We start from the raw sequence: 54252 nt of genomic DNA on the forward strand, positions 1-54252 counted from the left end.
AAACTTGTTCGTCGTCTTGCTCATGATGCTCCATCCTACTCAAGAGTTGGAGCCTCCGGCAAACCCGGCGCGGTTCACCGCGCCCCTACGGGCCGAGCTGCTGATCTCCAACTACACGGGGGAGGTGGGCCTCTGACCGGCCACAGAAAAGGGGGCCTTCAAGCCCCCTTCAACACCCCCGAAACAGGCCAGATCGAAAATCGCTCTGCTGCAAACCTTCGTGTCACACACTGCAAAATTTCGTGTCACGCTACACCGAACTCCGTCATTTTCAAGGGCCTGCCCGCACGGCGCGCGGTGCCGTCAATGGCCTCGGGGGCCGGTTTTCCATCGTTCTATCAAAGGCATCCGATGCCGCTTCGGCGAAGACCTGTCTGTCCGGAAGCTGGCACGCCCCAACACCACGGCATATCCGCCCGAACGAGTCGAAAATCCGCCCCGCGGATCGTGACGGAACCCCTCGCAGTTCGCGGTAAGTTCTGGGAAAATCATGGAAAACAGTCCGCTGCGACGCTGCATGAACGCCCCCAGAAAACCGCTTGTTTTCCCGCGGCTTGCCCCCTATACGGATCAGCGGAGTGGTGGCCGAGTGGTCGAAGGCACACCCCTGCTAAGGGTGCAGGCGGGAAACCGTCTCGAGGGTTCGAATCCCTTCCACTCCGCCACTTGCCCTCGCGAAAGCGTTCTCCCGATCCGGCTGCGGCTGGATTTTCTCGTTGCTTTCGAGGGTTATACGGGAGGGGCTGAGCACCGGCGCCGGCGCCACGAGGCCCGGAAGCGGTCTCTCAGGCTCGATATTCTCTGGACCTGTTGCCTGCGCGGATCTGGTGAAGTTTTCCAAGACCCTGAAAATGCAGATTTTTTTTCATGCCCGGCTGAACACTTCGATTTCAGGGGCATCTACCGGATGGAACACAAATCGAACATGTGACTGCCCAAAGCCGATAGACGCGGCCGCAACTCAACTATAGGCTTCTCCCGATCTAGCAGGCAACTGGACGGAACGGGCCAACCGTATGGCAGCACAGGATAATCAGAATTTCGAGGGCCAGTTCTTCACTTGGTTGAAGACCTTCCTGAAGGACAGAGGGCTACAATTCTCCAGGTGTGGTTTCAAGACCGGAGATGGGCTTGGCGAACGCCATGAATTTGATCTCGCTGCTGGGTATTGGAAAGAGCCGAACTATTCCGCGAACAAGCCCCCGCGCTGGATCTATCGTATAGTTCCAGAACCCGTCGGGCTTCGCGCTGAAAACCCCGCTGGCGGTCCCTTCAACCTTGGTGCGATCAACACGGCGCAGGAGGACAAGGCGGGCGTAGTATTCCGTCTTGTGCCGCTGATTCAGCAGGGGCCGGGTGACTTTGTCCAAGACAAAGACTTTGAGGTTCACGCGCTATTCGTTTTTCACGGTGCAACCCCACAAGGGTCATCTGCCGAACCGTTCAATTTCGATCCCGCCACGGGAACGATGCGCTTCAAGGGGACCTCTCTGGAGTACATCGGCTGCGGACTGCTCGGTTTGATGCCCCGCAACACTGAGTTGAAGATCATAGAAAGCGGTATGGAGCGCACGATCACTTATGGAGATGTGATCGACGCACTCGCAGCGGACATCAAGTGCGCGCCGGCAGGAAATCCAGCTTCTCCAATTCCGGTCTACGATCTCACAGCGCAAGCCGAACTTGATAGACTCAAGAAAATGGTCGCGGACGCTTGGGCGGCCGCCGGGCCTGTGACGCCGAAGAATGTTGCAGTCGCTGCAGTTGCGGGCGACGAAAATGGCGATGACGACGAAATTATCCCACCCGCGTCGCTCGAGATCCCGGAGAACACGGACCTTCTTGGGATCGATCCCGCTGTATATCGCCAAATCAATGCGGCGCTGAAATCGGGCAAGCAGCACATCATGCTGTATGGTCCACCTGGAACCGGGAAGACAACTCTCGCGCGCTGGATTGCAGCAACCCTCACTGGCGGGAAGTGGACCCTTGTGACAGGTTCGTCAGACTGGAGTTCGCAAGACATCATCGGGGGGTACCAACCAGTAGGCGCTGGCGCCGTTGCCTTCATTCCTGGCGTATTGCTTCGTCGCTTTGATCGTCCGCTGATCATCGACGAACTTAATCGTTGCGACATCGATAAGGTGATCGGTCCGCTCTTTACTGTCTTGAGTGGCCAGCAGACCACTTTGCCCTACCGGCTGAACATCGAGGATAAGGATAGCCCGCAATATGTGATCCTGCCAGAAAGCAAGCCCTCGGCAGAGACATACGAGTTCGCGCCAGGCCCGCACTGGCGGCTGATTGCTACCATCAATTCCATCGACAAGGCCGCTCTGTATCAAATGTCCTATGCCCTCAGCCGCCGATTTGGCTGGGTCTATGTCGACGTGCCGCGCGACACGGCTGGTTTCATTGAGTCTTTTATCAGAAAGTCTGATCCAACTTGGGCTGGGCCTGCTGCGGGCGCACCTTGTCCGCTTGGTGCTTTCTGGGCGGCCATCAACAAGGTTCGTGTCCTTGGACCCGCCCCGATCATTGATGCAATCAAGGCCGTCCAGGCGATGGATGATGGCGCAGACTTCTTCGCTGTCCCTACGCCCTCAATGCGAGAGGCTTTGCTCGATGCGGTGGACATGGTGTTGCTGCCGATGCTTGACGGGATTGTGGTCCAGGATGCCGACTTCCTTGCGCAAGCGGCCGTAGACGCCTTCGGCCTTGATGCGGACTCCAGTGATCGGATCAAGCGGCGGATGGAGTCGGTTGCGGTCTGATGGAGGGGATCGACCGAGCGATTTCCGACTTTGCAGCAGGAATCTTCCTCCGGCATTTCCGGTCTGGGACGCTTCTCGGTGCTGACCGGCCGTCGCTTGACCTTGCCCGCGATCTCGAACTCCTTCGCGCGCACTGGGCGATCTCAGCGCCGGTTCGGGAGTTCGTTCAATATCTCCTTGCCCATCGGCACGAAGCGCAGGCGCTGCTGCAATTCCAGAGACGAACAGATGACGCAGTCGCGCGCGGAAGGATCGATGCCCGGGCTTCGGTTATTGCGCGAAGGGTGTCCGGGCACCCGTCTCTGATTGTTTCGGAAGAGCCTGTGAGATCGTTCAACACGGGGCCAAACCAAGTCGTCGCTTGGGTTGTGCACATGGCCGCGACTCATGCTGAGCGTCTGTTTGCGATGCAGCCCAAGAATTCGGCCTACGCGAGCCTGATTGAGGCGGCGATGGCGGAAATTTCAGCGGTGAAGCGGCTCGACGCTTTGCGAGAACCGCTGAAGCACGTGACGGCTGGACGAAGGCCGGGGCCAAACGCCGTAAGGGATGCAGCGCGGTCGCGACGACTGATCTATCGCTATGCGATTGCGGCCTACACGACGTTGACGGGGGTCGAAGCTGGCGACGAAGCCGCGCTTTCACGTGTCCTTCGAAGCACGCTCATCGGGCCACTTGAGGAGTGGCGTCGTTTCGAATTGGCCGTTGCGGCGGGACTCGGGGAAGCGCTGTCTGCGGAACTCGGCCTTCCGCTGCGTCTGTCTGTACTTGATGCTCGGCCAGGACAGCCAGTCTTGCGCTGCGGGCGGTACTCGGTTTTCTGGCAGTCAGGCGGCGGTCTGTATGTGCCACCTGCGCTGGAGCCATCTGAGCTGCGGCTTGAAGCCGTTCTCGCTGCATACGGGATGGCTGCAGCAGCGGATCGTCCGGACCTGGTAATTGTCGACGACGAAGCTGGAAGCGTGGCGGCCATCGTCGAGGTCAAGTATCTGGCGGGCGATACGGCAAATGCGCGTTTCCGTGAAGCCGCGGGTCAGATCGTTCGGTATGGACGGGGATATTGTGGCGAAGCCGAATTGCCCTCGCTGATCCGCCGGTCACTGATTGCTCTAAGCCGTGAGGTCCCCTCACTCATCGATGACACAGCAGACGCGCCCCGTGCGGTGGACTTCGGAGGAATACTGGATGGGCGGCTCAATTCTTGGGTCAGGGAGCGCCTTTTTGCTTAAGCCCATTGAGGGTTGGAGCAAGCTCGCCGCGCAATTTTATCTCAACGGCGCGAGCGGCGGCGGCATCTGCAGCGGGGAGCACCCGAACCTCGCAGAACTGCCGGATGTGCGCACGGCAACGCCGCCCGGCCTCTTGGGGGGAACGTGGCAGATCAGCGGGATCAAGGATCCGATCAAACAGGAGATACTGGGCAAACATATTGACGACCTGCCCGCTTGCGTGGTCACGGAGCCGTCGCCTGAGCGATCCTTTTCCGTCGCGCCCGGCCATGCCGACGTAGATCACTTCGTCTTCGGCAAAGATGACATACACGCCGGGCGTGTCGGGCACGACCGACCAGTCGGTCGTGCCCATGGGAACAGGTGGTCCAAAGCCGTTATCGTCGAGTATCCCGTGAAAGTTCACTCGGCGGCGACTTTCGGCTCGGTTGCCTTCTTGCGCATCGAAGCGGGGCGTTGCGCGCCTCCATCCTCAAAGAGTGGCACCGCTTCCTCATCGACTGGCCGTGCGCAGGGCGAGGCGATCTCGTATGGTACGCCGCGCTCCTTGGGCAGAGGCTGGACGGTCGGCACGAAGCGAGCCTTTGCCCCGAGCAAATATTCCTCAGAAAGCTCACAACAGACCCAGCGTCTGCGCAGATTCTCCGCAACGACACCGGTCACGCAGGAGCCGCCGAATGGATCGACCACCAAATCGCCGGGATCGGTCAGGAAGCGGATGAAGTACTCCGGCAACTGCGTAGGGAAGCGAGCGGGATGGATGGCAATGTTCTCTGCGCGGCACTGATCTTGGTAGCGTCCATTGGATTCCGTGTTCGCGATGGCGAGCAAGTTGGGTGGGACTGATCCGCCATTGTCCTTGCTGAACTTGTCGGAAATATCATGTCCCGAAGGGCGCAACTTCGCGGTATAACCGTTCTTCAGCAAGTGCTCCATTGACTTGGAGTATGGCTGCAGAATGCGCTTGTTATTCGCTTTTGGGTAAGGAGTCTTTGCAAGCCACCAGACGGTGTTCACGGCATCCTTGACGCGGACGCGACGCACGTTCACCCATTCAGCGGGGGTCGGTAGCTTCGACGGATTCCACCAGTAGTGTTCCTGGCACAAGTGAAAGCCGTATTCCTCGACCAGCATCACCAAGAGCTTGAAGTGATAGAGGCTGCGCGTCGGATGGCCGGGCTTCCAAGCTCCACCGATATCGATGACCAGACTTCCGCTGTCCTTTAGGACACGATGAAAGCCTTCAGCAAATGGCCGAAACCAATCACAATACTGATCGGCATCTTCGTTTCCGTAACTCTTTTTGCGAACGAGGCCGAAAGGCGGACTGGTCATGATCAGGTCTACGCTATTCGGCTTCGCCTTGCCGAAAAGGTACCCCCGACTGTCGCCCCAGAGAATCTCTCCGTTGTCCGTGGTGAGGAAGGGCTTCACGAGGGATTTGGGGTATGCGCGGGCGTTCGTCTCGATCGCACTTGTTCGACTGCTTTCCTTGCCCAGATGCTCCGAATGCAGGAAGCGAATGTACTCACTGACGTTCTTGTATCCCCTCGTTGCCGCAGCCTCTTCGAATGCCGCGCGTTCCTCCTCCGTCAGCCGGATGTTGGTGAACTTTGTTCTAGGATTCTCTGCTCTTGGTCGCGCCATTAGTACTTTCCCTCGTGTCACGCGAACAACATAGCTCTGGGTTTTCCGTAACACAACAACCAAGAGGCTAAAGCGTGGCACAAAAACCCGTCCCCGGGTGAATCTGGTCTGTGGCGGTGGTGCACTGGAGCGCGACCCTCTGCTCAGCCCAATCGACCGGGGGAGTTTCCATCAGCCGCGCCAGCGTCACCTCCGTTCCCTGCCTGCCATCAAGGATCGCCTCGACGATGTCTGGCGCGAGCAGGGTCAGGCGCAGGACCCGGGTCATGTAAGAGGGCGCGATTCCTTCGCGCTCGGCTAGTTCGGCGATGGTGGCGAACTCTCCCGACTCGAGCATCCGCTTCCAGCGGAAGGCGCGGGCTAGCGCCTTGACCAGCGTGTTGTCCATCCGCTGCGGTTGCACGGCCCCCTTTGGCAGTTGCATCTCCTTCCGCCCACCGCGCTTCACAACGCGGAACGGGACGTGGAGCGTCACAGTCTCGAGGATCGGCGACCCACGGCTCATGCGGCCTCTCCGATACTGCCAGCCAGCATTTCGCGCGCGAGTCCGCTGAGGCCGTCGACGCGAAGCCGGACGTTGAGCCTACCGGTGCCGATGTCCACGCGCTCGACCAACAGCGCCACGATGCGCGCCTGCTCGGCGGGGAAGAGTTCGTCCCACAGCGGGTCAAGCTCCCGCAGCGCGGCTCGCGCGTCGGCCTCGGTGATGTCGTCAGCATGGAAGCGCGCCGCCTTCGACGTCCCCGCAACGATCTCCGGCTGGCGGAACACGGCGCGGAGCTGGTCGATGACAGCGCCCTCGATCTCGCCCGCAGGCACGCGGCCGACCGGACACGAACCAGCACCATGCTTCAGCACGGTCTGACTGACATAGTAGCGGTAGAGACGATCCCCCTTCCGAGTATGCGTCGGTGAGAACGCGGCGCCATCGGGCCCGAACAGTAGCCCCTTCAACAGCGCCGGCGACTCCGCGCGGGTGCGGGCCGCGCGCTTGCGCGGGCTCTCCTGCAGGATCGCATGGACACGGTCCCAAATCTCGCGGTCGATGATCGCGTCGTGTTCGCCGGGATAGCTGTCGCCCTTATGGACCGCTTCGCCGATGTAAGCGCGGTTCGAGAGCATCCGATAGATGTATTTCTTGTCGATCCTGTTCCCGCGCGGCGTCCGGATGCCGCGCGTGCCGACCTCCCGCGCCAGTTCGGTGCACGACCCGATCTCGAGGAAGCGCTCGAAGATCCAGCGGACATGTGCGGTGGCGTCTTCGTCGACCACCAGCTTCCGGTTCTCGACGCGATAGCCGTAGGGCGGCACCCCGCCCATCCACATGCCCTTCTTTCGGCTGGCGGCGACCTTGTCGCGGATCCTCTCGGCGGTGACCTCGCGCTCGAACTGCGCGAAGGACAGCAGAATGTTCAGTGTCAGCCGGCCCATGGAGGTGGTGGTGTTGAATGACTGCGTCACCGAGACGAAGGTCACGCCGTTTCGGTCGAAGACCTCGACCAGCTTGGCGAAGTCGGCGAGCGAGCGGCTGAGGCGGTCGATCTTGTAGACCACCACCACGTCGACCAGCCCGTCCTCGATGTCCTCCAGAAGGCGCTGCAGGCCGGGGCGCTCTAGCGTGCCGCCCGAGATGCCGCCATCGTCATACTGGTCGCGGACCAGCACCCAGCCCTCGGAGCGCTGGCTTGCGATGAACGCCTCGCAGGCCTCGCGCTGGGCGTGGAGGCTGTTGAACTCTTGCTCCAGCCCCTCCTCTGAGGATTTCCGGGTGTAGACCGCGCACCGCAGCTTGCGGACGACCTTCGATTTTTCCGGCGCCTTCGTCATCTCCGCCCCCTGTGGTTCTTGAGACCGAAGAACACCCAGCCATTCCACCGGGTGCCGGTGATCGCGCGCGCGATGGCCGACAACGACTTGTAGGGCCGCCCTTGCCACTCGAAGCCATCGGCGGTGACGGTCACGACGTATTCGACCCCCTGCCACTCGCGCAGCAGGCGTGTGCCAGTGATGGGGCGGTCGCGGTTGAGGCGCATTCCGCGCTTTTTCTTGTCGCCGCCGTCCAGTTCTTCGCCGAGCCGCTCCAGCCGCCGGATCGTCTCCGGTTTCGGCCCGCCATAGGCGAGTTCCTGGATGCGATAGGCCAAGCGGGATTCAAGGTAGCGCCGGTTGAACGGCGGCGGCTCGCTGTCGAACAGGTCGCGCCACTGCGCCTTCAGTTCCGGCGTCGTTGCGGTCTTCAGCGCGGCCAGGCGCGCGGGGATGGGGTCGTGCGTCGTCATGCGGTCTCCGTTGGGTTCGGGGTTGCATGACGGCATTGGTCGGGCGGATAGTGTAGGCGAATTTCTCCAGTTTTGTCAGAAGGTTCGCCCCGCTCCCGCAGCCGTAACCGGACCAGCCCGAGCGCCAGCAGGCCGCACAGCTCGGCGCGGCGTTCGGCGGGCGTCATCCGGTCGGGAGGCAAAGGGTTCGGGCGTTTCATGAAGGGCGGGTCCGTGATGTCTCGCCCTTCTCCTACTCATCGCATTCGCGAACCGTCCCACGGAGTCCGGAACGGCGCGGGTAGAGCCGTCTCGGACTCGACTCCCGGTTGTCCGGTCGGGTAGAACATAATCAGAACATGTCCGGCATTAGCGAGGTGAAAAAATGGGTTCAGACCTCAAGAAATTCGTCAATCCAAAATTCCTGAAGACAATCGATCTTGGCCTCATCAAGGAACTCTTTGCACGGCACTTCGAGCCGAAGGACGTGCCAATCGATTTCGATGGCGAAGATTCAGCGGTCCGATCTGCGCTCGCGAAGCATTTCGAGGCGGCCGTTACGGCCTGGAACGAGGGCATGGTGGCCGATCTCCACCGGGTGGCAGACCTCGGAAGCAACGAGGGCATGCAGATCATCCTGAACGAGGCGCGGCGGCAGGGGGTGGTGCTCTATCCCGATCCCGAGCCGGACGAGAAGGAATCTGCGCCAGCCAGACACGACCCGAAGCATGTCGCGCTGCACACCTACCTGCATCACAAGAGCGTCTTCGAGGCGGCGGCCGACTTCCATGCCCTGCGGACCCCGACAGCACTGGCCGAGTTCCGAGGGCCGGAGCGCGACGTCAGCGCCGACCTGACGCCGGAGATCATCGACGCCTTCAAGGTTGCGGCGATGAAGCTTTTCGCCCGCGATCTTCAGGGCGAGTATTGCCGCCTCGGTCCCTACGAGGAGGACGGCGAGATCAACCTCGTCGTCAGCCATGGAGCCCCGGTCGCGACGACACCCGTGGTGGACGGCGACCAGGAGAAGATCATTCCGCTTCGCGCCGTGAAATACGCCACGCTGCGCTACTCGCCGGTAGAGGCGCGGTTGTTCATCGGCGGCGTCGTGAAGGCACAGCAGGTGGATCTCGCCGAGATCTTCGCAAAGCACGTCCTTGGCCGTCCCGGCTTCTTCTCGGGCAAGGATGCCCGCGATCTCTATACCCTCGATCCGATCAGCGAGGCCGGCCCCGACTTCGCTTTCGATCATCGCTACGACGACCGCATCCTCGACGTGCGGATCGTGGCCGCCGCCGCCGACCATTTCGAGTGGGACGAGGACGAGGCGAAATGGCGGTACGTCCGGACCTGGGAATCGAAGGACGCAACCGGCGCGCTCCGGCACTTCAAGGGCAGCGAAGTGCAGTTTGACAAGGGCTGGCGGCTCGGCGAGATCTCGTTCCGCGCCTTCTTCAAGTCCGAGGGCAAGCGGCCTGCGCAGGTCACCGTGAAGCTGAAGCCGCCGGGCACGCTCGCTTTCCGCAGGACGCGGTTCGAGAAGGCGGTCCACACGCTGATCGCGCGGCACGGGCTGGAGAAGGACCGCGATGCTGGCATGGTTGTGGACGCGGCTGAGTGACGGCGGCCCGGAGGTCTCGATCTCGGGCCGGGCGCTGCGCCGGTTTCCCGGGCGCGAGGTCGAACGCCTGCTGCGGGCGCGTGTGCTGATCGAACATCCGAAGGCGGACAGCTGGTCGGTCTGCGCGCATTGCGACTGCGGTCTCGATGTTCGCCCGATCCGGCAGATCGGCGACGAACTGCGCGCATGCTGTCCGCACGATGCGGCAGAGGACGTGGTGCTCGATGATGGCGACCTGACGCGGTTCGGTGTCGATGCCAACCGGCTTGCAGGGCAGATCGGCGCGAGCGGCGGTCTCGCCGGCGCGGTCGCGGCGGTCGTGGATGGGGTCTGGACGATCGGCTCCGGGCCTGCCGGTCGGATGTTCATGCTGTGCGACGACGCGGACCGGTTGGAGACGCCGGGCGCAATCCTCGCGCTGAAATCCGCGGCGGCGCCGCGGCCGCTGACGGTCATCGCCAAGGAGCCGGAGCCGGCACTGGTGCTGCGGCTGCGCGAGGCCGGGATTGAGGTCCGGGCGCTTGCCGACGTGATCAAGGCAGATCGGGAGGGCGTCGACCGCCTTATCCTCGACGACGGGCGCATACCGACCGGCGGAGTAAGGCTCGTCCTGCATCGCCAAGGGCAGTTCGCGGTGCTGGACGGTCGCCGCCTCGATCTTCCCCCGCAGATGTTCGCTCTCTTCAGAATGCTTGTCGAACGGTCGGTGCAGCGCGACCCCGTGCTCAAGGCGCAGGAGATCGAGGCGCAGTTTCAGCGAACACCGCGAGAGATCGTCCGAGACCTGCGCAGGGCCCTCGTCACCTGCGGGCTCACGGAAAAGGAGGTCGAAACGCTCGTGGGGACCGTCCGGTCGCGCGGGTACCGCCTTGGCCTCGCGCCGTCAGAGGTCGTCATAGAGGACTGAGTGCCGTCGGTCACACACCCGGCACACATCAAACACACGCCAATCACACCGGCAGACCGGCGGAGGCCGGCAGTCTCGGAGCATCAGAAACGATGTTCCGAGGCTTCCAACGATGTATCCCGCGATTTCCCCCTCCGACCTTGCCACGCTGATCGACGAGGCCGACGTCGCGGCGCGGCGTCTGCACCGCAAGCTGGCGCTCCCCGCAGCCGATCTCGACGATCTCCGTCAGGACCTCCTGATCGATCTGATCTGCCGGCTGCCGGGCTTCGACAAGCGCCGCGGCACCATCGGCGCCTTCGCCAACATCGTCCTGCGTAACCAGTGCTCGCGCATCGCGATCCAGCACTACCGGCAGCGCCGGGCGCAGGGCGGCAGGGTGCTGTCGCTCGACGCGCCCGTCGCCGGCAGCGCCGAGCCGCTGGGCTGCTTGCTGGCGGAGACGGACGGGCTGGCCGCCTGGCACGGCCAGGATCGTTGCGCCGCGGCGGACGTCGAGACCCGCCACGATCTCGCCCGGGCGCTCGCCGACCTGCCGGAGGAAGTCCGCGGGCTCTGCGCCGCGCTGGGCACCTGCGTCATCGCCGATCTGATCGGCCGCGACGGCATCTCCCGCTCCGCCCTCTACCGCCGCCTCGCACGCCTCCGGCTCGAACTCGCCATGCGCGGGCTTGGGGGGCGGTGGGACGCCTCGCGAGCCGCTTGAGTAGAGGGAGGACATGGAGATGCTCGTCATGCCCCCAACAGCTTTCACCCCGGCGCGGCCCCGGCCGCTGACCGACATCGAGTTCTGCGCCTGGATCGGACAGGCGATGCCCGGCGACCGGCTGGAATACCACCGCGGCTTCCTCGGGATCGACACGACGGCCGTGATCTCGACGCTGCCGGAACCGGACCGCCGCAGGCTGGCCGCGCTGGCCGGCGCCGCGCACCGGGCCTTCGAGGCGGGCCTCGTCCACCTCGTCCAGGTGCGGCTCGGTCCGGACCGCTTCGCCTATCTCGCCATCGCCCGGACCAGGCCGCGCCGCACGCCCGTGCCGCTCGCCAGCATCCTCGAAGACGCCGTGGCCGCCTGATGGCCGTTCCGTTCCCCTCCATCGGAGTTCCCGCCATGCCGCACCCCAACAATGCCCCCCGCTTCGACGATCTCGAAGGTCTCGCCCTCGGCGACATCGCGGCGCTGCCGCCCGAGATGCTGCTGGATTTGCAGACCACGGCGCTCGCCGAGACCGCCCGCGTGAAGCGGCTGCGGGACCGGCTCGAGGCCGGCATCGCGCAGCGCTACGAGGCCGCCGCCGCGGCCGAGCGGGCCGCGCAGGGCAAGACCAGCGGCACCGTGCGGGTCGAGGACGAGGGCGTCGTGATCGTCGCCGACCTGCCGAAGAAGGTCTCCTGGGATCAGGACCGCCTCGCCGCCATGGCCGAGCGCATCCGCGCCGCCGGCGACGACCCGGCCGAGTATCTCGAGATCGCCTATCGCGTGCCCGAGCGGCGCTACGGCGCCTGGCCCGCGGCGATGCGCGAGGGCTTCGCGGACGCGCGCAGCGAGACCACCGGTAAACCCGTCTTCCGGCTCGAGGCTCGAGACCGGTGACGCGCGGCGGCGGGACGCCCGGTCGGCAACGCCGGGCAGGTTCCCCTTCGGCACCCGGTCACCCCCGCCGCCGCGCACCCTGAACGCAACTTCCGGAGAACCCCATGGCCTTCCGCATCATCACCGCCGACGAACGGCTCTCGGCCGCCGAGAACAAGACCTCGCTGGCCATCTTCGGCCCGCCCGGCGTCGGCAAGACGACGCTGCTGAAGACGCTGCCCGCCGAGGAGACGGTCTGTCTCGATCTCGAGGCCGGCATGAAGTCGGTGCAGGACTGGCGCGGGGACTCGATCCCGGTGCGCAGCTTCACCGATTTCCGCGACCTCGCCGTGCTGATCGGCGGCCACGATCCGGCCCAGCATCCGAAGTCCTGGTACGGCGCCGAGTATCACGCCTGGCTGCAGCAGCAGTATCTCGGCACGGGCATCGAGGACTTCCTCGCCCGAAAGCGGATCGTCTTCGTCGACTCGATCACCGACCTGACGCGGCAGGCCATGGCCTATGCCCGCCAGCAGCCGGAGGCCTTCTCCGAGCGAACCGGAAAGCCGGATGTCCGCGGCGCCTACGGACTGCTCGGCCGCGAGGTGATCCAGGCGCTCAAGCACCTCCAGCACGCCCGCGGCAAGACCGTGATCTTCGTGGGCGTGCTCGAGAAGGTCACTGACGAGTTCGGCGCTACCACCTGGCAGCCGCAGATGGAGGGCACGAAGGCCGGCCGCGAATTGCCGGGGATCGTCGACCAGGTGGTCTCCATGCAGCTCTTCGGCCGCGACGCCAAGGGCGACTGGACCCTCGACGAAACCTCCGCCGAGCGCCGCCTCGTCTGCCGGTCCGGCAACCCCTGGGGCCTTCCCGCCAAGGACCGCTCCGGCCGCCTCGATGTGACCGAGCCGCCCGATCTCGGCGCGCTGATCGCGAAGATCGACGGCCGCGCCCCCGCCCACACCACCACCCCTTCCTGATCCAGACGCAAAGGACAGACCCATGAGCTACGATCTCAACGACGCCCAGCCGCAGATGGCCCCCATCGGCGAGCTGATCCCCGACGGCACCTTCGCCAAGGTCCGCCTGACCGTGCGCCCCGGCGGCGTGGACGGCGCCACGCCGATGGACGCCAAGCTCCTGAAGGCCTCGCAGTCGAGCGACGCGAAGATGCTGGATTGCGAGTTCACCATCCTCGAGGGGCCGCATGCCCGGCGGAAGTTCTGGCAGAGCTTCACCGTGGCGGGCGGCAAGGTCGACGAGAAGGGCCAGTCGATCGGCTGGAAGATCTCGAAATCCACCTTTCGGGCGATGGTCGACAGCGCTCTCGGGCTCGATCCCAGGGACGAGAGCCCCGACGCCAAGGCCAAGCGGGTGCTGCCCGGGCTCAAGCATCTCGACGGCATCGTCTTCGCTGCGCGGATCATGGTGGAGCCCGCCTCCAACCCGCAGTACCGCGACCAGAACCGCATCGCCAACGTCGTTCTGCCCGACGAGCCGCAGCACGGCCCGATCATGCGCGGCCAAGCCGTTCCTCCGGAGCCCGTCAACGCCCCGCCGCGCAAGGCCGCGAGCGCGCCGACGCCGGGCTGGCAGGCGCCCACGCCGGCATGGGGTGCGCAACCGCAAGCCCCGGCGGCGGCTCCGGCCTGGGGCGCGCCGGCGCCGGCTCCGCAGCAGCCCCCACAGCAACCGCCCGCCCAGCAGCCGCCGGCGTCCCCGCCCAACGCGCCGGGCGGAGCGCCGGCGACCGGCATGCCCGCCTGGCTCAATGGCTGAGGCGCGGTCGGCAGTTTCGCGGCGGAGGTCAAACCGGCCTTCGCCGCAGCCCGAGGCCCGGTGCGATCCTGCCGGGACGATGACCCCGGATGAATGGCAGGCGCATGTGACGCGCGCGGCGGCGCTGGAAATCGGACGATGGCTCGAAGCCCGAGGAAACCTGCATCAGCCCATCGCAAGCCTGCGGCTCGGCGATCTCGAGGCCATGGCCAGCAACGCGATCTCCCGCTGGATCGTGCTGCAGTCCGAAAAGCTCCAGAGGACGGGCTGGCCGCCCGGGGACCCGATCGGGAGCTTCTTGCTTGGGTGAGCGGCGTCCCGGAAACGCTCCGGTGGAGCGTTTCAGCCGCGAACGGGCGGAGCCCCGGGAACGCGATCTGCGCCGTCTGCGCCCGCGAGACGCGCGGCTTCGGCTACTGCCACGGCCTCCGCTGGGATCGCCACCCTTACCACCGCTTCTGCTCGCGCCGCTGTCAGGACGTGGGCAGCGCCATCGCCCAAAGGAATAACGGCATGATCGACAAGACCGCGCGCGAGGCCCGTGCGATCCGCGATGCGCGGACGCCCTTCGCCGAAGCGCTCACCGACCTCGGGCTCATGGAGCCCTTCTTCCACCGCAGCGCCGAGGACATCGACCGCCTGATCGAGGCGGCAGTCACCGGCTACATTGACAGCATGCAGGATCAGGCCGCGCGCAAGGAGCGCACCGGCACGGTCCTCGACGACCCGATCCCATTTTAGGAGCGCGGTGATGATCGACCTGAACGACGACACCGCGTCCTGCAGCTGGAAGCCTCTGCTCGAGGCGGCCACCGAGAACGCCGTCACCGACTTCGAGATCGAGTTCTGCGACAGCCTCCGCGAGAAGCTGGTGCGGTTCGGCGATAGCGCCCGGCTGACGGACGCGCAGTTCCACAAGCTGACCTGCATCGCGCAGGCCGGCGGGTTCTGGGAGCGCGAGAGATGATCGACCTCAACCATGGCTCGGGCTTCCTCTATGGCGCCGGCGCGCCGCGCCCGCCCATTGCCGAAGCCGTCTCCGCCGTCATCGATACGGCGCTGTCCGCCCGCCACCGCGCCGAGCGTCCGCGCACCTATGTCAGTTCCTCGGGTCTCGGCCGCGACTGCTTGCGCCAGATCCAGTACGACTTCCTCGCGGTGCCCAAGGACGAAGGCCAGGAGTTCGCGCCGCGCACGCTGCGCATATTCGAGGCGGGCCACCGGGCCGAGGACATCGTCGCAGGCTGGTTCCGGATCGCCGGGTTCGACCTGCGCACCGAGCGACCCGATGGACGCCAGTTCGGGTTTGAGGCCCTCGGCGGGCGGTTCAAGGGCCATATCGATGGCTGCTTCGTCTCAGGCCCGGTCGCGATGGACTATCCCGCGCTCTGGGAGAACAAGGCGCTCGGGGCGGCCAGCTGGAAGGACGTGGTCAAGCGCGGCGTCAGCCTCGCGCGGCCGGTCTATGCTGCCCAGATCGCGCTTTATCAGGCCTACATGGACCTGCCGCAGCCCGCGCTCTTCACCGCATTGAACCGCGACACGATGGAGCTGTACGCCGAACTCGTACCTTTCGACGCGCATCTCGCGCAGGAGATGTCGGATCGCGCCGTTGCTGTGGTGCGGGCCTCCGAGGCCGGGGAATGGCTGCCGCGCGCCGCGGCCGAGCCCACGGCAGTCCTCTGCCGCGGCGGCATGGCGGTCGGCAAGTGGCACGCGCCTTGTGCTTGGGCAAAACGATGCTGGGGAGAGCGGCGATGACCCCCGACGCTTATGAGCTCAAGCGGATCGTGCGCGCGCATCGCGAGCGGTTCTGGTGCTCCGACCTGCTCGGAGCGGCGGAGTTCGCGCCGATCTATTTCTTCGACGATCAGGCCGCCTTCGATGGCGATATCGTCGACCGCGCGATGACCCGGGTCTTTACCGGTCCGCTCCGGCTGCCGCATCCGTCCGTGATCTTCGAGGTTCGCGAGCAGCGCGCGTCTCCCTCTGGCCTGATCGTCTGCGCGCGCGCCGACGGCGACATCGTCGAGGCCACGTTCCTCATGCGCAAGCGGGCGCCGCGCGGCTGGACGGATTGCCTCGTGCGGATCTGGATGCATCCGGACGGCAAGGCGGAGATCGAGGGCAACCCGGCCGAGCGGAGCGACGAGACGGTCCGCGGTCACGGCGAAGTCGCCGCCGGCATCGTCTGGCGCGCGCTGACCATCCTCGGCGCGTCCCCGGACATCCGCGACCGCAAGGTGTCGCTCGCGAAACGGTCCCGCCTGTCCCGCGAGGGCGTGCGCGGATGGGTCTGGCGCCAGGTCGCCATCGATCCGGCGCGCCTGCGCGCGGCGACGCCGCCGCTGGGCGGCAGTCACGCCAGCCCGCGCTGGCACATCCGCCGCGGTCACTGGCGGCAGCTCGCCGACGGGCGCCGGGTCTTCGTCCGTCCGTGCGAGGTGGGCGATCCGACCCGCGGCGGGATCGTCAAGGATTACGCAGTGGAGATGCCCCAGCCATGACCGAGTTCACCCCATCCGCCACGCAGGCCGCCGCGATCCGCGAGATCAAGGAGTGGTTCGAGAACCGCACCGAGCAGCAGCAGGTATTCCGCCTGTTCGGCTATGCCGGGTCCGGCAAGACCACCGTGCTGAAGTTCGCGCTCGACGAACTCGGGCTCTCGCCCCACCGCAGCGCGAAGGACGGCCGCTGCGTGCCCGGCGTTGTCACCGCCACCTTCACCGGCAAGGCCGCGCTGGTGCTGACCCGCAAGGGCACGCCCGCGCGCACCATTCACAGCCTGATCTACTCTGTGATCGAGGCGACCGAGGAGGAGATCGAGGAGGCCGCCCGAAAGATCGCGATGGCCGAACGCGACGCGCTCCGTCTGACCGGGTTCGCGCGGACCACGGCCGATGCCGCGATCGAGGCGATGCGCCAGGGACTCTCGGCGATGAAGCACCCGCGCTTCGCGCTGAACCCGCAGAGCGACGCGGCGGACGCCCGGCTGATCGTGCTCGACGAGGTGTCGATGGTCGGCGAGGAAATGGCGCGCGACCTGATGAGCTTCGGCAAGCCGATCCTCGTGCTGGGCGATCCCGGCCAGTTACCGCCCATCAAGGGCGAAGGCGCCTTCACCCGCGACGCGCCCGACGTGATGCTGACCGAGATCCACCGCCAGGCGGCCGAGAGCGCCATCGTCCGCCTCGCCACCATGGCGCGTGAGGGCCGACCCATCGGCTTCGGCGTCTACGACGCCCACGTCGCCAAGCTGCGCAAGGGCGACATCACGCCGGAACAGGCGCTGCGCGGCGGCCAGCTGATCTGCGGCCTGAACGCGACGCGCTTCCAGCTGAACAACGCGATGCGTGCAGCGGCCGGTATCGGCGGGACCTGGCTGCCCACCGGACCGGCCGAGAAGATCATCTGCCTGAAGAACCAGAACGATCTGGGCCTGATCAACGGGATGTTCCTGACCCTCGAGGACATCGTCGACGAGGGCAGCCTCCACTTCTCGGCCGTGGTGCATGACGAGGACGGCCGTCGCATCGGCGAGCCCGACCGGGACGGGCGTCCGGGCCGGCTGCGCATCTACAAGGGCCACTTCGAGGACCATGTCGCCTACGACGACAAGCGCCATGACCGCGACTACAAGGAGAAGCGCCTGCTGACCGAGGCGACCTTCGGCTGGGCGATCACGGCCCACAAGGCGCAGGGCTCGCAGTGGGAGAACGTGATCGTCTGGGACGACGGGCTGGGTCGCAGCGAGATCGACCGCCGCCGCTGGCTCTACACCGCCATCACCCGCGCCGAGCGCGGCCTCGTCCTCCTGGCGTGAGGGGACGCGATGATCGATCTCAACGATGTCGCCACGCCGAAGGCACGCCACGATCTGGCGGCCGTGAAGGATCGGCTGGCCGCGACCGCAGGCGACTGGCTTCCCGGCATCTTTCCGGAGGCGCGGCTTGCGCGCGACCGTCGCTCCTTGCGCTGTGCCGACCTGTCCGGCCGCCCGCCGCGCAAGGAAGGTTCGTGCACCATCCACCTCGACGGGCCCTATGCCGGCTGGGGCTTCGACTATGCGACCGGAGAAAGCGCCGGGCCCATCGATCTGATCGCGCAGGCGACGGGGCTTAGCGACGGCGCGCTTTTCGACGAAGCGGCGCGGATTGCAGGGATGGATCGCCCCGCACCCAGATCGGCGCCGCGCCCGAAGCCCGACCATTCAACGGAGGTAGCCCGGCTGGTCGATGGCGCGCAGCCGCTCGCCGGAACCGTTGGCGAGGCCTACCTGCGCGCACGGGGCCTCGGCGATCCGGGATGCCCTGACCTGCTGTTCCACCCCGATCTGCCGGACTTCGACACACGGCGCGGGTGGCCAGGGCTGATCGCGCTGCCGCGCGTCGTGACGGGCGAACGTGCCCCCGGCATCCATCGGACATTCCTGCTCGACGATGGCAGCGCCAAGGGCCCGGCTGGCAAGAAGATGCTGGGTTCGGTGGCCGATGCGGCCGTGCGCCTGTTCGCCATGCCTGCGGGCGGCCATCTCGGCATTGCCGAAGGCATCGAGACCGCCTTGGCAGCGCATGCCCTGTTCGGCACCGCCGTCTGGGCGGCGCTGTCCGCGGATGGCCTCGCGCGCTTTCGCTGGCCCGAGGGCACGACGCGGGTCACGATCTACGCCGATGCTGGCGATGCCGGACGCCAGGCGGCCGCCACGCTCTCGGACCGGCTGAACCGGGCTGACATTCCGAACGAGATCGTGGTCCCGCTGCATGGCGACGATTTCAACGACGACCTTCTGCGCGGGGCGCGCGCCGACGACTATGGCCTGAGTCAGGAGCTTCTGACCAAAGACCTGCCTGCCGAGACGGAGCGCTTGCCGTCTGCGGGCGACATCATCGCTGACCTGGTGGCGGCCGCCGATGCACTGACCAACCCGCCAGATATATCTGCCCTCGGAGAGCTTCTTGGCCGCATTGCCCTCGCGCGGCTGGACCCGCTGCCCGCGCGCCAGATCCTTGCCCGCATCAAGACCACGACCGGCATCGCCATGTCGATCCTCGACAAGCAGCTGATCGAACTGGTGAAGCGTGTGAACGTCTCCGGCGATCCCCATGCGCGGATCGCCAAACCTGCCTGGTTCAACCGTCTGCGGCAGGATCTAGCGGGAACACCCGAACGCAACGAGGCCAATGTCATCATCGCACTGACGTCCGACATCGCCTTCGCGGGTGTGCTGGCCTTCGACGACTTCTCCCAGGAGATCGTCGTGCGCCAACCGCTGCCGTGGGATGCCGCGACCGGCCCGTTTCCCCGCCCCTGGGAGGATGCGGACGACGTCCGGACCGCGGAATGGCTGCAGCTGCGCGGGGTCAATGTCGCGCCGCTCGTGGTCGGCCGTGCTGTTGGTGCCGTCGCCCGCGAACACCGCATCCATCCTGTCCGCGACTGGCTCGACCACCTCCGCTGGGACGGCACGTCCCGGATCGAGACCTGGACCAGCACCTATCTCGGTGCCGCACCGACCGCCTTCCATCATACCGTCGGCGCGCTCTGGCTCATCTCGGCCGTGGCGCGCATTTTCCGCCCCGGCGTGAAGGCCGATCACATGCTGATCCTTGAAGGCCCGCAGGGCGCTCGCAAATCGACCGCCATCAAGGTGCTTGCGGGCGAGGACTGGTTCACCGACGAACTGCCCGAGCTTGGGTCCAAGGATGCCGCCATCCACATGCAGGGCGTTTGGATCGTGGAAATTGCCGAACTCGACGCCATCGGCCGGGCCGAGGTCTCGCGCATCAAGGCCTTCCTGACCCGCACTACAGACCGCTTCCGCCCGCCCTACGGTCGCTACACCGTCGAGGTCCCGCGCCAATGCGTCTTCGCGGGCACGGTGAACCCCGACACCTATCTGCGCGACGAGACCGGCAACCGCCGCTTCTGGCCGCTGCGCTGCGGGACCATCGACATCGCGGCGCTGGCCCGCGACCGGGACCAGCTCTGGGCTGAAGCCGTTCATCGCTTCCGCGAAGGCGCGATCTGGTGGATCGACGATCCGGCGATCCTTGCCGAAGCCGCCGTCGCGCAGGAGGCACGCTACCAGGCGGATGCCTGGGACGCCCGTATCGACCGATGGCTGACCCACGACACCCGCAGCGTCAATCGAGGTCACGCGGGCTATGAGGATTGGCAGGTTGAAGAGTTCGAACGTCCTGAGCCGATCTGCGATGTGTCTGTGGGCGAAATCCTCGAAGGCGCGCTCGGCATCGAGCCCGCGAAATGGACGAAGGGCGATCAGATGCGCGTGGGGGCCTGGCTGAAGTCGCGGGATTGGGAGCGATACCGCAGCGGCGCAGGCGTGACCCGCGAATGGCGTTACCGCAGGTCGCAGCGCGGCTGACATCGCGATCTCCGTGTGAGGCATCGAGGGGGCATCCATCCGGGTGCCCCGTTTTCGTTTGGCCGCTGCCCCACTTCGCGGCGTGTCCCACTTCAAGCCCAAGGTGGGACAGAAAAAGCCATTTGAAATCAATCCTGTCCCACCTGTCCCACTTGGACCGCCAACTTCTCTCTTTCTTATATGGAGCGTACGTGTCCCGGCCGACCTTATTCTTCCTCATGCGACGTAGGGAAAAAGGTGGGACAAGTGGGACAGGTGGGACACGCCTTGTTTTGAAAGGAAAATCTGGCGTCCCACTTTGATCGGCAAGTGGGACACCCCACGACCAGGTGGGACAGAGGCGTGTTCAGGCGCATTTTTCTTGAAAGGGCGCGCATGGCATGATTCCCTGCCAATGACCAAAGCCGAAGGCCCACGATTGATGTGAGCCTTCAACATGACGCCGACCATCCAGACTGCCGACCTGCACCTCGAACAGGGGTGCCTTTCTGCGACCTGCATTCTTGCCCTCGATCTCGGGACAACGACAGGCTGGGCCTTGCGCGGCCATGACGGCCTGATCACCTCGGGCACGACATCCTTGCGCCCCGGACGTTTCGACGGCGGCGGCATGCGCTACCTGCGGTTCACCAACTGGCTGACCGAACTCGACCGGCTGTCGGGGCCCATCGCCGCGATCTGGTTCGAAGAGGTCCGCCGGCACGCCGGGACCGACGCGGCGCATGTGTTTGGAGGTCTCCTCGCGACGCTGACGACATGGGCCGAGTTGCGAGGAATTCCGTATAGCGGCGTTCCGGTCGGCACGATCAAGAAGTACGCGACAGGCCGGGGAAATGCACCCAAGCAGGACATGATTGCCGCGGCACGGGCTCGCGGCTTTTCCCCTGCCGATGACAACGAAGCCGATGCAATCGCGATACTGAATTGGGTCATCGACACAAACGGGGGTGTCGCATGATCGACTTGAACCCGGAGTGGCGCTCGATCCCCGGTTGGCCGGAATACGATGTTTCCGAGGATGGACGGGTTCGGCGCGCTGTGGGCGGGAAAGGTGCCCGGGCGGGTCGGATTCTGAGGCAGTGGCGCAATCCCCAAAACCAGTACCTCTATGTTCAGCTGTGGCGCGGAAACCGCCGCACAGGCATCCCGGTCCATCGCCTTGTCGCCATGGCCTTTCTCGGACGTCCGCCCAGCGAACGTCACGTGGTCGCACATGAGGATGGCACGCGGGACGTCAACCACCCATGGAACCTCCGTTGGGCGACACAGCGCGAGAACGTCGGAGACACCGTGCGCCACGGCACGCACAACCGTGGCTCGAGAAACGGCCAGGCGAAGATCGACGAAGTCTGCGCGCTCGCGATCCGGAAGATGCACGCCATGGGGATTCCGAGACGGGAAGCGGCCGTGGGCTTTGGCCTCTCCCGTCAGGCCGTCGACGACATCATCAACGGAAAACGCTGGAGGCATGTCGCATGAAATCGATGCGTTGGCATCCGGCCGGCTATGGCGGCTCGCGCCGCGATCCGGACCAGGTGAAGCGCGATGGCTGGCATGACGAGGGTGTGCTCGCCGTCTCCGTCGACGACCACCGCCTGACCTGGCCGGAGCGCGAGCTGGTGCGTCAGCTCGCGGAGAAGCTCTACGGGCCACGTGCGGGCGACCGGGAGGCGGCGAATGGCTGAGTGGACGCCCACCATGGTCGAGGACCGGCTCGAGAGCGCGGCCGACGTGTTCCGGTCGCTGCCCGAGGTGAAGCCGCAGGGCTACTTCAACGCCTGGCCCGAGTATTTCCACAGCTTCGCCGACCAGGTCGGTCAGGAGCCCCGAACCCGCCGGCCGAAGCCCGGCCCCCGTGACATCACGCAGGCCGAGGATGCTCTCCTCTGGCTGCGCTGGCTCGAGCCTGCCGATGCGCGCCTGCTCTGGCTCCGGGCGAACCGGAAGCCGTGGAAGCCGATCTGCTGGGAGCTGGGCATCAGCCGCGCCACCGCGAACCGGCGCTGGCAGTACGGTATCGCAGTGATCGTATGGAGACTGAACGGGAGGCGGGTGCCGCAGAAGAGGTCGATGGAGTTCGTCGTGGCGCACGCGTCGAACTAAGCCTGTCAAGGCTCGACGGGCGCGTGAGACAATTTCCTTCGAGACACCGGACGACGAGACGGATCGCCCCTCTGACGCTATCCATGGCGATATACTCGGGGTCGTGCGCTCGGACGGACTGACGCTGATCCCGAGGTGGATACCGGGGGCTGGCTTCCGGGGTCCAGCCGGGGTCCAGGCCGCCAAGTCCCTGTTTTCCGGTTCCTTTCCGGGCCGAAACGTATGCTGGCGGGCTTGGCTCAGCATTTCGCCAGCGACAGGGCCGGATTTTTGGGAAGCCACCGGAGTCCAGCGTCCAGCCGCGACGCCCTGAAAGCACTGTGAATTCAAACATCTGACCGGCCGCGCAGGGTGGATACCCCGCGGACACCGGAGTCCAGCCGGAAGCCGGTGGACCCCGCCGTGCCGGAGTCCACCCGGCGGATGCCGATCGACCATCGACAGGAACCTGCATGACCCTCGCCTTCGCCCCCGAGCGGATCGAGCACTGGCCGCTGGCCAGGCTCCAGCCCTATGCCCGCAATGCAAAGCAGCACGGGGCGGAACAGGTCGCGAAGCTCGCCGCGAGCATGGCCGAGTTCGGCTGGACCGTGCCGTGCCTCGTCGGCGAGGACGGCGAACTGATCGCCGGGCACGGCCGCGTGCTGGCGGCCGAACAGCTCGGTCTGACCGAGGCGCCGGTGATCGTGCTCGGGCACCTGACCGAGGCGCAGCGGCGTGCCTACCGCATCGCCGACAACCGGCTGGCTGAAAGCCCGTGGGACGAGGCGCTGCTCTCGGCCGAACTGAACGACCTGCTGGCTGATGACTACGACCTGTCGCTGGTCGGGTTCTCGGATGGCGAACTCGACAAGCTGCTGGCCTTCGATCCGGACGGGGGCGGCGAGGAAGAAGGTGGCGCCGGGGGCTCTGTGCCTCCGGTGACCATCCCAGAGCCGCCGCGCAACCCGGCATCGCGAACGGGCGATCTGTGGATCCTCGGCGACCACCGGCTGCTCTGCGGCGACAGCACCAGCGCGGCCGATGTGCGCCGGCTGATGAATGGCGAGCGGGCGATCCTGTTTGCGACCGACCCCCCGTATCTGGTTGATTACGACGGGTCCAACCATCCGACGCGCAACAAGGACTGGTCCGCGTCCTATGGCACCACGTGGGACGACTCCTCGCAGGGCGCGGAGCTCTATGACGGATTCATCTCGGCGGCCGTCGCCGAGGCGATCACCGAGGATGCCGCCTGGTACTGCTGGCACGCCTCGCGCCGCCAGGCGATGCTGGAAGCCTGCTGGGAAAAGGCCGGCGCCTTCGTCCACCAGCAGATCATCTGGGTGAAGGACCGCGGGGTGCTCACCCGCTCGCATTACCTCTGGAAGCATGAACCTTGCTTCATGGGCTGGCGCCGTCCGAACCGCCCGCCGAAGGTGGCCGAGCAGACACTGCCGTCGACCTGGGAGATGCCATCCTTCGCCAAGGACGAGCGCCCCGACCACCCAACGCCGAAACCGCTCGACGCCTTCGGCATCCCGATGCGCCAGCACGTCGCCCGCGGCGGCCTCTGCTACGAGCCGTTCTCGGGCTCTGGCTCCCAGATCATGGCGGGCGAAGCCAACGGCCGCCGCGTCTTCGCGATGGAGATCAGCCCGGCCTATGTCGACGTCGCCGTGGAGCGCTGGCAGGCCGAGACTTGCAAGGACGCGATCCTCGACGGCGACGGCCGGACCTTCGCCGAAGTGAAGGCCGAGCGGCTGGGCGACAAGGCCGATGCCGCCGCCTGATGGCCGTCTACTACAACGATGCCGATCCCGCGGCCTGCGCATGGCTGCGAGAACTGATCGCGGTCGGACTCCTGCCTGCCGGCGAGGTAGACGAGCGCTCCATCCTCGACGTGGAACCCGCCGACCTGCGCGGCTTCGCGCAATGCCATTTCTTCGCCGGGATCGGCGGCTGGCCCTACGCGCTCCGCCTCGCGGGCGTTGCCGAGGACCTGTCCGTCTGGACCGGTTCGCCGCCCTGCCAGCCCTTCAGCCAGGCCGGGCAGCGCAAGGGACAGGACGATGACCGCCACCTCGCCCCGGCTTTCCTGTGGCTCGTCGCAGCCTGCCGGCCGGAGCTCGTCTTCGGCGAGCAGGTCGCGAGCGCGGCAGTGCTCGGACCGGTTGGCAGAAAGTCTCGCGCGGCAGTTGAGGGCCCGGCTGGCTGGGCGTGGTTCGACGCTCTGGCGGCTGACCTGGAAGCGGCATCTTACGCCGTCGCGGCGGCCGATCTGCCGGCTGCGGGCATCGGCGCGCCGCACATCCGCCAGCGGCTGTTCTTCGGCGCCGTCGCCCTCGAGCTGGGCGGGCTGGGCGACGGCCTCGGCGCGGGATCACAAGGACGGATCGGAATGCCGGTCGGTGCCGATCAATGCGCTGCTCGGCCGGCAGGTCTGGCTGGCGGGGTGGCCGACGGCGATGGCGGGCTCGCCCGCGACGGCAGCGTACAACGCGGCCGGCAACACGGATGCGAGCCGCAGGACGGTGAAGCTGGTGGACTGGTCGACGGCGCCGACCCCGCCGGGACCGATGCGACGGACGGCGTCTGGCGAGATCCGGACTGGCTCCTCTGCCGCGATGACCGCTGGCGGCCCGTTGAGCCCGGAACATTCCCGCTGGCTGATGGGATACCCGGTCGCATGGGGCTGCTGCGGGGCTACGGCAATGCGATCGTTCCGCCGCTCGCGGCGGAGTTCGTGACGGCGTTTCTGGAGAGCCTGCGATGAGGCAGACCCGGACCATGTCTATGGTCGAGGCCGCGGCAAACGTTGTCGTCGGCTACGTTTTGGCCATCGCCACGCAGATCGTCGTGTTCCCGTGGTTCGGGATCGAGACGGGTCTCGCGGAGCATCTGACCATCGGCCTCGCCTTTGTCGGCGTCTCGCTGGCGCGCGGCTACCTGCTGCGCCGGCTGTTCGAGGCGATCCGGATGCGGAGCGCAGAATGAGAAACGCCGCCCGGCGTTGGGCGGCGGTACATGTTCGTTTCGGTGCAGAGCGTCAGTCACGTATGGCGTAGACGCGCCCCCGTCCGTCGACCTTATCGGAGGTGATGGTCAGGCCAAGCTTCTTTTTCAGCGCGCCGGACATCGCGCCCCTCGCGGTGTGTGACAACCATCCCGTGGCGGCCATGATCTCCTCGATGGTCGCGCCGTCCGGCGCGCGCAGCATGGCGATCAGGGTGGCCTGTTTCGTGCCCTCGCGCGGTGTGCGCGTCTTGGGCGCAGCCTTCGGTTCGGTGGGGGTGTCCGGCGCGGCCTCCTCGGTCGGCGCGTCCGTCGCGCCCGCAGGCGCGGTGTTCGCGTCTTCGGGATCGATGCCGATGGCGGCGAGGCCTGCGTCGGTGGCGACCAGCGTGACGCCGTGGCCATCGCCGGTCTCGCGCCAGACGGGCTCGCCCTTGCGCAAGTCGGCTTCGACCTCCTTGAGGAAGCCCTTGGTGAGCATCGCGCCGACCACCTTGGCTGCGGCGCCGCCGCGCAGGCTCTCGGGCAGCGGCAGGGCAATGTGCTCGGGCCGCTGTGCGGCAGAGCTGAGGATGATGGCTTGGGTATCGGAAAGCTTGGTCATGGGGTCGTCTCCGTATTCGGGCCCGCGACATGCGGCGCCTTCTACGACCCCGAGCCGCGCAGGGCGCGCGGCGGGAGTTCCGGCAGCGCCGGAGATCAGCGGGCGTGTTCGCCTTCGCCGAAGGCGCTGTCGGTGATGCGCTTCAGGAGGCTGGCGTAGTGTTCGAGGGTGCCGACCATCCCCCAGCCCGCCTCGTCGGGGGCGCAGTTGAAATGGTCGTCGCTGAGCGCCTGCAGGCGGGCGAGCATCTCGTCGATCTCGGCCTTCTTGCCGATGAAGGCCGCGAGCGCGTTCGCCCGGTTCCTCGAACCGATGGCGGAACCGGGCTCACCCTTGTTCCGGCGCACCTTCTCGGCGCGGAGTTCGTGGCGCGGGGTGGTGATCGGGTTCAGGCGCGTGGTCATCGAGGTGGCTCCTTGGTGAGTTGCATCGCTTCGTTGGAGTGACGTTCGCTCGCTCCGGCGCGCTTATCAACTCGATAAACACTTGATTTTAAATGATAATCGGAGCCGTCGATGCAGGGCATGAGCGAGCGCCAGTACGCCGCCCATGTCGGGCTGTCGCGGGGCGCGATCCAGAAGGCGAAGACCGCCGGCCGGCTCGTCCTGCACGAAGACGGCAGCATCGACGCCGCAGCCTCCGACAAGCGGCGGTCCGAGACGACGGACCCGTCGAAGAGCAGACCGAAGTCGGCGAGCCGCCCAGCCGGCATGAAGCCGGTCCCGGCGGCGGCCATCGCAGCCGTCGGCGAGACGCTTCGCGAGAACGGCGTCACCGTCCCGGATGTCGGCGACGGCGCAACGTTCATGAAGGCGAAAACCGCCAACGAGGTGATGAAAGCTCAGGAGCGCAAGCTGCGGCTCCAGAAACAGAAGGGCGAGCTCGTCGATCGCAATCGTGCCGAGATGCTCGTGTTCCGCCTCGCGCGCGAGGAACGCGACGCATGGGTGACCTGGCCTGCGCGCGTAGCCGCGCAGATGGCGTCGGAACTCAATACCGCGCTCGAACACCAGGATACCGCCAAGAGCGGCGCCTCAGAACCGGCGGTGACGACCGCGCTGATCCAGAGACTGCTCGAAACCCATGTCCGCGCCCAGCTCGACAGCCTCGCCGATGTCCGGCCGAGGCTCGGATGAGAGTGCGGTCGACTTCGACGGAGCGGAGGGACTTCTTCGGGCATGGCGCAGCGGCATCCGTCCCGATCCGGACCTGACGGTTTCGCAATGGGCGGACCGGCATCGGCGGCTGGGTTCGCGGGCCTCGGCGGAACCCGGCCGCTATCGCTCTGCGCGCACGCCCTACATGCGGGAGATCATGGACCGGCTGAGCCCGGGCGACCCGGCCCAGCGGGTCGTGTTCATGAAAGCCGCGCAGGTCGGCGCGCCGCTCGCGCTCGACACCCCGGTGCCGACGCCCTTCGGCTGGACGACCATGGGCGAGATCGCCGAGGGCGATCTGCTCTACGACGAGCGCGGGCGCATCTGCCGGGTCACCGGCCTGTCGCCGGTGTTCGACGATCGGCCCTGCTTCGAGGTGGCATTCGACGACGGGGAACATATCGTCGCGGACGGCGAGCATCGCTGGCCGGTCTGGGACTTCACGAACGACCGGCCCGCCGCGCGCACGCTCACCACGGCGGAGATGGCCGGGCGGGCGATCATCGGCGCAGGGGCCAGGCGGAGGCGCTATGCCATCGACTGCTGCGATCCGGTCGACATGCCGGACCAGGACCTGATCCTGCACCCCTACGTCCTCGGGCTCTGGCTCGGAGACGGCTCGTCGATCATGAACCACATCTCGCTGCACGAGGAGGACGCCGAGATCGTCGGTCACCTCCGCGCCTGCGGCGTCGAGGCCGAGTTCCGGCTGCCGCACTGGCGCAAGGGCAGGCTTGCCAATGTGGTGATCGACCCGACGTTCCGGATGCGCCGAGAGGACGGCGCCTCGCTCGCGGACTGCTTCCGGTCGCGCTTCGTGACGCGGCTGAGGCAGCTGGACGTGCTCGACAACAAGCACGTGCCGCTCGCCTACATGCGGGCGAGCCGATGGCAGCGGCTCGAACTCGTGCGCGGGCTGATGGACTCCGACGGCACGATCACGCCTGACGGCAAGCGCTGCGAGTTCTCGAACGCCGACCGGGGGCTCGTCGATGCGATGGTCGATCTGCTCCGCGGGCTCGGCTACAAGCCCGCGATCTATCATGGGCGGTCGCGCCGGAAGGTCTTCGGGCGGGACGGCCGCGCGACGACGTCCGCCGAGTACTGGCGCGTGTCGTGGACGGCCTATGCCGAGGAGCCGATGTTCCGGCTCTCGCGCAAGCGGGCCCGGATGCGCTCGATCGAGTCCGGGCGGCCGTGGAAAAGCCGTCGCCGGCGCATCGTCGCGATCCGGCCTGTGCCGAGCGTGCCGGTGCGCTGCATCGAAGTGGACTCGCCGAGCCACCTTTTTCTGTGCGGGAAGGGCTGGATCCCGACGCACAACACCGAGGCGGGCAACAACTGGATCGGCTTCGTCATCCACCAGGCGCCGGGGCCGATGCTCGCGGTCCAGCCGACGGTGGAACTGGCCAAGCGGAACTCGCGCCAGCGCATCGACCCGCTGATCGACGAGAGCCCGGAGCTGCGGGAGCGGGTCAAACCGGCCCGGTCCCGCGACGCGGGCAACACGATGCTTTCGAAGGAGTTCGCGGGCGGCATCCTGATCATGACCGGGGCGAACTCGGCGGTGGGGCTGCGGTCCACCCCGGCGCGTTACATCTTCCTCGACGAGGTCGATGCCTATCCGGCCTCGGCCGACGAGGAAGGCGATCCGGTGACGCTGGCCGAAGCGCGCTCGCTGACCTTCGCCCACAGGCGCAAGGTGTTCCTTGTCTCGACCCCGACGATCCGGGGGCTGTCGCGCATCGAGCGGGAGTTCGAGGCGTCCGACCAGCGGCGCTACTTCGTGCCGTGCCCGCATTGTGACGCGATGCAGTGGCTGAAGTTCGAGCGGCTGCGCTGGGAGAAGGGGCGGCCGGAGACGGCCGAGTATCTCTGCGAGGGCTGCGAGCGGCCCATCGCCGAGCACCACAAGACGAGGATGCTCGAGCGCGGCGAGTGGCGCGCGACCGCCACGGCCGCCGATCCGGCGACCGTCGGCTACCACCTGTCGGCGCTCTACTCGCCGGTGGGCTGGCTCAGCTGGCAACGGATCGCGCGGGCGCATGAGGCGGCACGGGGCAGCGACGAGGCGATGCGGGCGTTCCGGAACACCATCCTCGGCGAGACCTGGATGGAGAGCGGCGAGGCGCCCGACTGGCAGCGACTGGCGGACCGGCGCGAGTCCTGGGCACCGGGCACGGTGCCCGAACGCGGCTTGTTCCTGACCGCGGGCGTCGACGTGCAGAAGGATCGGATCGAGGTCGATGTCTGGGCCTGGGGCCGCGGTCTGGAAAGCTGGCTGATCGATCACCTCGTGATCGAGGGCGGGCCCGGGGATCCGGCCTGCTGGTCACAGCTGACGGATCTGCTCGGGCGGACGTGGTCGCATGGGTCTGGCCAGGCGGTGACGCTCGCCCGGCTCGCGATCGATACGGGCTACGAGACGAGCGCGGTCTATGCCTGGTCGCGGCAGGTGGGGTTCGCACAGGTGGCGCCGGTGAAGGGCGTCGAGGGGTTCACCCGGTCGAGCCCGGTGACCGGGCCGACCTATGTCGATGCCACCGTCGCGGGCAAGCGGCTGCGGCGCGGGGCTCGGCTCTGGACCGTGGCCACCTCGACCTTCAAGGCCGAGACCTATCGCTTCCTGCGGCAGGACCGGCCGACGAAGGAGGAACAGGCGGCGGGCGCGCTTTGCCCGCCCGGAACGATCCACCTGCCGGACTGGGCGGATGGCGAATGGCTGAAGCAGCTGACCGCCGAGCAGCTGGTGACCGTGCGCACGAAACGCGGCTTCGCCCGGCTGGAATGGCAGAAACTGCGCGAACGCAACGAGGCGCTGGACTGCCGGGTCTATGCGCGCGCCGCCGCCTGGATCGCCGGCGCCGACCGCTGGCCCGAGGCGCGATGGGCCGATCTCGAGGCGCAGCTGGGGGTAACGGCGGGCGAGAAGCCCGAGGGAGCCACGCCGACCACGGCGCCGACCGCTCCGCGCATTGCATCTCGCCGGCGCATGGTGCGCTCGAGCTACATGAGGTGATCCGATGGCCACGGCCGCAGACCTCCGCGCCCGCCGCGAGGCGCTTCTGGCGCAGCGGTCCTCGGGCGTGGCCCGCGTGAGCTACGACGGCAAGACCGTGGAGTACCGTAGCCTGGCCGAGATCGACCGGGCGATCGAGGCGCTGGAGCGGGAGATCGCGGCTGCCGAGGGGCGGCGGATCGTGCGGCAGGTCCGTGTGACGACCGGCAAGGGGCTCTGATCGATGGGGCTGTTCGACAGGTTCCGCCGCCGGGCGACCGGCGGCCCCGCGTCCTCCGGGCTTACGCGGCTCCCCCGGAGCCACGGTCCCTCCGGACTGCGCGCCCGCCTCGAGGGGGCCATGGCGCGACGCCGGCTGCGGGGCTGGAACCCGCCCTTGGAGAACATCAACGCGCTGGTGGCCTCGGGCGGGCCGCGACTGCTGGCGCGGGCGCGCGAGCTCGTGGTCACCAACGGCTATGCGGCGAACGCCTGCGAGGCCTTCGCCGCGAACCTCGTCGGCGACGGGATCAAGCCCTCGTCGCTGATCGAGGATGCGGCCCTGCGGGATCGCGTCCAGCGGCTCTGGCTGGCCTGGACCGACGAGGCGGATGCGGACGGGCTGACCGACTTCTACGGCCTGCAGGCCATGGTGGCGCGGGAGATGTTCGTGGCCGGCGAGTGCTTCGTCCGGCTGCGGCCCCGTCGCGCAGAGGATGGGCTGCTGGTCCCGGTGCAGCTGCAGCTTCTACAGTCGGAGATGCTGCCCTTCGAGAAGACGGAGACGGCGGGAAACGGCAACCGCATCCGATGCGGGATCGAGTTCGACGGGATCGGCCGGCGCGTGGCCTACCACTTCCGCCGCCGCCATCCGGGCGACAGCACCGACCAGGGGGCGGACATTCCGGAGACGGTGCGCGTGCCGGCGGCCGACGTGCTGCACATCTACCGGCCCATCGACGCGGGCCAGATCCGGGGACTGCCGCATATCGCACCCGCGATGGTGCGGCTGTTCCTGCTCGATCAGTACGACGACGCCGAACTCGACCGGAAGAAGACCGCGGCGATGTTCGCGGGCTTCATCACCAAGACCGCGCCCGAAGAGCCCATGATGGGCGAGGCCGAGGCGGATCTCGACGGCGCCGCCATTGCGAGCCTCGAGCCCGGCACGATGCAGGTGCTGCTGCCGGGCGAGGATGTGAAGTTCTCGTCGCCGGCGGATGTCGGCGGCGGCTACGAGGCGTTCCAGTACCGCACGCTGCTGGCGGTCTCAGCCTCGCTGGGGCTGCCGTATCACCTCGTCACCGGGGATGTGCGGCAGGCGAACTACTCGTCCCTGCGCGCCGAACTCGTCGAGTTCCGCCGCCGCATCGGCCAGCTGCAGCACGGCGTCATCGTGCACCAGCTCTGCCGTGCAGTCTGGCAACGCTGGTTGGAGACGGCGGTGCTCTCGGGCGCGCTCGACGCCGATCCGGCAGAGGTGCGACCGGTGCAGTGGATTCCGCCGCGCTGGGACTGGGTCGATCCGTTGAAGGACATCCAGGCGCAGGTGCTGGCGATGGAGGCCGGCATCACCTCGCGGCGCAAGGTGGTCGAGGCCACCGGCTACGACGTCGAGGAAGTCGACCGCGAGAACGCCGCCGACGCCGCGCGCGCGACGGGTCTCGGCCTGCGCTACCGCACCAGCCCCGGCGGGACGCAGGGCGCCCGCGCGACGCCGGCGACCCGGGCCGAGCCCGGCGACGGCGCCGGCAACAACACGGATGGCGGCGCCGACGCGACCGATCCGGCCACCGAACAGGAGTGACGACATGGCAAACTGGTATGCGATCCGCGCCCGGGGGACCGGTGCGGAAGTGGCGATCTATGACGAGATCGGCGCCTACGGGGTCTCGGCGAAGGGTTTTCTGGCCGAACTGGGCGCGTTGCCTGAGGGCACGCCCGTCGATCTGCGGCTCAACAGCCCCGGCGGGTCGGTCTTCGACGCAGTCGCTATCCACAACGCGCTGAAACGGCACGCGGGCCCGGTCACGGTCTGGATCGACGGCATCGCCGCCTCGGCTGCCTCCTACATCGCGATGGCGGGCGACGAGATCGTCATGCCGGAGAACGCCTTCCTGATGATCCACGACCCCGCCGGCCTCGTCATGGGCACGGCCGAGGACATGCGCGCCATGGCCGAGGCGCTCGACAAGGTGAAGGGCAGCCTGGTCTCGGGCTATGCCGCGAAATCCGGCCGGACGCCGGAAGAGGTCTCCGCGCTCATGGCCGCCGAGACATGGTTCGACGCGTCGGACGCCGTGGCGCAGGGCTTCGCCGACCGGCTGATCGAGCCCGTCCGCATCGCCGCGAACTTCGACATCGGGCGCTTCCGCAACGCCCCGCCGGTGCTGGTCGAGGCTGTCGAAACCGAGCCGGAGCTCGATGACGAAAGCGACGGCGGTGAGATCGAAGCGGACGAGGATACCGACGACGCCAACGAAGGTGACAAGTTCGCGAACGCCGAGGACGAGCCGGCCGCCGCCTCCGATGCCCCGCAGCCGCCGGCCGAGGCGCCGCCGCCCAGTGGCGCGCCGCCCGATCCGGCCGCCATCCGCGCAGACGCCATCGGGCACGCCCGGGCCGTCGTCGACCTCTGCCGTCTCGCGGGTCAGCCGCAGATGGCGGGCAAGTTCCTCGAAATGGACGCCAGCCTCGACGAGGTCCGCGCGACGCTTCTTACCGCGAGGGCCGAGGCCGACCCCGAGATCGCGCCGCATCACCCGCAGCCCGGCCGTTCCTCGGCCGCGCGCCCCTGGGGCGAGATCGTCGCCCGCACCTTCAAGCTGAAAGGATGACACCATGACCACGCTCGTCGAAGGCACCCACCCCGGCGGCTTCCTCGTCTGGGAAGCCTTCCGCGACTACACCCGCGAGACGATCACCGTCGCGGCGGGCACGCATCAACCCGGCACGGTGCTCGGCAAGATCACCGCCTCGGGCAAGTATGCTGCGCACGATCCGGCCGCCGTCGACGGCACTGAGACCGCCGTCGCCGTGCTCTGGGGCAAGGCGGATGCGTCCGGTGGCGACGCGCCGGCCGTCGCGATCGTCCGCGGTCCTGCCATCGTCAACCGTCACGATCTCGTCTTCGCCGGCACGCCCAGCGAGGGAGAGATCGCGGCTGCGCACGCCGCGCTCCTCGCCGCGGGCATCCTCGTCCGCTGACCCAATCCCCATATTTACGCGCGCCCGGACGCAATACCGGCATCCACTTTTGCTGGGCGCGCTCCAGACAGGAGGCATCCTCATGGCCACCATGGACATCTTCGAAGGCGATGCCTTCACCATCGTCGAGCTCACCCGTGCGCTCGAGAACATCCCCTACAAGCCGGCGCTGCTCTCGGGCTCGAACCTCTTCAGCCCGCGCGGCGTGCGCGCCCGCACCGTCGTGATCGAGAGCCGCGACGGCACGCTGTCGCTGATCCCGTTCTCGGAGCGCGGCTCGGCCTACGAGAGCCAAGTGCCTGACCGGCGCGAGATGCGCGCCTTCGTCTGCCGGCAGTTCAAGAAGCAGGATGTGCTCTGGGCCTCCGAGATCCAGTCCGTCCGCGACTTCGGCTCGGAAAGCGCCACCCAGCAGGTGCAGACCGAGGTGGCCTACCGGCTCAGGAAGCTCCGCCAGGACGCCGAGACCACCTTCGAATACCACCTGCTGAACGGCATCCAGGGGCTGGTGAAGGACCCGAAGGACCACGCGACGGTCGTGAACTACTTCACCGAGTTCGGCATCTCGCCCACGGCCGAGATCGACTTCGACCTCGACAATGCGAGCCCCGCCTCGGGAGCACTGCGAAAGCGCTGCCAGGCGCTGATCGAGAGCGTCGAGGACTCGATGGGCGGGCTCTCGGCCGGCGCGGTGCAGGTCCGCGCCGAATGCGGCTCGGCCTTCTTCGCCGATCTCGTTGCCCACAAGGAGGTGCGGGAGACCTACCTCAACACCGCGGCCGCCGCCGACCTGCGCGGCCGAGTGGCCGACGAGGTCAGCTTCGGCGGCATCACCTTCCGCCGCTACCGGGGCGGCGTCGGCTTCACGGTGCCGACCGACAAGGCGTTCTTCTATCCCGAGGGCATCGAGGGGCTCTTCGAGATCTACTACGCCCCCGCCGACACCTTCGAGACGGTCAACACGCTCGGCCAGCCGCTCTACGCCCGCACGATCCCCGACCGGGATCGCGACGAGTGGGTGCGGCTCGAGATCGAGAGCAACCCGCTCCCGATCTGCACCCGCCCGCAGGTGCTGCGCTCAGCACGACGGACCTGACGAGTCAGAGCGTGACGCTGTATCGGGCGTGAAGATCGCTGAGATGCCGGACCAGCCAGTCGGCCGGTTCGGTATCCTGCCAGAAGCGCCATAGTTCCGGATAGCTCATCGCCTCGAACACCGGTGATGATCCTGCCACGCGCGCCCTGAACTCGTCGATCTCCTCACGATGGGCGGCGAACTCCGGACCGGCACCCGGGTTCGCAGGCTCCCAGAACAGATAGAGCAGCGTCACGGGGCGGTCTGGAAAGGTGCGAGCCAGACCGAAGGCATGCTTGATGAGCTGTGCAGCGTCGAGCCAGGTGTACTGGTCCGGGCGATCCCGGAGGCGCAGCATCTCGCGAAAGTATCCCTGATCGCGCCGCGCGTCCCTGATCTGCTCCTCGTAGGCGGGCGAGAATTCAGCCCGGTGGGCCGACAGGTGTTCGGTCAGCTTGGACTCGATCCCGACCACGCCGCCGGGGCCTGAAAGCACGACGTCGAGGTTGGGAGCACGGCCGCCGCGGAGTCCGGTGGGGCATTTCCGCTCGAAGCGAAGATCGTGGAAACCGGCAGCCATCGGCATGGCGAGGTCGGCGATCCGGCTCCGAAACGGCGCGAAGCAGTTGACTGCCAGCCCTGATGAAGAATGGGCCGCCCGGAACTTGGTCTCCAATTCGTTGCCGTCCCCCGACGACAGGTCTGCTTCGAAATCCTCCAGCGTGACCTGCGGAAGCAGGGTGTCGCGAAAATCTGCAACGTAGCCCTTCGGGTCGAGGGACGTGTCCGGGTGCTGGCGCATGAACGCCTCTGACAGCGCCTGAACGGCTCGGACCCTCGTCGGGCGCTCTGAAATCGATTCCTGTTTCATGGGAGCAGTATAGCCATGACCAGCGCGTTCGCATCCGCCCTCGACGCGCTCTTCGCGGATGCGCATCTCGCGCGCGACATCGTCTACATCGCTGAGGGCGGCGCGCCGTCGCTGGTCCGCGCCATCCTGCGGCGCCCCGACGACGTCACCAGTTTCGGCGAGGCGCGGATCTGGTCGGAGAGCATCCGGCTCGATCTGCGCCTTTCCGAAGTGGCCAACCCGCGTCCCGGTGACCGGATCGAGATCGACGGCGAAGCCTTCCTCATCCAGGGCGAACCCGTTCGCGACCGCGAGCGGCTCGTCTGGAATGTCGACCTGCGCCCGGCCTGACCGCGATGAAGCTGAAGCTCGACATCACGCCGGACCTCGTCGCCGCCATGGCCGCCGAGGTGAAGGCCGGCGAGAAGGCCGTCACCGCCGCCATGCGCGAGGCCGGGACCGGGCTCAAGACCGCCTGGCGCGGCCAGATCACCGGCGCGGGGCTCGGGCCGCGGCTCGCGAACTCGATTCGGAGCCAGACCTATCCGAAGGCCGGCGAGAGCCTGAACGCCGCGGCGCTCGTGTGGTCCAAGGCCCCGGTCATCGTCGGCGCCCACGACACCGGCCCGCTGATCCGCTCCAAGGACGGGTTCTGGCTTGCGATCCCGACGCCAGCCGCCGGACGCGGCCTGCGCGGCGGCAGGATCACCCCCGGCGAATGGGAGCGCCGCCGGGGGCTGCGGCTCCGCTTCGTCTACCGTCGCCGCGGGCCCAGCCTGCTGGTGGCAGAGGGACGGCTGAACAGTCGTGGGCTCGGTGTCGCGTCACGCTCGAAGACTGGCCGCGGGCGCACGACGGTGCCGATCTTCCTGCTGGTGCCGCAGGTCAAGCTGCCGAAGCGGCTCAACCTAGACCGCGACGCGGAAAGAGCGCTCGACAGCGTGCCGGGTTTGATCGTCGCGAACTGGGTGGAGGGGAGGATCCGATAGCGATCTCGACTGAGTGTGCTAAGAGATCAGAGATCGACACCCCTGAGTATCGACAGCCAGTCCTCGAACTCGTCCAGGCCGTATTTGTTCTTGGCCAGATTGCACGCGAGATGCGTGATCGCGACGTTTGCATCGTCGTAGCTGCCGTTGGCGCTGTCAGTTCGATCAGCGGAGGGCTGAAGCATCTTGTTGGCTCCACCGGCCATAAGCGCGCCACCACACAGGGCGCATCGTCCACCTTGTTCGCTCCACTTGCGGACAAGAAGGGCATTGAGATCGGAGAGGTTCGGCGCTGAACGTAGCGGATTAACCTTTACACCGAGCTCCCCGCCGCGTTTGACGCGATCGATGATCAGCATCGCCATCCGAAAGACTTCTTGCTTGACCGATGGCTCGACCTCTGCCGACACGCTGCTGCGCAGCTCGAGGTAGTTGGTGACGTCTTCGCGAAGGTTCAGGGTGATGGGCTCGATTTCGAGCGCCATGACCGCCTCTCGTTCGGCGCCTGTCGCTTCGACAACGCCGCCCCTGTTGGCGATCTCGGCGAAGGATCGGTACGCGATCGGGATCGTGTCGTGCGCGGCGGGATATGGCGGCCCGACCATGTTGGCCGCTGCCAGAACCGCCATGGAGTGGGGCCAGCGATCGCCCCACTGCGCATTGGAGTTCGCCCAGACCTCCGGAGGCACGATCTTGCGTGTTTCGAGGATCTGGTTGGGTTCGATGGTCACTGCCGAAATCAGGCGGCTTCGGTGTTCCGGCAGCCGAGTCATTTCGGTGCTGGTCGTGCCGACGTAGACGAGAACGTCTCGACCTGCCACGAACTCGCGCCTGAGGCGATCGCCGACTGACCGCTTGGTGAAGGACACACAGGGCCACTCGTCACTGATCTGAGCCCATTCGCTCTTAAGGAAAACTCGCCCGTCGGGTTTCATCATATGGGATACACGCATGCCCCTGAACCTGATCGGAAATTGGCAACTTGGCAATTCGGCAAGTACGTCTCAAACCTGAGGCCCCGATGTGCCCACACCACGCGAAACCATCCTCGCCGCGCTGCACGCGCGGCTTTCGGCGATGCCCGCCACCGCCCTGCGCGGCGAGGTGCTGCCCGAGCGCGTGCCGGCCGAGGGGCTGCTGATCCTGCGCGACGGCGAGCCGGGGGAGCCGGAGATCACGCTGTCGCCGCTCGCCTACCACTACCAGCACCGCGCCGAGATCGAGGCGGTCGTGCAAGGTGCCGATCGCGACACCGCATTCGACACGCTGACCGCCAGTATCGGCGCTGCGCTCGCCGCCGACCGAACGCTGGGTGGGCTCTGCGACTGGGTCGAGGCGGAAGCCCCGCGGCCCGTGGACCTCCCGGTCGAGGGCGCGGCCAGCCTCAAGGCCGCCGTGGTTCCGGTGGTGCTGCACTATTCCACGGCCGACCCGCTGGCCTGACCCCGACAATCCGAGGAGAACACCATGGCACGAGCCCAGGGGGCGCGGGCGCTGATGGCGCTTGCGTTCGAGACGACCTATGGAACGCCGCCCGCCAGCGGCTTCACCCGCATGCCCTTCGCCAGCACCTCGCTCGGCGCTGAGCAGCCGCTGCTGAACTCGGAGCTGCTCGGCTACGGCCGCGATCCGCTGGCGCCGATCAAGGACGCGGTCACGGCAGACGGCGATGTCGTCGTGCCGCTCGACGCCGAGGCCTTCGGCTTCTGGCTGAAGGCGGCGTTCGGCGCACCGACGACCACCGGCACCGGCCCCTGGACGCACGAGTTCCAGTCTGGGTCCTGGTCGCTGCCCAGCATGTCGATCGAGACCGGCATGCCGGAGGTGCCGCGCTATGCGATGTATTCGGGCTGCGTGCTCGACCAGATCACCTGGCAGATGCAGCGCTCGGGCCTGCTGACGGCAACGGCGCGGCTGGTGGCGCAGGGCGAGACGGTCGGGACCACGACGAGCGCAGGGACACCCGCAGCGCTGGAACTGAAGCGCTTCGGGCACTTCAACGGCGCGATCACGCGGAACGGCTCGGCCCTCGGCAATGTGGTCTCGGCAGAGATCACCTATGCCAACAACCTCGACCGGATCGAGACCATCCGCTCGGACGGGCGCATCGACGGCGCAGACCCGTCAATCGCGGCGCTGACCGGTCGGATCGAGGTCCGCTTCGCCGACCAGACGCTGGTGACGCAGGCGATCAACGGCGAGGCCTGCGAGATGGAATTCGCCTACGTCCTGCCGTCCGGCGAGAGCTTCACCTTCACCGTGCACGCCGTCTACCTGCCGCGCCCGCGGATCGAGATTTCCGGGCCGCAGGGCGTGCAGGCGACCTTCGACTGGCAGGCCGCCCGCGACAGCGTCGTCGGCCGGATGTGCACCGCCACCCTCGTGAACAATGTGGAGACGTACTGATGCTGACGCTCGACCTGACCAACGCGCCACGCTGGCACGACCTCGCGCCCGGTGTCCGGGTGCAGCTGCGCCCGCTGACCACGGCGCTGATGGTGGCGACGCGCAGCGATCCCGCCGTCGAGGCGGTGCCCGAGGAGGCGTCCGACGAGGAGCGCGCCGTCGCCTTCGCCAAGGCGCTCGCGCGCCGCGCGTTGCTCGCATGGGAGGGCATCGGCGACGCCGACGGCAACCCCATCGACCCGGGCCCCGAGGCCATCGACGCGCTGCTCGACGTCTGGCCGATCTTCGAGGCGTTCCAGCTGACCTACATCTCGAGGGGCCTGCTGCTGGAACAGGAAAAAAACGCCTCCGCGCTCTCGCCGAATGGTCCTTCGGCGGGGGCGAGCGATACTGCCAAGCCTGCCAAACGACGTGCGAAGACTGCCCGGCGCGGCTGAACCGGCCGCTGACCCATGAGGGTTGGCAGGTCTGGGACCTGGTCGGCCGCCTCGGAGGTCAGCTGCGCGTGCTACCCGGCGCCGTGATCGGCTGGGACATGTCGGCGGCGCTCGCGCTCGGTGACGCGCTCGGCGTGCCGCCCCTCGCCATGGCCGAACTGCTACCCGTCATCGAGGCGGTGATGGTCACGAAGCTCAACGAACAGATGGATCACTCCCATGGCTGAGAAGAGAGTCAGCGTCCGCCTCGCGGCCGTGGGCGGGCGACAGGTTCGCGCCGAGCTGGAAGGCGTGGGCGAAGCCGGGTCGCGCGGCTTTGGACGGCTGAGCCGCGAGATGGAAGCGGCCAACGCCCGGCTCGCGGCCTTCTCGCGGCGTGTGCGGGTCGCGGCCGCCGCCGGCGTGGCCGCCGCGACCGCCGCTGGCGTGGCGATGATCCGGTCCGGCCTGCAAACGGTCGATGCGCAGGCCAAGCTCGCGCAGTCCCTCGGCACCACCGTCGCCTCGATCCAGACGCTGGAGCGCGCGGGCGAGCTGGCGGGCGTCTCGATGTCCGGCATCGAGCAGGCCACCAAGGATCTGACGCGCCGTCTCAGCCAGGCGGCCGCCGGGACCGGCCCCGCCGCCGACGCGCTGGACCGGCTGGGGCTCTCGGCCAACGAACTGATCGCCCTGCCGCTGGACCAGCGGGTGGGTGCGATCAACGCCGCCATCGAAAGTTTCGTCCCTGCCGCCGAGCGCGCCGCCGTCGCGGGCCAGCTCTTCGGCGAGGAAGGTTCCATCGCCATGAGCCGGATCGACACCGCGACGCTGCGCCAGGCGACGGAGGACGTGCTTGCTTTCGGTGTCGTGGTCTCCGAGCAGGATGCCGACCAGATTGAGCGGACGAACGACGCGATCTCCCGGCTGGGGCTGATCTGGCGCGGGCTGTCGAACCAGCTGGCCGTCGCTGCGGCCCCCGCTCTGGAAGCTGTCGCCAACGCCATGGCGGCGGTCGCCAGCCGCACCGGCCCGCTCGGCATTGCGATCCGCGGCCTCTTCGACAACATTGGTCGCCTGACAACCTATGCCGCCACCTTCGCCGCGTTCTTCGCGGGACGCTGGGTCGCGGGCATGGCCGCTGCGGCGCTCTCGGTCCGTGGCCTCGCCACAGCGCTCGTCCTTCTGCGCGGCGCATTGATCCGCACCGGCATCGGGGCGCTGATCGTCGGCGCGGGCGAGCTCGTCTACCAGTTCACCCGTCTCGTCTCCGGCGCGGGCGGCTTCGGCGAGGCGATGTCGCTCCTGAAGGACGTCGCCGTTGAGGTCTGGGAGAGGATCAGGATGGGCGCGGCTGCGGCGGGCGCCGCCGCCACGGCGATGTTCTTCGACCTGAAGGCCGACGCCGCGTCGGGCATGCAGAGCGCCATCGAGAGCGTCGTTGCCTTCGGCAACACGGCGGCGAACACGTTCGAGGGGGCCTACGAGGCGATCAAGGCGATCTGGGGTCTGCTGCCCGCCGCCATCGGCGATCTGGCATTCCAGGCGGCCAACAGCCTGGTCGACGGCGTCGAGGCGATGCTGAACGGCGTGGTCTCGCGCATCAACGGCTTCATCGGAGGCATCAACCAGGGGCTGGAAGCGCTCGGGTCGGAGCGCCGCATCTCGCTGGTGCCCGACCTCGACCTCGGCGAGATCGAGAACCGCTTCGAGGGCGCGGCGACGGCAGCGACCACCGCCGCGCAGGCGGCGTTCGACCGGGCCTTCGAGGACAACCCGCTCACCGCGCCCGATCTCGGCCTGACCGAGGCGGCGAACCGGGCGCTCGAGTCCGCGAACCTTTACCGCGGCGCCGCGCGCGACCTTGCGGAGGGGGCCCGCGCGCCGCTCGAAAGCTGGCAGGCCCTGCGCGACGCGGTGCGCGGCACCGACGAGGCGAGCGCGGATGCGCTGACCGAGGCCACAGGCGCGGCCGAGCGGCTGGAGACGGCGCTCGGTGAAGCCGGACGCGCTGCGACAGGTGCGGGCGCAGCCGCCGGAGCTGCAGCCGCTGCAGCGGAGCCAGACACCGAGGCGGCCGTCACCGGTTGGCAGGCGGTCACGGCGGCGCTCTCCGACTATGCCAGCAAGGCGCGCGAGATCGGCGGCGATATCGGCCAGAGCCTCGTCGGCGCCTTCCAGTCGGCGGAGAACGCGGTCGGTGATTTCGTGAAGACCGGCAAGCTGAACTTCCGCGATCTCGTCACCTCGCTGCTGGCCGATCTCGCCCAGCTGGCGGCGCGGCGGTTCATCCTGGGGCCGATCGCCAATGCCCTATCCGGCGTGTTCTCCGGCGCGGGCGGTATTTTTGCCAACGTCCTGCATGCGGGCGGGATGGTCGGCACGGCCGGGCCGTCCCGCATGGTCCCGGCCATGGCCTTCGCCGCCGCGCCGCGCATGCATGACGGCGGCATGGCCGGCCTCCGCCATGATGAGGTGCCCGCGATCCTCCAGCGGGGCGAGCGAGTGCTGTCGCGGCGCGAGGCACAGAGCTACGGCGCGGGCGGCGGGGTCAACGTCACGATCATGGCCCGCGACGCCGAGAGCTTCCGTCAATCGCGGACGCAGGTTGCAGCAGACATCGCTCGCGCCGTGTCGCTCGGGCGGAGGGGCATGTGATGGCGTTTCACGAGGTCCGGTTTCCCGACAACATCAGCCGCGGCGCCCGCGGTGGGCCGGAGCGGCGCACCCAGATCGTCGAGCTCGCCTCGGGCGACGAGGAGCGGAACGCCAGCTGGGCCAACTCGCGCCGCCGGTACGATGTCGCCTACGGCATCCGCCGCGCGGACGATCTGGCGGCGGTAGTCGCCTTCTTCGAGGCGCGGAACGGTCGCCTCCATGGCTTCCGCTTCAAGGACTGGGGCGACTTCAAGTCCTGTCTTCCCTCGGGCACGCCGTCGCCCACCGATCAGGCGATCGGCACCGGCGATGGCACGACGACCGCCTTCCAGCTGGTCAAAAGCTATGCCTCCGGCAGCCAGACATGGGCCCGGACGATCACGAAGCCGGTGGTCAGCACGGTCCGCATCGCGCTCGATGGCGCGGAGCAGCTCGGCGGATTGTCTGTCGACACGACCACCGGAGTGGTCACCCTCGACAGCGCGCCCGCCGAGGGCGTCGCCGTGACCGCAGGCTTCGCCTTCGACGTGCCGGTCCGCTTCGACACCGATGCGCTCGACGTGACGCTCGACCTCGAGCGGCTCGGCTCGATCACCTCCATTCCGCTGCTGGAACTGCGCCGATGAAGAGCCTCGACCCTGACCTGCGGGCCCATCTCGACGAGGGCACGACCACACTCGCCTGGTGCTGGCGGATCACGCGCGCCGACGCAGTGAGCTTCGGCTTCACCGACCACGACCGGACGCTCGCCTTCGATGGCACCGACTTCGAGCCCGAGAGCGGGCTGACGGCCTCCGAGGTCCGTTCCGGCTCGGACCTGTCCGTCGATGCGCAGGACGCCGAAGGCGTGCTGACCTCCGACCGGATTACCGAGACCGACATCATGGACGGCCGCTGGGACAACGCGGAGGTCGAAGTCTGGCGGGTGAACTGGGCCGCCACCAGCCAGCGCGTGCTGATGCGGCGCGGCGCCATCGGCCAGATCCGGCGCGGGCGGCTCGCCTTCGTCGCCGAGGTGCGCTCGCTTGCCCATGTGCTCGGCCAGACAGTCGGGCGCACCTTTCAGGCGACCTGCGACGCGGCGCTCGGCGACGCGCGCTGCGGCGTCGATCTGGAGGATACGGCCTACAAGGGCACGGGCGCGGTGATCGACATTTTGCGCGACCGGGCCTTCACCGCCTCGGGGCTGGGCACATTCACGTCCGGCTGGTTCACCTTCGGCACGCTGGACTGGACGAGCGGCGCGAACGCTGGGCGGCGCACCGAAGTACTGGGCCATGACGTCACGGATGGCATCGCCGTGCTGACCCTGCTCGAAGCGCCGGTGCGTGCGATCATCGAGAGCGACGCCTTCACCATCCGCGCGGGCTGCGACAAGCGCATGGAGACCTGCGGCGCCAAGTTCGCCAACACCGTCAACTTCCGCGGCTTCCCGCACATCCCCGGCCAGGACGCGGTCCTGCGCTACGCCACCAAGGATGGCGGCCACGAGGGGTCCGTGCTGTGACGCACCCCCCCGCATTGGCCGACCCCGCGCGCGTCATCGCCATCGCGCGGGCCTGGCTTGGCACGCCCTATCACGACCAGGCGAGCCTGCGCGGCGTGGGCTGCGACTGCCTCGGCCTCGCCCGCGGCGTCTGGCGCGAGGTCGTCGGCCCCGAGCCGTTCCCGATCCCGGCCTACAGCCGGGACTGGGGCGAGACCGGGCCGCGCGAGGTTCTGGCCGAGGGGGCGCGGCGGATGATGATCGAGGTGCCTCCCGTAGAGGCCGGTCCCGGCGCGCTGGTCCTGTTCCGCATGAAACCGCGCGCCATCGCCAAGCATGTCGGGATCCTGACCGAGCCCGCCACCTTCCTTCATGCCTACGAGCGGCTCGGCGTGATCGGGGAGCCGCTCACCCCATCCTGGCGGCGGCGCATCGCCTTCGCCTTCCTGTTCCCGCAACGCTGAGACCCGGACATGGCCACCCTCGTTCTCGGCGCGGCCGGCGCCGCCATTGGCGGCAGCATCGGCGGCGCGATCCTCGGCGTCAGCGCCGCGACCATCGGCGGCTTCATCGGCTCCAGCATCGGCTCGGTCGTCGACAGCTGGATCATCTCGTCGCTGGCGCCCACGCAGCGCATCGAGGGCGCGCGGCTCGACACGCTGCGCATCACCTCGGCCACCGAGGGCGCGGTCATCCCTCGGCTCTACGGCCGGATGCGGATGGGCGGCAACATCATCTGGGCGACCGATTTCCGCGAGGAGACGAAAACCACCACGCAGGGCGGTGGCAAGGGCGGCGGGGGCGGCAAGGTCAAGACGACCGAGTATCTGTACTATGCCAGCTTCGCCGTGGCGCTCTGCGAGGGACCGATCACCGGCATCGGGCGCATCTGGGCCGACGGCAAGCCGATGGACCTCAGCGGCGTCACCTGGCGCTGGTATCCGGGCGACGAGGCGCAGACGGCCGATCCGTTCATCGCCGCGAAGATGGGCGCGGCCAGCACGCCCGCCTATCGCGGCACCGCCTATGTGGTCTTCGAGGAGCTGGCGCTCTCGACCTATGGCAACCGCCTGCCGCAGCTCTCCTTCGAGGTGTTCCGGCCGCTCCCCGACCCCGACACCGCCGAGGGGCTGACCCGCGCAGTCACCATGATCCCGGCCTCGGGGGAGTTCACCTACGCCACGCAGGCCATCCGCAAGACCGATGGCGGCGCGACGGTACCCGAGAACCTGAACGCGCTGGCCGACTCCACCGACATGGTGGAGGCGCTGGACCGGCTGCAGGCTATGGCCCCGGCGGTCGAGAGCGTCAGCCTCGTCGTCGCCTGGTTCGGCGACGACCTGCGCGCGGGATCCTGCAAGGTGCGGCCGGGCGTCGAGGTCTCGGCCAAATCCACCACGCCCGCCAGCTGGTCGGTGAACGGCGTCAACCGCGCCAATGCCTTCCTCGTCAGCCGCGACGATCAGGATCGCCCGGTCTACGGCGGCACGCCGTCGGACTTCGCCGTCGTGCAGGCGATCCATGAGATGAAGGCACGCGGACTGCGCGTGACCTTCTACCCGTTCATCCTGATGGACGTGCCGCCCGGCAACAGCCTGCCGAACCCGTATTCCGACAACGCCGCCGAGACGGGCCAGCCTGCCTTCCCCTGGCGGGGCCGAATCACCTGTTCTCCGGCTGCGGGCTTCGCCGGGACCGTGGACAAGACCGCTACGGCCGCAAGCCAGGTCGCCGCGCTGTTCGGCGCAGCCACGCCCGCGAGCTTCATCGTCTCGGGCGAGAGCGTCAGCTGGACAGGCACGCCCGGCGACTGGGGCCTGCGCCGCATGGTGCTGCACTACGCCCATCTCTGTGCCGCGGCGGGCGGGGTCGATGCCTTCCTGATCGGCACCGAGATGCCGGGGCTGACCACGATCCGCTCGGGCGCCAGCACCTATCCCGCCGTGCAGGCCTATCGAGACCTGCTCGCGGATGTGCGCTCGATCCTCGGGTCCGGGACGAAGATCGGCTATGCCGCCGACTGGTCGGAATACTTCGGGCACCAGCCGGGAGACGGCTCGGGCGACGTGTTCTTTCACCTCGATCCGCTCTGGGCCGATCCGGAGATCGATTTCGTCGGGATCGACAACTACATGCCGCTGTCGGACTGGCGCGACGGCTTCGAACATGCCGACGCGGCCGAGGGCTGGCCCGCGATCTACGACCGAGCCTACCTGCAGGGGAACATCGCGGGCGGCGAAGGCTTCGACTGGTTCTACGCCAGCGCCGCCGACCGAAGCGCGCAGGTCCGCACGCCGATCAGTGACGGAGCGGCGGCCAAGCCGTGGGTCTTCCGCTACAAGGATCTGCGCGCATGGTGGTCGAACGCGCATTACGACCGTCCGGGCGGGGTGGAGAGCGGGACACCGACGGCGTGGGCTCCGCAATCCAAGCCGATCTGGTTCACCGAGCTCGGCTGCCCGGCAATCGACCGGGGCACGAACCAGCCGAACGTCTTCTTCGACCCGAAATCGTCCGAGAGCTTCACGCCGCATTTCTCGCGGGGCTGGCGCGATGACGCGATCCAGCGCGCCTATCTCGAGGCGACGTATCTCTGGTGGGGCGACGCGGCGAACAACCCGGTGTCCTCGGTCTACGGCGGCCGGATGGTGCACGTCCCCGAATGCGCCGCCTGGACCTGGGACGCGCGGCCCTATCCGTTCTTCCCGGCGCTGACCGACGTCTGGACGGACGGGGCGAACTGGCGGCTCGGCCACTGGCTGACCGGCCGTCTCGGCGCGGTGTCGCTGGCAGCGCTTGTACGGCACCTCTGCCTGCGCGCCGGGCTACCCGAGTCCCGGATTGACGTCACCGGGCTTTGGGGCGCGGTGGAGGGATACGCCATCACGGCGCTCGAAAGCCCGCGTGCCTCGATCACTACGCTGTCGCGCCACTTCGGCTTCGACGCCGTGGAGACCGAGGGCGTCATTCGCTTCATCATGCGCGGGCGAGCCTCCGTCGCGACCCTCGCGCCCGACGATCTGGTAGCCGCCCGCGAGGGCGACCTGCTGGAACTGACCCGCGGCCAGGAGACCGAACTGCCTCAAGCGCTGAAGTGGCAGGTCGCGCGTGCCGACGAGGATTACGACGCGGCCCTCGTCGAGGCGCGGCGGATCACCGTGGACACGACGCGCGTCGCGTCCGAGTCCTTCCCGATGGCCGTGCCGCCCGAGGAGGCCGAGCGCCGCTGCCGCCGTGCCCTGATGGAGGCGTGGGTGGGGCGCGAGACGGCGGCGTTCCGCCTGCCGCCCTCGCGGCTCGCGCTCGATCCTGGCGACGCGATCCGACTGGAGCATGACGGGCGGATGGTCGATCTGCGGCTCGTCTCCATCGCCGACTCTGATGCCCGCGGCATCGAGGCTGTCCGCCAGGACCGGGCGAGTTATGACCTGCCGCCCGGCGATCCCCGCGCGGCGTCGCTGACGCGGGCGGTCGTGTTCGGCGCTCCGGATGCGGTACTGATGGACCTGCCGCAGTTGACCGAGGACCAGCCGGCGCACAGGCCGCTGGTCGCAGCGCACGCGGTTCCCTGGCCCGGCGAGATGGCGGTGTTCCGCAGCCCCTCCACGGATGGCTTCGAACTGCTGGCCACGTTCGGCAGCCGCGCCCGGATCGGGGCGCTGGTCTCGGACCTCTACGCGGGCCCCACCTCGCGCTTCGATCTCGGCAATGCGCTGGTGGTCGATCTGCTGACCGGTACGCTGGAGAGCGTCACGGATCTTACGCTGTTCGGAGGCGCCAACGTGCTGGCCATCAAGAGCACGCCCGGCGTCTGGGAGATCGTGCAGGCGGGCGCGGCGGAGCTTCTGGCGCCCGGCCGGTATCGGCTGACCCGGCTCCTGCGCGGCCAGCGCGGCACCGAGGGCGCCATGGGCAATCCGACGCCCGCTGGCGCGCGGGTGGTGGTGCTCGACGACAGCCTTTCCTCGCTGCCGATCGCCGAAGCCGATCTCGGCATCCCGTGGAACTGGCGCATCGGTCCAGCCAGCCGCCCGGTGAACGACGAGACCTATGTCGCGCAGGCCTTAACGCCGGTGGGCGTGGGGCTGCGGCCGTTCTCCGTCGGCCATGTCGAGCAACCGTGGCGCAGGCCTAGCACGCCCGGCGATCTGACGATCCGCTGGACGCGACGATCCCGCGCGCTCGCGGCCGACAGCTGGGGCGGGCTCGAGGTTCCGCTGGCCGAGGAACTGGAAGCCTACGAGGTGGAGATCTTCGACGGCGCCGCCGTGAAGCGGGTGCTGAGCACGTCCACGGCCAACGTGGTCTACACCGCCGCCGCCCAGACCGCCGATTGGGGTGCGCCGCTCGGCTCCGGCGACACGCTCGACATCCGCATCTTCCAGCTCTCCGCCCTCGTGGGGCGGGGCGCACCCAAGACCGTCACGCTGACACTCTGAAGGCCATACCATGTCCGATGCCACGACCCATCTCCTGCTGCCCTACATCCTGGCGGCGCAGGCCCAGAAGCACGTCACCCACAACGAGGCGTTGCGGATCCTCGACGGGCTCGTGCAGCTTTCCGTCCTGGACCGGGACCTGACCGCGCCGCCGGGCAGCCCCGTCGATGGCGACCGCTACATCGTCGGCTCGGGCGCGACCGGGGACTGGGCGGGCTGGGACCTGAACGTCGCGCTCTGGACCGATGGCGCGTGGCTGCGTCTGCCACCCCGGACCGGCTGGCGCGCTTGGGTCGAGGACGAGGGCTTGTTGCTGGTCTACGACGGCGCGGACTGGGTCGGAACCACCCCAGCCGCGCTACAGAACCTCGCACTCCTGGGGCTCGGCACGACGGCGGATGCGTCGAACCCGTTCTCGGCCAAGCTGAACGCCGCGCTCTGGACCGCCAGGACCGTGGCGGAGGGCGGGACCGGCGGTCTGTTCTACACAATGAACAAGGAGGCCGCGGGCGACGATCTCGGGCTGACGCTGCAGACCGGCTTCGTGACCAAGGCGCTGGTGGGGCTCTTTGGCTCCGACCGCTTCCGCCTCGCGGTCTCCGCCGACGGCAGCACCTTCTTCGACGGGCTCAGCGTCGACAACGCCACCGGCATCGTCGATCAGCCCCGGCTGCCGCGGTTCAAGGCATACACGAACTACGACAACTACGTCGGCGTCGGTACCTGGACGAAGATCGGCCTCAACAACACCGACTACAACGACCAGGGGGCGTTCGACGCCGCGAACAACCACTTCGTGGCGCCCGTGGACGGCACCTACCTCTTCGGCGCGACGCTGCTCTACAAGGTCAACGCCAGCACGTCGGCGCGGATGAGCGGGCGGCTCGTCCTGAACGGCACGACCGAAATCCGCGGCTCCCTAGGCGAAATCTCCGCCACCCATGTCTCGCTCGCCACCGCCATCTGGCTGCAGACCATGGTGCAGCTGACTGCGGGCGATACCGTCGAGCTGCAGGGGTATTTCCGGGTCGCGGACGGCTACTTCGCCGCCGACCACACCTCCTTCTGGGGCTGCAAGGTCGGCTGAGCGGCGGAAGGAGGATCCGATGAACCCACCCCGATCCGAGGGCTTCGTGCGCATGCCGGACGCCGAGTTCGAGGCAATCCTGACGCGGGCGGCCGAGGAAGGCGCGAAGCGCGCGCTCGCCGATGTCGGTCTCGACGGCGACGAGGCCGCGCTCGACATCCGCGATCTGCGCTCCCTGGTAGACTGCATCCGGCTGGTGCGCCGCACCGCCGTGCAGACAGCCGTCCATCTGATCACCACCGGCGTCCTGCTGGCGCTGCTCGCCGGCATCGCGCTGAAGCTGAAGATCTTCGGCGGCAGTCCATAGCCGCTGCCGATTCCCATTCATCAACCGGCCATGACCCGCCCTCGGGGCGGGGTGAGCCGCGGCCTGCCTGGAGGGCAGGCGCAAAGGTCCAGTGGACCTTTGCGAGCGGCAAACGCCCCGAGCTCTGCGAGGGGCCGGGCATTCGTTTCCGGAGGATCCCCATGACCACGACCTTCTACCATCACTGGCGCGACGTGCCCGCGAGCGCCTGGCGCTGGCCGAACTTCAGCCCGGCCGAGATCGCCTGCCGCGGCACCGGCAAGCTGCTGATCAACGAGCCCGCGCTCGACAAGCTCCAGGCGCTGCGCGATCGGCTTGGCAAGCCCCTCATCGTCCGTTCGGCCTATCGCAGCCCCGAGCACAATCGCGCCGTCGGCGGGGCCCCGGCCTCGAAGCACATGCAGGGCACGGCCTTCGACATCGCCATGGCGAATCATGATCCGGTCGCCTTCGAGGCAGCCGCGCGCGAGGTCGGCTTCCTCGGCTTAGGTTTCTACCCGCGCTCGGGCTTCATGCATATCGATCTCGGCCCGGCGCGTCAGTGGGGCGAGCGCTTCCCCGAGTGCCCAGTGCCCTTCGCGGCCGAAGCCCCGCCGGCGCGCGAGGTCTTGGCGCAGAGTCGAACCATGAAGGGCAGTGGCGCGGCGGGTGTCGCGACGCTCGGAGCGGCCGGAGTCGAGGTGGCACAGCAGGTGCTCACCGAGACGCAGACCGCGATCCTGCCGCTCGTGCCGTATCTAGACGCCCTGCGCTGGCTGTTCATCGCCGTGGCGCTCGGCGGCATCGCGGTCACGATCTACGCCCGGCTCGATGACTGGAAGCGGGGGCGGCGGTGATCTCCGGGCTCATCGCCACGCTCGCCGGATCGGCATGGGCGCGCACGGCGCTCCGCTACAACGTCATCGCGCTGGCAGTGCTCCTGTTCCTGCTTTCGCTTCGGCGGTCCGGCGAGCGTGCTGGCCGCCTCGCCGAGCGCCTTGAAACCACGGAGAAGGCCAATGACGTCCAACGTCGGATGCTGGAAGCGGCGGCGCGTCGCCCTCGCTTTCGCGACGATCTCGCTGACAGGCTGCGCGACGGTGACCCACATTCTCCAAGTAAGTCGCTGATTTCGCTGTCGTAATCGTGATATTTCGCATATAAATCATGGCGTTGACGGCTGCGAGGGGCGCGTTTCATGGATCACCTGGAGGGTGCGGGCTTGGCGCGGGGAGATCGGGTTGATTTCGACCGCCGTGTGCGTCTGGAGTTCCGTGGTGCGCAGATCAGTTCAGACGGTGGCCTGCTGGTGATGCGCGAGCTTGATGACGTGCTCGGCCTGTCCAATCTGGCGTCGGAGGCGCTGCGAGACAGCCGCACCGGGAAGAACACGCTCCATCGGCTTGACGGATTGTTCCGGCAATCGGTGTTCGGACGACTGGCCGGATACGAGGATGTGAACGATGCCGACCGCTTGGCCCTCGATCCCGTGATGCGTCAGGTCGTTGGCGGCAGGGCCGTCGAGGCGCAAGCTGCTTCGGCATCGCAGATGGGACGGTTCGAGACCGAGACGCTGGCTCTGGCCGCGAACCGGGCGGCGCTGGCCGATCTGAACGGCCAATGGATCGACCGGTTCCATGACCGCAACGGGTTGAAATACATCGTGCTGGACATGGACAGCTCGGTCAGCCCCACCCACGGCGATCAGGAAGGTGCTGCCTGGAACGGGCATTTCGACTGCACCTGCTATCACCCCATCTTCTTGTTCAACCAGTTTGGCATGCTGGAGCGCTGCGCCCTGCGTAACGGCAATGTCCACAGCGCCGATGGCTGGCGGGATGTCCTTGATCCCGTCATTGCCCGATATGCTGGCCGCGACCTTGGTGGACGCTTCTTCCGGGCCGACGCTGCCTACGCGATCCCCGCGATCTATATGCGGCTGGAAGAAGCCAGGTTCTTCTACGCCATCCGTCTGCCCGCCAACGCCGTCTTGCGCGAGAAGATCGCGCATCGGCTGACACGGCCCGTGGGACGGCCTTCGCTGACCAAGGTCAAACGGTTCTTCGAGGACTTCGAGTATCAGGCGGCGTCCTGGGACAAGCCGCGCCGCGTCATCGCCAAGATCGAATGGCATCCGGGCGAGCTGTTCCCCAAAGTCGGCTTCATCGTCACCAACCTGCCGATGGAGCCAGACTGGGTGGTGAGGTTCTACAACCAGCGCGGCACCGCAGAGCAGCACATCAAGGAAGGCAAATATGCCTTTCGCTGGACGCGGCTGTCATGCCGGAAGTTCCGGCACAACGAGGTGCGGCTGCAACTGCACGCGCTGGCCTACAACCTGGCAACCTTCCTGCGCTGCATCGAACTGCCCGAGGCCATGGCGGACTGGTCGTTGACCAGCCTGCAACTCAAGCTGATCAAGATCGGCGCCCGCGTCGTCCGCCACGCCCGCGCCATTACCTTCCAGTTGGCCGAGGTCGCCGTCACCGGCCCGATGGTGCGGGCCGTCCTTGCCGCCATCCGCCGTCTTCGAACGCCTCCGTCATGCGCATGACCACGATCCATGCCCAAGCTGAACGAAAGCGGCAGGACAGGTCCGTCTGCCGCGCGGAAAAGCGGCTCTGCCGGGCCAGAATGCTGCGGGTTCGAGGCTTGATCCACCCGACTTCGGCCGTTTGCGCGACGACAGACACCGCTCGGGGCGCTGAACGCTTGCCCAGCGAGCAAAATCAGGCGATCTTGAAGTCAAGCGGCAGGCCACTTGGGGAATGTCGGAAGACATCGGACAATCAGCGCCAAGGAGGAAACGAGAATGAAAGCGCTCGTCTATCAGGGACCCGGCAAGAAAGACTGGGTCGAAAAGGCAAAACCTGTCATTGAAAAACCCACCGACGTGATCGTGCGGGTGACCAAGACCACGATTTGCGGCACCGATCTTCATATCCTGAAGGGGGATGTGCCTGGAAAGCCCGTATTCGGCCAGGAACACCTCCATCAGCCCCGGCCTGGTCGCCCCCCGGATGCGGCGGACCAGATCGGCCCCGGCCGCGGCGATGGCGGCGCGGTCCTCGGGGCCGAGCGCGGCCTGATCCAGCAGGCGGCGGACCAGCGCCTCCTCGTCGGTCAGGGACCCTTTGGCGATGATGTCCCAGGGGGGAAGGTCGGTCATGGCGCACTCCTCGGCTCGCGGCGGCAGGATACAGCCGAAGCGGCGGGCTGTTTTCCCGGAATATGCGTGATATGCAGCCGGAACGACCGATTTTCCGGAGAAGAACATGGCAAACGGACCGCAGGGATTCGACCGTTTCGACCGGGCGATCCTGGCCGTGCTGGCCGCCGAGGGGCGGATCAGCGCCACCGAGCTGGCCCGCCGCATCGGCCTGTCGAAAAGCCCGACCCAGGCGCGGATGAAGCGGCTGGAGGAGGCGGGGGTGATCGCCGGCTACCGCGCCGTCCTCGACCCGGTGAAGATGGGGCAGGCCCATGTCGCCTTCGTCGAGGTTCGGCTGTCCGACACCCGCGAGGCGGCGCTGCGGGCCTTCAACAGGGCGGTGCTGGCGGTGCCCGAGGTGGAACAGTGCCACATGATCGCCAGCCGCTTCGACTATCTGCTGAAGGTGCGGACGGCGGACATCGCCGACTACCGCCGGGTGCTGGCCGAACGGATCAGCGCCCTGCCCCATGTCGCCTCGACCTCGACCTATGTGGCGATGGAGGCGGTGAAGGAGACGCAGTAGCGGGCGGGGAAACGGATTCGGGCGGCGGTTTGGGAGGCCGGATCGACCGGCTCCCCCCGACCGCACCCCGACACCCCGGCAAGGGCCGCAGGATGCTTCCCGCCCAGCTGGTGCCCGCGGCCGGACTCGAACCGGCACGGCCTTGCGGCCCAGGGAGTTTAAGTCCCATGTGTCTACCATTCCACCACGCGGGCGGGCGGGCGCACCATAGCGGAGCCGCGGGCCGGGGGAAGCCCTTCGGCGTGCCGGCTGTCGTTTTCGGCGCCCCGGATGCCGCGGCGCGGCAATTGACAAGCCCGCGCATGGCCCCCTTTATGGGGCCAGGAGTTTGCGGGGGGTATCCATGAACAAGGTCTATCCGGGCGCCGGGGCGGCGCTTGAGGGGCTGCTGAAGGACGGAATGCTGATCGCGGCCGGGGGATTCGGGCTGTGCGGCATCCCGGAACTGCTGATCGCGGCGATCCGCGACAGCGGCGTCAAGGAGCTGACGGTGGCCTCGAACAACGCCGGCGTCGACGGCTTCGGGCTCGGCGTGCTGCTGGAGACGCGGCAGATCCGCAAGATGATCTCCTCCTATGTCGGCGAGAATGCCGAGTTCATGCGCCAGTATCTCAGCGGCGAGCTGGAGCTGGAGTTCAACCCGCAGGGCACGCTGGCCGAGCGGATGCGGGCGGGCGGCGCCGGCATCCCCGGCTTCTATACCGCCACCGGCGTCGGCACCGTGATCGCCGAGGGCAAGGAACACCACGACTTCGACGGCAAGACCTATATCCTCGAACGCGGCATCGTCGCCGACCTGTCGATCGTGAAGGCGTGGAAGGCCGACCCCTCGGGCAACCTGGTCTTCCGCAAGACCGCGCGCAACTTCAACGTCCCCGCCGCCACCTGCGGCCGGGTCTGCGTGGCGGAGGTGGAGGAGATCGTGCCGCTCGGCTCGCTCGACCCTGACGCCATCCACCTGCCGGGGATCTATGTCCACCGCATCGTCACGGGCAAGCACGAGAAACGGATCGAACAGCGCACGGTGCGCAAGCGGGAGGCGGTGTGATGTCGGACGTGAAGGGTTGGGACCGCAACGGCATTGCGGCACGGGCGGCGCAGGAGCTGCAGGACGGCTGGTATGTCAACCTCGGCATCGGCATCCCGACGCTGGTGGCGAACTACATCCCCGCAGGCGTGAACGTCACCCTGCAGTCGGAGAACGGGATGCTGGGCATGGGCCCCTTCCCTTACGAAGGCGAGGAAGACCCCGACCTGATCAACGCCGGCAAGCAGACCATCACCGAACTGCCGCAGACCGCCTATTTCGATTCGGCGACCTCCTTCGCCATGATCCGCGGCGGCAAGATCGCCATGGCGATCCTCGGCGCGATGGAAGTGGCCGAGAACGGCGACCTGGCGAACTGGATGATCCCGGGCAAGCTGGTCAAGGGCATGGGCGGGGCGATGGATCTGGTCGCCGGCGTCGGCCGGGTGGTGGTGGTGATGGACCACACCTCCAAGCACGGCGAGTCGAAGGTGCTGAAGCGCTGCACCCTGCCGCTGACCGGCAAGGCGGTGGTGAACCGGATCATCACCAACCTC

59 protein-coding genes, 2 tRNA genes and 1 pseudogene (1 of these 62 only partly in view) are annotated in these 54252 nt (G+C 67.6%); 50 read left to right on the forward strand and 12 right to left on the reverse strand.

Features of this window, described 5'->3' with window-relative positions; all coding sequences use genetic code 11:
• Positions 1 to 575 precede the first annotated feature (575 nt).
• From RGD00_RS17240 to RGD00_RS17250, 3 genes are all read left to right on the forward strand, one after another.
• Positions 576 to 665 (forward strand) — tRNA-Ser (locus RGD00_RS17240).
• Between the two features lie 351 nt (positions 666 to 1016).
• Positions 1017 to 2774 (forward strand): AAA family ATPase, encoded by a 1758-nt coding sequence (locus tag RGD00_RS17245; RefSeq protein ID WP_114669035.1) that lies wholly within the window; start codon positions 1017 to 1019, stop codon positions 2772 to 2774.
• Positions 2774 to 4003 carry a hypothetical protein gene (locus tag RGD00_RS17250; protein ID WP_310458526.1) on the forward strand — a complete coding sequence of 410 codons (1230 nt, stop codon included), beginning with the start codon at positions 2774 to 2776 and terminating at the stop codon, positions 4001 to 4003. The genes RGD00_RS17245 and RGD00_RS17250 overlap by 1 nt, the downstream gene beginning before the upstream one ends.
• Here RGD00_RS17250 and RGD00_RS17255 read toward each other — a convergent pair.
• From RGD00_RS17255 to RGD00_RS17280, 6 genes are all read right to left on the reverse strand, one after another.
• Entirely contained in the window at positions 3981 to 4358 is a 378-nt protein-coding gene (locus RGD00_RS17255; protein WP_114669034.1) for a GIY-YIG nuclease family protein, read from the reverse strand. The genes RGD00_RS17250 and RGD00_RS17255 overlap by 23 nt on opposite strands.
• Positions 4359 to 4405: 47 nt before the next feature.
• Entirely contained in the window at positions 4406 to 5650 is a 1245-nt protein-coding gene (locus RGD00_RS17260; protein ID WP_136652996.1) for a DNA-methyltransferase, read from the reverse strand.
• A 67-nt stretch (positions 5651 to 5717) separates the two neighbouring features.
• The gene (locus tag RGD00_RS17265) at positions 5718 to 6038 is read right to left on the reverse strand and encodes a hypothetical protein (RefSeq protein WP_425603430.1); all 321 of its coding nucleotides are present in this window, start codon (positions 6036 to 6038) and stop codon (positions 5718 to 5720) included.
• Positions 6039 to 6151: 113 nt separating this feature from the next.
• Positions 6152 to 7477, reverse strand: a complete 1326-nt coding sequence (locus RGD00_RS17270; protein WP_310458527.1) for a recombinase family protein — start codon at positions 7475 to 7477, stop codon at positions 6152 to 6154.
• Positions 7474 to 7929, reverse strand: coding sequence for a DUF2924 domain-containing protein (locus RGD00_RS17275; protein WP_310458528.1), 456 nt, complete (start codon positions 7927 to 7929; stop codon positions 7474 to 7476). Before RGD00_RS17275 ends, RGD00_RS17270 begins: the two co-directional genes overlap by 4 nt.
• Positions 7926 to 8129, reverse strand: a complete 204-nt coding sequence (locus RGD00_RS17280; RefSeq protein WP_310458529.1) for a hypothetical protein — start codon at positions 8127 to 8129, stop codon at positions 7926 to 7928. The genes RGD00_RS17275 and RGD00_RS17280 overlap by 4 nt, the downstream gene beginning before the upstream one ends.
• A 164-nt stretch (positions 8130 to 8293) precedes the next feature.
• Here RGD00_RS17280 and RGD00_RS17285 point away from each other — a divergent pair, with 164 nt between their 5' ends.
• The 21 genes from RGD00_RS17285 (at position 8294) to RGD00_RS17385 (ending at position 25255) form a co-directional block, all read left to right on the forward strand.
• Positions 8294 to 9529: a hypothetical protein gene (locus RGD00_RS17285; RefSeq protein WP_310458530.1), complete on the forward strand. Its 1236-nt coding sequence runs from the start codon at positions 8294 to 8296 to the stop codon at positions 9527 to 9529.
• On the forward strand, positions 9498 to 10436 hold the full coding sequence (locus RGD00_RS17290; protein ID WP_149077438.1) for a hypothetical protein: 939 nt from the start codon (positions 9498 to 9500) through the stop codon (positions 10434 to 10436). The genes RGD00_RS17285 and RGD00_RS17290 overlap by 32 nt, the downstream gene beginning before the upstream one ends.
• Positions 10437 to 10548: 112 nt before the next feature.
• Positions 10549 to 11142: a hypothetical protein gene (locus RGD00_RS17295; protein WP_310458531.1), complete on the forward strand. Its 594-nt coding sequence runs from the start codon at positions 10549 to 10551 to the stop codon at positions 11140 to 11142.
• A gap of 13 nt (positions 11143 to 11155) precedes the next feature.
• On the forward strand, positions 11156 to 11512 hold the full coding sequence (locus tag RGD00_RS17300) for a hypothetical protein (protein ID WP_310458532.1): 357 nt from the start codon (positions 11156 to 11158) through the stop codon (positions 11510 to 11512).
• Between the two features lie 35 nt (positions 11513 to 11547).
• The gene (locus tag RGD00_RS17305; protein WP_310458533.1) at positions 11548 to 12030 is read left to right on the forward strand and encodes a hypothetical protein; all 483 of its coding nucleotides are present in this window, start codon (positions 11548 to 11550) and stop codon (positions 12028 to 12030) included.
• A 104-nt stretch (positions 12031 to 12134) separates the two neighbouring features.
• Positions 12135 to 12992: an ATP-binding protein gene (locus RGD00_RS17310; protein WP_310458534.1), complete on the forward strand. Its 858-nt coding sequence runs from the start codon at positions 12135 to 12137 to the stop codon at positions 12990 to 12992.
• A gap of 22 nt (positions 12993 to 13014) precedes the next feature.
• Positions 13015 to 13791 carry a hypothetical protein gene (locus RGD00_RS17315; protein ID WP_310458535.1) on the forward strand — a complete coding sequence of 259 codons (777 nt, stop codon included), beginning with the start codon at positions 13015 to 13017 and terminating at the stop codon, positions 13789 to 13791.
• Between the two features lie 79 nt (positions 13792 to 13870).
• Positions 13871 to 14101: a hypothetical protein gene (locus tag RGD00_RS17320; RefSeq protein ID WP_310458536.1), complete on the forward strand. Its 231-nt coding sequence runs from the start codon at positions 13871 to 13873 to the stop codon at positions 14099 to 14101.
• Between the two features lie 203 nt (positions 14102 to 14304).
• On the forward strand, positions 14305 to 14532 hold the full coding sequence (locus RGD00_RS17325; RefSeq protein WP_310458537.1) for a DUF6511 domain-containing protein: 228 nt from the start codon (positions 14305 to 14307) through the stop codon (positions 14530 to 14532).
• Between the two features lie 10 nt (positions 14533 to 14542).
• Entirely contained in the window at positions 14543 to 14758 is a 216-nt protein-coding gene (locus tag RGD00_RS17330; RefSeq protein WP_310458538.1) for a hypothetical protein, read from the forward strand.
• Entirely contained in the window at positions 14755 to 15552 is a 798-nt protein-coding gene (locus RGD00_RS17335) for a hypothetical protein (protein ID WP_310458539.1), read from the forward strand. The genes RGD00_RS17330 and RGD00_RS17335 overlap by 4 nt, the downstream gene beginning before the upstream one ends.
• Positions 15549 to 16298, forward strand: coding sequence for a hypothetical protein (locus RGD00_RS17340; RefSeq protein WP_310458540.1), 750 nt, complete (start codon positions 15549 to 15551; stop codon positions 16296 to 16298). The genes RGD00_RS17335 and RGD00_RS17340 overlap by 4 nt, the downstream gene beginning before the upstream one ends.
• A complete protein-coding gene (locus RGD00_RS17345) occupies positions 16295 to 17614 on the forward strand; it encodes an ATP-dependent DNA helicase (protein WP_310458541.1) in 1320 nt (439 codons plus the stop codon). The genes RGD00_RS17340 and RGD00_RS17345 overlap by 4 nt, the downstream gene beginning before the upstream one ends.
• 9 nt (positions 17615 to 17623) lie before the next feature.
• A complete protein-coding gene (locus RGD00_RS17350; RefSeq protein ID WP_149077430.1) occupies positions 17624 to 20176 on the forward strand; it encodes a VapE domain-containing protein in 2553 nt (850 codons plus the stop codon).
• A 436-nt stretch (positions 20177 to 20612) separates the two neighbouring features.
• The gene (locus tag RGD00_RS17355; RefSeq protein ID WP_310458542.1) at positions 20613 to 21134 is read left to right on the forward strand and encodes a crossover junction endodeoxyribonuclease RuvC; all 522 of its coding nucleotides are present in this window, start codon (positions 20613 to 20615) and stop codon (positions 21132 to 21134) included.
• Entirely contained in the window at positions 21131 to 21655 is a 525-nt protein-coding gene (locus tag RGD00_RS17360) for an HNH endonuclease (RefSeq protein ID WP_021099072.1), read from the forward strand. The genes RGD00_RS17355 and RGD00_RS17360 overlap by 4 nt, the downstream gene beginning before the upstream one ends.
• Positions 21652 to 21861 carry a hypothetical protein gene (locus RGD00_RS17365; protein ID WP_425603431.1) on the forward strand — a complete coding sequence of 70 codons (210 nt, stop codon included), beginning with the start codon at positions 21652 to 21654 and terminating at the stop codon, positions 21859 to 21861. The genes RGD00_RS17360 and RGD00_RS17365 overlap by 4 nt, the downstream gene beginning before the upstream one ends.
• Complete coding sequence (locus RGD00_RS17370) at positions 21854 to 22279, forward strand: DUF6362 family protein (RefSeq protein ID WP_310458543.1); 426 nt, start codon at positions 21854 to 21856, stop codon at positions 22277 to 22279. The genes RGD00_RS17365 and RGD00_RS17370 overlap by 8 nt, the downstream gene beginning before the upstream one ends.
• 452 nt (positions 22280 to 22731) lie before the next feature.
• Complete coding sequence (locus RGD00_RS17375; protein WP_123193397.1) at positions 22732 to 24051, forward strand: site-specific DNA-methyltransferase; 1320 nt, start codon at positions 22732 to 22734, stop codon at positions 24049 to 24051.
• Complete coding sequence (locus RGD00_RS17380; protein WP_310458544.1) at positions 24051 to 25034, forward strand: DNA cytosine methyltransferase; 984 nt, start codon at positions 24051 to 24053, stop codon at positions 25032 to 25034. Before RGD00_RS17375 ends, RGD00_RS17380 begins: the two co-directional genes overlap by 1 nt.
• A complete protein-coding gene (locus tag RGD00_RS17385) occupies positions 25031 to 25255 on the forward strand; it encodes a DUF7220 family protein (RefSeq protein ID WP_310458545.1) in 225 nt (74 codons plus the stop codon). The genes RGD00_RS17380 and RGD00_RS17385 overlap by 4 nt, the downstream gene beginning before the upstream one ends.
• A 52-nt stretch (positions 25256 to 25307) precedes the next feature.
• Here the strand turns inward: RGD00_RS17385 and RGD00_RS17390 are convergent, their stop codons facing one another.
• Both RGD00_RS17390 and RGD00_RS17395 read right to left on the reverse strand, forming a co-directional pair.
• A complete protein-coding gene (locus tag RGD00_RS17390) occupies positions 25308 to 25877 on the reverse strand; it encodes a DUF3489 domain-containing protein (protein ID WP_310458546.1) in 570 nt (189 codons plus the stop codon).
• A gap of 95 nt (positions 25878 to 25972) precedes the next feature.
• Positions 25973 to 26281, reverse strand: coding sequence for a hypothetical protein (locus RGD00_RS17395; protein ID WP_310458547.1), 309 nt, complete (start codon positions 26279 to 26281; stop codon positions 25973 to 25975).
• A 111-nt stretch (positions 26282 to 26392) separates the two neighbouring features.
• On the opposite strand from RGD00_RS17395, the gene RGD00_RS17400 reads away from it, so the two are divergent.
• The 7 genes from RGD00_RS17400 (at position 26393) to RGD00_RS17430 (ending at position 34335) form a co-directional block, all read left to right on the forward strand.
• On the forward strand, positions 26393 to 27013 hold the full coding sequence (locus tag RGD00_RS17400) for a hypothetical protein (RefSeq protein ID WP_310458548.1): 621 nt from the start codon (positions 26393 to 26395) through the stop codon (positions 27011 to 27013).
• Entirely contained in the window at positions 26991 to 30053 is a 3063-nt protein-coding gene (locus RGD00_RS17405; RefSeq protein ID WP_425603432.1) for a terminase gpA endonuclease subunit, read from the forward strand. The genes RGD00_RS17400 and RGD00_RS17405 overlap by 23 nt, the downstream gene beginning before the upstream one ends.
• 4 nt (positions 30054 to 30057) lie before the next feature.
• The gene (locus RGD00_RS17410; RefSeq protein ID WP_021098607.1) at positions 30058 to 30273 is read left to right on the forward strand and encodes a phage head-tail joining protein; all 216 of its coding nucleotides are present in this window, start codon (positions 30058 to 30060) and stop codon (positions 30271 to 30273) included.
• 120 nt (positions 30274 to 30393) lie between these two features.
• The gene (locus RGD00_RS17415; protein WP_310458580.1) at positions 30394 to 31839 is read left to right on the forward strand and encodes a phage portal protein; all 1446 of its coding nucleotides are present in this window, start codon (positions 30394 to 30396) and stop codon (positions 31837 to 31839) included.
• A 4-nt stretch (positions 31840 to 31843) separates the two neighbouring features.
• On the forward strand, positions 31844 to 32869 hold the full coding sequence (locus RGD00_RS17420; RefSeq protein WP_310458550.1) for a head maturation protease, ClpP-related: 1026 nt from the start codon (positions 31844 to 31846) through the stop codon (positions 32867 to 32869).
• 4 nt (positions 32870 to 32873) lie between these two features.
• On the forward strand, positions 32874 to 33239 hold the full coding sequence (locus tag RGD00_RS17425) for a head decoration protein (RefSeq protein WP_310458551.1): 366 nt from the start codon (positions 32874 to 32876) through the stop codon (positions 33237 to 33239).
• 82 nt (positions 33240 to 33321) lie between these two features.
• A complete protein-coding gene (locus RGD00_RS17430; protein ID WP_310458552.1) occupies positions 33322 to 34335 on the forward strand; it encodes a major capsid protein in 1014 nt (337 codons plus the stop codon).
• 4 nt (positions 34336 to 34339) lie between these two features.
• Here the strand turns inward: RGD00_RS17430 and RGD00_RS17435 are convergent, their stop codons facing one another.
• A complete protein-coding gene (locus RGD00_RS17435; RefSeq protein ID WP_310458553.1) occupies positions 34340 to 35185 on the reverse strand; it encodes a PGN_0703 family putative restriction endonuclease in 846 nt (281 codons plus the stop codon).
• Between the two features lie 15 nt (positions 35186 to 35200).
• Between RGD00_RS17435 and RGD00_RS17440 the strand changes: the two genes are divergently transcribed.
• Positions 35201 to 35515 (forward strand): head-tail joining protein, encoded by a 315-nt coding sequence (locus RGD00_RS17440; protein WP_310458554.1) that lies wholly within the window; start codon positions 35201 to 35203, stop codon positions 35513 to 35515.
• A gap of 5 nt (positions 35516 to 35520) precedes the next feature.
• Positions 35521 to 36153: a DUF6441 family protein gene (locus tag RGD00_RS17445; protein ID WP_310458555.1), complete on the forward strand. Its 633-nt coding sequence runs from the start codon at positions 35521 to 35523 to the stop codon at positions 36151 to 36153.
• A 26-nt stretch (positions 36154 to 36179) separates the two neighbouring features.
• Here RGD00_RS17445 and RGD00_RS17450 read toward each other — a convergent pair whose 3' ends face one another.
• Positions 36180 to 36884 (reverse strand): hypothetical protein, encoded by a 705-nt coding sequence (locus RGD00_RS17450; RefSeq protein ID WP_310458556.1) that lies wholly within the window; start codon positions 36882 to 36884, stop codon positions 36180 to 36182.
• 292 nt (positions 36885 to 37176) lie between these two features.
• Here RGD00_RS17450 and RGD00_RS17455 point away from each other — a divergent pair, with 292 nt between their 5' ends.
• From RGD00_RS17455 to RGD00_RS17520, 14 genes are all read left to right on the forward strand, one after another.
• Entirely contained in the window at positions 37177 to 37596 is a 420-nt protein-coding gene (locus RGD00_RS17455) for an acyl-CoA transferase (RefSeq protein ID WP_310458557.1), read from the forward strand.
• A gap of 24 nt (positions 37597 to 37620) precedes the next feature.
• The gene (locus RGD00_RS17460; protein WP_310458558.1) at positions 37621 to 38559 is read left to right on the forward strand and encodes a phage tail tube protein; all 939 of its coding nucleotides are present in this window, start codon (positions 37621 to 37623) and stop codon (positions 38557 to 38559) included.
• Entirely contained in the window at positions 38559 to 38996 is a 438-nt protein-coding gene (locus RGD00_RS17465; RefSeq protein WP_310458559.1) for a hypothetical protein, read from the forward strand. Before RGD00_RS17460 ends, RGD00_RS17465 begins: the two co-directional genes overlap by 1 nt.
• Before the next feature lie 83 nt (positions 38997 to 39079).
• Positions 39080 to 39223, forward strand: coding sequence for a DUF7697 family protein (locus RGD00_RS17470; protein ID WP_310458560.1), 144 nt, complete (start codon positions 39080 to 39082; stop codon positions 39221 to 39223).
• On the forward strand, positions 39216 to 41633 hold the full coding sequence (locus RGD00_RS17475; protein WP_310458561.1) for a phage tail tape measure C-terminal domain-containing protein: 2418 nt from the start codon (positions 39216 to 39218) through the stop codon (positions 41631 to 41633). The genes RGD00_RS17470 and RGD00_RS17475 overlap by 8 nt, the downstream gene beginning before the upstream one ends.
• Positions 41633 to 42259 carry a phage distal tail protein, Rcc01695 family gene (locus RGD00_RS17480; protein ID WP_310458562.1) on the forward strand — a complete coding sequence of 209 codons (627 nt, stop codon included), beginning with the start codon at positions 41633 to 41635 and terminating at the stop codon, positions 42257 to 42259. Before RGD00_RS17475 ends, RGD00_RS17480 begins: the two co-directional genes overlap by 1 nt.
• Positions 42256 to 43140, forward strand: coding sequence for a DUF2163 domain-containing protein (locus RGD00_RS17485; protein ID WP_310458563.1), 885 nt, complete (start codon positions 42256 to 42258; stop codon positions 43138 to 43140). The genes RGD00_RS17480 and RGD00_RS17485 overlap by 4 nt, the downstream gene beginning before the upstream one ends.
• Entirely contained in the window at positions 43137 to 43583 is a 447-nt protein-coding gene (locus RGD00_RS17490; RefSeq protein WP_310458564.1) for an NlpC/P60 family protein, read from the forward strand. The genes RGD00_RS17485 and RGD00_RS17490 overlap by 4 nt, the downstream gene beginning before the upstream one ends.
• 9 nt (positions 43584 to 43592) lie before the next feature.
• Complete coding sequence (locus tag RGD00_RS17495; protein ID WP_310458565.1) at positions 43593 to 47558, forward strand: baseplate multidomain protein megatron; 3966 nt, start codon at positions 43593 to 43595, stop codon at positions 47556 to 47558.
• Between the two features lie 10 nt (positions 47559 to 47568).
• Positions 47569 to 48645, forward strand: a complete 1077-nt coding sequence (locus RGD00_RS17500; RefSeq protein WP_310458566.1) for a DUF2793 domain-containing protein — start codon at positions 47569 to 47571, stop codon at positions 48643 to 48645.
• Between the two features lie 19 nt (positions 48646 to 48664).
• On the forward strand, positions 48665 to 48952 hold the full coding sequence (locus RGD00_RS17505; RefSeq protein ID WP_310458567.1) for a DUF6127 family protein: 288 nt from the start codon (positions 48665 to 48667) through the stop codon (positions 48950 to 48952).
• Between the two features lie 161 nt (positions 48953 to 49113).
• Positions 49114 to 49788: a YcbK family protein gene (locus RGD00_RS17510; RefSeq protein WP_310458568.1), complete on the forward strand. Its 675-nt coding sequence runs from the start codon at positions 49114 to 49116 to the stop codon at positions 49786 to 49788.
• A complete protein-coding gene (locus tag RGD00_RS17515; RefSeq protein WP_310458569.1) occupies positions 49785 to 50075 on the forward strand; it encodes a hypothetical protein in 291 nt (96 codons plus the stop codon). Before RGD00_RS17510 ends, RGD00_RS17515 begins: the two co-directional genes overlap by 4 nt.
• A 54-nt stretch (positions 50076 to 50129) precedes the next feature.
• Positions 50130 to 51485, forward strand: coding sequence for an IS1380-like element ISPme1 family transposase (locus tag RGD00_RS17520; protein WP_012112698.1), 1356 nt, complete (start codon positions 50130 to 50132; stop codon positions 51483 to 51485).
• Between the two features lie 408 nt (positions 51486 to 51893).
• On the opposite strand, the pseudogene RGD00_RS23540 reads toward RGD00_RS17520, so the two are convergent.
• Positions 51894 to 52100: pseudogene (locus tag RGD00_RS23540) on the reverse strand (hypothetical protein); the annotation flags it as partial.
• 106 nt (positions 52101 to 52206) lie between these two features.
• Between RGD00_RS23540 and RGD00_RS17530 the strand changes: the two are divergent.
• Complete coding sequence (locus RGD00_RS17530) at positions 52207 to 52668, forward strand: Lrp/AsnC family transcriptional regulator (RefSeq protein ID WP_310458571.1); 462 nt, start codon at positions 52207 to 52209, stop codon at positions 52666 to 52668.
• 108 nt (positions 52669 to 52776) lie between these two features.
• Here the strand turns inward: RGD00_RS17530 and RGD00_RS17535 are convergent.
• Positions 52777 to 52862 (reverse strand) — tRNA-Leu (locus RGD00_RS17535).
• Between the two features lie 149 nt (positions 52863 to 53011).
• Between RGD00_RS17535 and RGD00_RS17540 the strand changes: the two genes are divergently transcribed.
• Positions 53012 to 53716, forward strand: coding sequence for a CoA transferase subunit A (locus RGD00_RS17540; RefSeq protein WP_310458572.1), 705 nt, complete (start codon positions 53012 to 53014; stop codon positions 53714 to 53716).
• Positions 53716 to 54252, forward strand: the 5' portion of a protein-coding gene (locus RGD00_RS17545; RefSeq protein ID WP_310458573.1) for a CoA transferase subunit B. The gene runs 102 nt beyond the window's last position; the window shows 537 of its 639 coding nt (coding positions 1-537); it begins with the start codon at positions 53716 to 53718; its stop codon lies beyond the right edge, outside the window. Before RGD00_RS17540 ends, RGD00_RS17545 begins: the two co-directional genes overlap by 1 nt.

Origin of the sequence: Ruixingdingia sedimenti, assembly GCF_031432425.1 — a bacterium.
Taxonomy (GTDB): domain Bacteria; phylum Pseudomonadota; class Alphaproteobacteria; order Rhodobacterales; family Rhodobacteraceae; genus Ruixingdingia; species Ruixingdingia sedimenti.

Bases quoted from the DNA above. Each gene is read 5' to 3' on its own strand.
- RGD00_RS17350 (WP_149077430.1), top strand. From the start codon at position 17,624: ATGATCGATCTCAACGATGTCGCCACGCCGAAGGCACGCCACGATCTG.
- RGD00_RS17355 (WP_310458542.1), top strand. From the start codon at position 20,613: ATGACGCCGACCATCCAGACTGCCGACCTGCACCTCGAACAGGGGTGC.
- RGD00_RS17375 (WP_123193397.1), top strand. From the start codon at position 22,732: ATGACCCTCGCCTTCGCCCCCGAGCGGATCGAGCACTGGCCGCTGGCC.
- RGD00_RS17395 (WP_310458547.1), bottom strand. From the start codon at position 26,281: ATGACCACGCGCCTGAACCCGATCACCACCCCGCGCCACGAACTCCGC.
- RGD00_RS17435 (WP_310458553.1), bottom strand. From the start codon at position 35,185: ATGAAACAGGAATCGATTTCAGAGCGCCCGACGAGGGTCCGAGCCGTT.
- RGD00_RS17315 (WP_310458535.1), top strand. From the start codon at position 13,015: ATGAGCTACGATCTCAACGACGCCCAGCCGCAGATGGCCCCCATCGGC.
- RGD00_RS17290 (WP_149077438.1), top strand. From the start codon at position 9,498: ATGCTGGCATGGTTGTGGACGCGGCTGAGTGACGGCGGCCCGGAGGTC.
- RGD00_RS17260 (WP_136652996.1), bottom strand. From the start codon at position 5,650: ATGGCGCGACCAAGAGCAGAGAATCCTAGAACAAAGTTCACCAACATC.
- RGD00_RS17540 (WP_310458572.1), top strand. From the start codon at position 53,012: ATGAACAAGGTCTATCCGGGCGCCGGGGCGGCGCTTGAGGGGCTGCTG.
- RGD00_RS17465 (WP_310458559.1), top strand. From the start codon at position 38,559: ATGCTGACGCTCGACCTGACCAACGCGCCACGCTGGCACGACCTCGCG.
- RGD00_RS17505 (WP_310458567.1), top strand. From the start codon at position 48,665: ATGAACCCACCCCGATCCGAGGGCTTCGTGCGCATGCCGGACGCCGAG.
- RGD00_RS17360 (WP_021099072.1), top strand. From the start codon at position 21,131: ATGATCGACTTGAACCCGGAGTGGCGCTCGATCCCCGGTTGGCCGGAA.
- RGD00_RS17485 (WP_310458563.1), top strand. From the start codon at position 42,256: ATGAAGAGCCTCGACCCTGACCTGCGGGCCCATCTCGACGAGGGCACG.
- RGD00_RS17345 (WP_310458541.1), top strand. From the start codon at position 16,295: ATGACCGAGTTCACCCCATCCGCCACGCAGGCCGCCGCGATCCGCGAG.
- RGD00_RS17330 (WP_310458538.1), top strand. From the start codon at position 14,543: ATGATCGACCTGAACGACGACACCGCGTCCTGCAGCTGGAAGCCTCTG.
- RGD00_RS17495 (WP_310458565.1), top strand. From the start codon at position 43,593: ATGGCCACCCTCGTTCTCGGCGCGGCCGGCGCCGCCATTGGCGGCAGC.
- RGD00_RS17520 (WP_012112698.1), top strand. From the start codon at position 50,130: ATGGATCACCTGGAGGGTGCGGGCTTGGCGCGGGGAGATCGGGTTGAT.
- RGD00_RS17340 (WP_310458540.1), top strand. From the start codon at position 15,549: ATGACCCCCGACGCTTATGAGCTCAAGCGGATCGTGCGCGCGCATCGC.
- RGD00_RS17510 (WP_310458568.1), top strand. From the start codon at position 49,114: ATGACCACGACCTTCTACCATCACTGGCGCGACGTGCCCGCGAGCGCC.
- RGD00_RS17380 (WP_310458544.1), top strand. From the start codon at position 24,051: ATGGCCGTCTACTACAACGATGCCGATCCCGCGGCCTGCGCATGGCTG.
- RGD00_RS17500 (WP_310458566.1), top strand. From the start codon at position 47,569: ATGTCCGATGCCACGACCCATCTCCTGCTGCCCTACATCCTGGCGGCG.
- RGD00_RS17365 (WP_425603431.1), top strand. From the start codon at position 21,652: ATGAAATCGATGCGTTGGCATCCGGCCGGCTATGGCGGCTCGCGCCGC.
- RGD00_RS17440 (WP_310458554.1), top strand. From the start codon at position 35,201: ATGACCAGCGCGTTCGCATCCGCCCTCGACGCGCTCTTCGCGGATGCG.
- RGD00_RS17295 (WP_310458531.1), top strand. From the start codon at position 10,549: ATGTATCCCGCGATTTCCCCCTCCGACCTTGCCACGCTGATCGACGAG.
- RGD00_RS17425 (WP_310458551.1), top strand. From the start codon at position 32,874: ATGACCACGCTCGTCGAAGGCACCCACCCCGGCGGCTTCCTCGTCTGG.
- RGD00_RS17400 (WP_310458548.1), top strand. From the start codon at position 26,393: ATGCAGGGCATGAGCGAGCGCCAGTACGCCGCCCATGTCGGGCTGTCG.
- RGD00_RS17410 (WP_021098607.1), top strand. From the start codon at position 30,058: ATGGCCACGGCCGCAGACCTCCGCGCCCGCCGCGAGGCGCTTCTGGCG.
- RGD00_RS17480 (WP_310458562.1), top strand. From the start codon at position 41,633: ATGGCGTTTCACGAGGTCCGGTTTCCCGACAACATCAGCCGCGGCGCC.
- RGD00_RS17250 (WP_310458526.1), top strand. From the start codon at position 2,774: ATGGAGGGGATCGACCGAGCGATTTCCGACTTTGCAGCAGGAATCTTC.
- RGD00_RS17320 (WP_310458536.1), top strand. From the start codon at position 13,871: ATGACCCCGGATGAATGGCAGGCGCATGTGACGCGCGCGGCGGCGCTG.
- RGD00_RS17300 (WP_310458532.1), top strand. From the start codon at position 11,156: ATGGAGATGCTCGTCATGCCCCCAACAGCTTTCACCCCGGCGCGGCCC.
- RGD00_RS17255 (WP_114669034.1), bottom strand. From the start codon at position 4,358: ATGGGCACGACCGACTGGTCGGTCGTGCCCGACACGCCCGGCGTGTAT.
- RGD00_RS17405 (WP_425603432.1), top strand. From the start codon at position 26,991: ATGTCCGGCCGAGGCTCGGATGAGAGTGCGGTCGACTTCGACGGAGCG.
- RGD00_RS17415 (WP_310458580.1), top strand. From the start codon at position 30,394: ATGGCGCGACGCCGGCTGCGGGGCTGGAACCCGCCCTTGGAGAACATC.
- RGD00_RS17420 (WP_310458550.1), top strand. From the start codon at position 31,844: ATGGCAAACTGGTATGCGATCCGCGCCCGGGGGACCGGTGCGGAAGTG.
- RGD00_RS17245 (WP_114669035.1), top strand. From the start codon at position 1,017: ATGGCAGCACAGGATAATCAGAATTTCGAGGGCCAGTTCTTCACTTGG.
- RGD00_RS17475 (WP_310458561.1), top strand. From the start codon at position 39,216: ATGGCTGAGAAGAGAGTCAGCGTCCGCCTCGCGGCCGTGGGCGGGCGA.
- RGD00_RS17325 (WP_310458537.1), top strand. From the start codon at position 14,305: ATGATCGACAAGACCGCGCGCGAGGCCCGTGCGATCCGCGATGCGCGG.
- RGD00_RS17385 (WP_310458545.1), top strand. From the start codon at position 25,031: ATGAGGCAGACCCGGACCATGTCTATGGTCGAGGCCGCGGCAAACGTT.
- RGD00_RS17280 (WP_310458529.1), bottom strand. From the start codon at position 8,129: ATGAAACGCCCGAACCCTTTGCCTCCCGACCGGATGACGCCCGCCGAA.
- RGD00_RS17270 (WP_310458527.1), bottom strand. From the start codon at position 7,477: ATGACGAAGGCGCCGGAAAAATCGAAGGTCGTCCGCAAGCTGCGGTGC.
- RGD00_RS17530 (WP_310458571.1), top strand. From the start codon at position 52,207: ATGGCAAACGGACCGCAGGGATTCGACCGTTTCGACCGGGCGATCCTG.
- RGD00_RS17285 (WP_310458530.1), top strand. From the start codon at position 8,294: ATGGGTTCAGACCTCAAGAAATTCGTCAATCCAAAATTCCTGAAGACA.
- RGD00_RS17370 (WP_310458543.1), top strand. From the start codon at position 21,854: ATGGCTGAGTGGACGCCCACCATGGTCGAGGACCGGCTCGAGAGCGCG.
- RGD00_RS17335 (WP_310458539.1), top strand. From the start codon at position 14,755: ATGATCGACCTCAACCATGGCTCGGGCTTCCTCTATGGCGCCGGCGCG.
- RGD00_RS17310 (WP_310458534.1), top strand. From the start codon at position 12,135: ATGGCCTTCCGCATCATCACCGCCGACGAACGGCTCTCGGCCGCCGAG.
- RGD00_RS17265 (WP_425603430.1), bottom strand. From the start codon at position 6,038: ATGGACAACACGCTGGTCAAGGCGCTAGCCCGCGCCTTCCGCTGGAAG.
- RGD00_RS17305 (WP_310458533.1), top strand. From the start codon at position 11,548: ATGCCGCACCCCAACAATGCCCCCCGCTTCGACGATCTCGAAGGTCTC.
- RGD00_RS17390 (WP_310458546.1), bottom strand. From the start codon at position 25,877: ATGACCAAGCTTTCCGATACCCAAGCCATCATCCTCAGCTCTGCCGCA.
- RGD00_RS17460 (WP_310458558.1), top strand. From the start codon at position 37,621: ATGGCACGAGCCCAGGGGGCGCGGGCGCTGATGGCGCTTGCGTTCGAG.
- RGD00_RS17445 (WP_310458555.1), top strand. From the start codon at position 35,521: ATGAAGCTGAAGCTCGACATCACGCCGGACCTCGTCGCCGCCATGGCC.
- RGD00_RS17430 (WP_310458552.1), top strand. From the start codon at position 33,322: ATGGCCACCATGGACATCTTCGAAGGCGATGCCTTCACCATCGTCGAG.
- RGD00_RS17275 (WP_310458528.1), bottom strand. From the start codon at position 7,929: ATGACGACGCACGACCCCATCCCCGCGCGCCTGGCCGCGCTGAAGACC.